The organism is Micromonospora wenchangensis, assembly GCF_002210435.1.
GTDB lineage: Bacteria > Actinomycetota > Actinomycetes > Mycobacteriales > Micromonosporaceae > Micromonospora > Micromonospora wenchangensis.
Window position 1 is genome coordinate 56,518 of sequence record NZ_MZMV01000013.1, and the last position, 57,671, is coordinate 114,188.

At 72.3% G+C, this 57,671-nt stretch carries 49 protein-coding genes and 1 pseudogene (1 of these 50 running past the window's edge); 29 read left to right on the plus strand and 21 right to left on the minus strand.

Annotated elements, in window-relative coordinates:
- Positions 1–433, minus strand: the beginning of a protein-coding gene (locus B5D80_RS10435; protein WP_211291453.1) for an EamA family transporter. Its footprint begins 542 nt before the window's first position; only the first 433 of its 975 coding nucleotides appear in the window; the start codon lies at positions 431–433; the stop codon falls past the left edge of the window.
- A 76-nt stretch (positions 434–509) separates the two neighbouring features.
- On the opposite strand from B5D80_RS10435, the gene B5D80_RS10440 reads away from it, so the two are divergent.
- The 3 genes from B5D80_RS10440 to B5D80_RS10450 all read left to right on the plus strand — a co-directional run bounded on the left by B5D80_RS10440 (position 510) and on the right by B5D80_RS10450 (position 4,695).
- Positions 510–1,166, plus strand: coding sequence for an LppU/SCO3897 family protein (locus B5D80_RS10440; protein WP_088643618.1), 657 nt, complete (start codon positions 510–512; stop codon positions 1,164–1,166).
- Between the two features lie 1,653 nt (positions 1,167–2,819).
- Entirely contained in the window at positions 2,820–3,314 is a 495-nt protein-coding gene (locus tag B5D80_RS35095) for an LppU/SCO3897 family protein (protein ID WP_088643677.1), read from the plus strand.
- A 136-nt stretch (positions 3,315–3,450) separates the two neighbouring features.
- Positions 3,451–4,695, plus strand: coding sequence for an ATP-binding protein (locus B5D80_RS10450; protein WP_088643619.1), 1,245 nt, complete (start codon positions 3,451–3,453; stop codon positions 4,693–4,695).
- A 9-nt stretch (positions 4,696–4,704) separates the two neighbouring features.
- Here B5D80_RS10450 and B5D80_RS10455 read toward each other — a convergent pair whose 3' ends face one another.
- Positions 4,705–5,250: a GNAT family N-acetyltransferase gene (locus B5D80_RS10455; RefSeq protein WP_088643620.1), complete on the minus strand. Its 546-nt coding sequence runs from the start codon at positions 5,248–5,250 to the stop codon at positions 4,705–4,707.
- A gap of 200 nt (positions 5,251–5,450) precedes the next feature.
- Between B5D80_RS10455 and B5D80_RS10460 the strand changes: the two genes are divergently transcribed.
- Positions 5,451–5,996 (plus strand): DoxX family protein, encoded by a 546-nt coding sequence (locus tag B5D80_RS10460; protein ID WP_088643621.1) that lies wholly within the window; start codon positions 5,451–5,453, stop codon positions 5,994–5,996.
- A gap of 204 nt (positions 5,997–6,200) precedes the next feature.
- Positions 6,201–7,640, plus strand: a complete 1,440-nt coding sequence (locus B5D80_RS10465; protein WP_088643622.1) for a glycosyltransferase 87 family protein — start codon at positions 6,201–6,203, stop codon at positions 7,638–7,640.
- 72 nt (positions 7,641–7,712) lie between these two features.
- Here B5D80_RS10465 and B5D80_RS10470 read toward each other — a convergent pair whose 3' ends face one another.
- The 4 genes from B5D80_RS10470 to moaC all read right to left on the minus strand — a co-directional run bounded on the left by B5D80_RS10470 (position 7,713) and on the right by moaC (position 10,437).
- Positions 7,713–8,144: a molybdenum cofactor biosynthesis protein MoaE gene (locus B5D80_RS10470; RefSeq protein WP_245854426.1), complete on the minus strand. Its 432-nt coding sequence runs from the start codon at positions 8,142–8,144 to the stop codon at positions 7,713–7,715.
- Positions 8,141–9,400: a molybdopterin molybdotransferase MoeA gene (locus B5D80_RS10475; protein WP_088643623.1), complete on the minus strand. Its 1,260-nt coding sequence runs from the start codon at positions 9,398–9,400 to the stop codon at positions 8,141–8,143. The genes B5D80_RS10470 and B5D80_RS10475 overlap by 4 nt, the downstream gene beginning before the upstream one ends.
- Positions 9,401–9,478: 78 nt before the next feature.
- Complete coding sequence (locus B5D80_RS10480) at positions 9,479–9,949, minus strand: MogA/MoaB family molybdenum cofactor biosynthesis protein (RefSeq protein WP_088643624.1); 471 nt, start codon at positions 9,947–9,949, stop codon at positions 9,479–9,481.
- On the minus strand, positions 9,946–10,437 hold the full coding sequence (gene moaC / locus B5D80_RS10485) for a cyclic pyranopterin monophosphate synthase MoaC (protein WP_088643625.1): 492 nt from the start codon (positions 10,435–10,437) through the stop codon (positions 9,946–9,948). Before moaC ends, B5D80_RS10480 begins: the two co-directional genes overlap by 4 nt.
- A gap of 668 nt (positions 10,438–11,105) precedes the next feature.
- Between moaC and B5D80_RS10490 the strand changes: the two genes are divergently transcribed.
- From B5D80_RS10490 to B5D80_RS10510, 5 genes and pseudogenes are all read left to right on the plus strand, one after another.
- Positions 11,106–13,652 carry a putative bifunctional diguanylate cyclase/phosphodiesterase gene (locus B5D80_RS10490; RefSeq protein ID WP_245854420.1) on the plus strand — a complete coding sequence of 849 codons (2,547 nt, stop codon included), beginning with the start codon at positions 11,106–11,108 and terminating at the stop codon, positions 13,650–13,652.
- Positions 13,649–14,938 (plus strand): annotated as a pseudogene (locus B5D80_RS10495) (glycosyltransferase 87 family protein); the annotation flags it as partial. The gene B5D80_RS10490 and the pseudogene B5D80_RS10495, both read left to right, overlap by 4 nt.
- A gap of 24 nt (positions 14,939–14,962) precedes the next feature.
- A complete protein-coding gene (locus B5D80_RS10500) occupies positions 14,963–15,595 on the plus strand; it encodes a phosphoribosyltransferase (RefSeq protein WP_088643680.1) in 633 nt (210 codons plus the stop codon).
- A 29-nt stretch (positions 15,596–15,624) separates the two neighbouring features.
- A complete protein-coding gene (locus tag B5D80_RS10505; RefSeq protein WP_088643626.1) occupies positions 15,625–16,050 on the plus strand; it encodes a TFIIB-type zinc ribbon-containing protein in 426 nt (141 codons plus the stop codon).
- A 136-nt stretch (positions 16,051–16,186) separates the two neighbouring features.
- Positions 16,187–16,870 (plus strand): maleylpyruvate isomerase N-terminal domain-containing protein, encoded by a 684-nt coding sequence (locus B5D80_RS10510; RefSeq protein ID WP_088643627.1) that lies wholly within the window; start codon positions 16,187–16,189, stop codon positions 16,868–16,870.
- 19 nt (positions 16,871–16,889) lie between these two features.
- Here the strand turns inward: B5D80_RS10510 and B5D80_RS10515 are convergent, their stop codons facing one another.
- Positions 16,890–20,486 (minus strand): replicative DNA helicase, encoded by a 3,597-nt coding sequence (locus tag B5D80_RS10515; protein WP_088643681.1) that lies wholly within the window; start codon positions 20,484–20,486, stop codon positions 16,890–16,892.
- Positions 20,487–20,892: 406 nt separating this feature from the next.
- Here B5D80_RS10515 and B5D80_RS10520 point away from each other — a divergent pair, with 406 nt between their 5' ends.
- A complete protein-coding gene (locus B5D80_RS10520) occupies positions 20,893–22,542 on the plus strand; it encodes a hypothetical protein (RefSeq protein WP_088643628.1) in 1,650 nt (549 codons plus the stop codon).
- Between the two features lie 103 nt (positions 22,543–22,645).
- On the opposite strand, the gene rplI is transcribed toward B5D80_RS10520, so the two are convergent.
- The 4 genes from rplI to rpsF form a co-directional block, all read right to left on the minus strand.
- Positions 22,646–23,092, minus strand: a complete 447-nt coding sequence (rplI, locus tag B5D80_RS10525) for a 50S ribosomal protein L9 (protein WP_088643629.1) — start codon at positions 23,090–23,092, stop codon at positions 22,646–22,648.
- A 14-nt stretch (positions 23,093–23,106) separates the two neighbouring features.
- Positions 23,107–23,346 (minus strand): 30S ribosomal protein S18, encoded by a 240-nt coding sequence (rpsR, locus tag B5D80_RS10530; RefSeq protein WP_007073789.1) that lies wholly within the window; start codon positions 23,344–23,346, stop codon positions 23,107–23,109.
- Between the two features lie 41 nt (positions 23,347–23,387).
- Positions 23,388–23,924 carry a single-stranded DNA-binding protein gene (locus B5D80_RS10535; RefSeq protein WP_194822166.1) on the minus strand — a complete coding sequence of 179 codons (537 nt, stop codon included), beginning with the start codon at positions 23,922–23,924 and terminating at the stop codon, positions 23,388–23,390.
- Positions 23,925–24,002: 78 nt separating this feature from the next.
- Positions 24,003–24,293 (minus strand): 30S ribosomal protein S6, encoded by a 291-nt coding sequence (rpsF, locus tag B5D80_RS10540; protein WP_088643630.1) that lies wholly within the window; start codon positions 24,291–24,293, stop codon positions 24,003–24,005.
- A 529-nt stretch (positions 24,294–24,822) separates the two neighbouring features.
- Here rpsF and B5D80_RS10545 point away from each other — a divergent pair.
- Positions 24,823–25,605, plus strand: a complete 783-nt coding sequence (locus tag B5D80_RS10545) for a deoxyribonuclease IV (protein ID WP_088643631.1) — start codon at positions 24,823–24,825, stop codon at positions 25,603–25,605.
- Between the two features lie 600 nt (positions 25,606–26,205).
- Positions 26,206–27,933, plus strand: coding sequence for a hypothetical protein (locus tag B5D80_RS10550; protein ID WP_245854422.1), 1,728 nt, complete (start codon positions 26,206–26,208; stop codon positions 27,931–27,933).
- Positions 27,934–28,068: 135 nt separating this feature from the next.
- Here the strand turns inward: B5D80_RS10550 and B5D80_RS10555 are convergent, their stop codons facing one another.
- Together B5D80_RS10555 and B5D80_RS10560 are read right to left on the minus strand one after the other, a co-directional pair.
- Complete coding sequence (locus B5D80_RS10555) at positions 28,069–29,577, minus strand: glycosyltransferase family 87 protein (protein ID WP_088643632.1); 1,509 nt, start codon at positions 29,575–29,577, stop codon at positions 28,069–28,071.
- 164 nt (positions 29,578–29,741) lie between these two features.
- Positions 29,742–32,090, minus strand: a complete 2,349-nt coding sequence (locus tag B5D80_RS10560) for a transglycosylase domain-containing protein (protein ID WP_281253454.1) — start codon at positions 32,088–32,090, stop codon at positions 29,742–29,744.
- On the opposite strand from B5D80_RS10560, the gene B5D80_RS34775 reads away from it, so the two are divergent.
- Complete coding sequence (locus B5D80_RS34775) at positions 32,068–32,727, plus strand: hypothetical protein (RefSeq protein ID WP_281253455.1); 660 nt, start codon at positions 32,068–32,070, stop codon at positions 32,725–32,727. The two genes, B5D80_RS10560 and B5D80_RS34775, sit on opposite strands and share 23 nt — an antisense overlap.
- A 139-nt stretch (positions 32,728–32,866) precedes the next feature.
- Here the strand turns inward: B5D80_RS34775 and B5D80_RS10565 are convergent, their stop codons facing one another.
- Complete coding sequence (locus B5D80_RS10565) at positions 32,867–33,313, minus strand: DUF5318 domain-containing protein (RefSeq protein WP_088643634.1); 447 nt, start codon at positions 33,311–33,313, stop codon at positions 32,867–32,869.
- A 175-nt stretch (positions 33,314–33,488) separates the two neighbouring features.
- Between B5D80_RS10565 and B5D80_RS10570 the strand changes: the two genes are divergently transcribed.
- Entirely contained in the window at positions 33,489–34,127 is a 639-nt protein-coding gene (locus B5D80_RS10570; protein WP_088643635.1) for a PadR family transcriptional regulator, read from the plus strand.
- A 23-nt stretch (positions 34,128–34,150) separates the two neighbouring features.
- Positions 34,151–35,230, plus strand: coding sequence for an inositol-3-phosphate synthase (locus B5D80_RS10575; RefSeq protein ID WP_088643636.1), 1,080 nt, complete (start codon positions 34,151–34,153; stop codon positions 35,228–35,230).
- A 152-nt stretch (positions 35,231–35,382) separates the two neighbouring features.
- On the opposite strand, the gene B5D80_RS10580 is transcribed toward B5D80_RS10575, so the two are convergent.
- The 4 genes from B5D80_RS10580 to B5D80_RS10595 form a co-directional block, all read right to left on the minus strand.
- On the minus strand, positions 35,383–35,769 hold the full coding sequence (locus B5D80_RS10580; RefSeq protein WP_088643637.1) for a peptidase inhibitor family I36 protein: 387 nt from the start codon (positions 35,767–35,769) through the stop codon (positions 35,383–35,385).
- A 436-nt stretch (positions 35,770–36,205) separates the two neighbouring features.
- On the minus strand, positions 36,206–37,612 hold the full coding sequence (locus tag B5D80_RS10585) for a hypothetical protein (protein WP_144081633.1): 1,407 nt from the start codon (positions 37,610–37,612) through the stop codon (positions 36,206–36,208).
- A gap of 198 nt (positions 37,613–37,810) precedes the next feature.
- Positions 37,811–38,077 (minus strand): hypothetical protein, encoded by a 267-nt coding sequence (locus tag B5D80_RS10590; RefSeq protein WP_088643639.1) that lies wholly within the window; start codon positions 38,075–38,077, stop codon positions 37,811–37,813.
- A 563-nt stretch (positions 38,078–38,640) separates the two neighbouring features.
- Positions 38,641–39,120: a methylated-DNA--[protein]-cysteine S-methyltransferase gene (locus B5D80_RS10595; protein WP_088643640.1), complete on the minus strand. Its 480-nt coding sequence runs from the start codon at positions 39,118–39,120 to the stop codon at positions 38,641–38,643.
- A gap of 199 nt (positions 39,121–39,319) precedes the next feature.
- Between B5D80_RS10595 and B5D80_RS10600 the strand changes: the two genes are divergently transcribed.
- The 4 genes from B5D80_RS10600 to B5D80_RS10615 are packed head-to-tail and all read left to right on the plus strand — an operon-like array spanning position 39,320 to position 43,024.
- On the plus strand, positions 39,320–39,841 hold the full coding sequence (locus B5D80_RS10600; RefSeq protein ID WP_088643641.1) for a SigE family RNA polymerase sigma factor: 522 nt from the start codon (positions 39,320–39,322) through the stop codon (positions 39,839–39,841).
- A complete protein-coding gene (locus B5D80_RS10605) occupies positions 39,838–40,923 on the plus strand; it encodes a TolB-like translocation protein (RefSeq protein ID WP_088643642.1) in 1,086 nt (361 codons plus the stop codon). The genes B5D80_RS10600 and B5D80_RS10605 overlap by 4 nt, the downstream gene beginning before the upstream one ends.
- Before the next feature lie 9 nt (positions 40,924–40,932).
- On the plus strand, positions 40,933–41,475 hold the full coding sequence (locus B5D80_RS10610) for a hypothetical protein (protein ID WP_088643643.1): 543 nt from the start codon (positions 40,933–40,935) through the stop codon (positions 41,473–41,475).
- 28 nt (positions 41,476–41,503) lie between these two features.
- Positions 41,504–43,024, plus strand: coding sequence for a flotillin family protein (locus B5D80_RS10615; RefSeq protein ID WP_088643644.1), 1,521 nt, complete (start codon positions 41,504–41,506; stop codon positions 43,022–43,024).
- 58 nt (positions 43,025–43,082) lie between these two features.
- Here the strand turns inward: B5D80_RS10615 and B5D80_RS10620 are convergent, their stop codons facing one another.
- Positions 43,083–44,540 (minus strand): CCA tRNA nucleotidyltransferase, encoded by a 1,458-nt coding sequence (locus B5D80_RS10620; RefSeq protein ID WP_088643645.1) that lies wholly within the window; start codon positions 44,538–44,540, stop codon positions 43,083–43,085.
- Between the two features lie 126 nt (positions 44,541–44,666).
- Here B5D80_RS10620 and murJ point away from each other — a divergent pair, with 126 nt between their 5' ends.
- From murJ to B5D80_RS10655, 7 genes are all read left to right on the plus strand, one after another.
- Positions 44,667–46,421: a murein biosynthesis integral membrane protein MurJ gene (murJ, locus tag B5D80_RS10625; protein ID WP_088643646.1), complete on the plus strand. Its 1,755-nt coding sequence runs from the start codon at positions 44,667–44,669 to the stop codon at positions 46,419–46,421.
- A 444-nt stretch (positions 46,422–46,865) separates the two neighbouring features.
- Complete coding sequence (locus B5D80_RS10630) at positions 46,866–48,461, plus strand: protein kinase family protein (protein ID WP_088643647.1); 1,596 nt, start codon at positions 46,866–46,868, stop codon at positions 48,459–48,461.
- A gap of 43 nt (positions 48,462–48,504) precedes the next feature.
- Positions 48,505–49,287, plus strand: a complete 783-nt coding sequence (gene sigM / locus B5D80_RS10635) for an RNA polymerase sigma factor SigM (protein ID WP_088643648.1) — start codon at positions 48,505–48,507, stop codon at positions 49,285–49,287.
- A complete protein-coding gene (locus tag B5D80_RS10640) occupies positions 49,284–50,300 on the plus strand; it encodes a hypothetical protein (protein WP_088643649.1) in 1,017 nt (338 codons plus the stop codon). The genes sigM and B5D80_RS10640 overlap by 4 nt, the downstream gene beginning before the upstream one ends.
- Before the next feature lie 177 nt (positions 50,301–50,477).
- Positions 50,478–51,428 (plus strand): thioredoxin-disulfide reductase, encoded by a 951-nt coding sequence (gene trxB / locus B5D80_RS10645; protein ID WP_088643650.1) that lies wholly within the window; start codon positions 50,478–50,480, stop codon positions 51,426–51,428.
- A gap of 36 nt (positions 51,429–51,464) precedes the next feature.
- On the plus strand, positions 51,465–51,788 hold the full coding sequence (gene trxA / locus B5D80_RS10650) for a thioredoxin (protein ID WP_088643651.1): 324 nt from the start codon (positions 51,465–51,467) through the stop codon (positions 51,786–51,788).
- 192 nt (positions 51,789–51,980) lie between these two features.
- Positions 51,981–53,135, plus strand: a complete 1,155-nt coding sequence (locus B5D80_RS10655) for an N-acetylmuramoyl-L-alanine amidase (protein ID WP_088643652.1) — start codon at positions 51,981–51,983, stop codon at positions 53,133–53,135.
- A gap of 28 nt (positions 53,136–53,163) precedes the next feature.
- On the opposite strand, the gene B5D80_RS10660 is transcribed toward B5D80_RS10655, so the two are convergent.
- Entirely contained in the window at positions 53,164–53,829 is a 666-nt protein-coding gene (locus B5D80_RS10660) for a GNAT family protein (RefSeq protein ID WP_088643653.1), read from the minus strand.
- Between the two features lie 297 nt (positions 53,830–54,126).
- Here B5D80_RS10660 and B5D80_RS10665 point away from each other — a divergent pair, with 297 nt between their 5' ends.
- A complete protein-coding gene (locus tag B5D80_RS10665; protein WP_088643654.1) occupies positions 54,127–55,434 on the plus strand; it encodes an aminotransferase-like domain-containing protein in 1,308 nt (435 codons plus the stop codon).
- Between the two features lie 7 nt (positions 55,435–55,441).
- On the plus strand, positions 55,442–56,434 hold the full coding sequence (locus B5D80_RS10670) for a D-alanine--D-alanine ligase family protein (protein ID WP_088643655.1): 993 nt from the start codon (positions 55,442–55,444) through the stop codon (positions 56,432–56,434).
- A gap of 36 nt (positions 56,435–56,470) precedes the next feature.
- On the opposite strand, the gene B5D80_RS10675 is transcribed toward B5D80_RS10670, so the two are convergent.
- Positions 56,471–57,232 carry a hypothetical protein gene (locus tag B5D80_RS10675; RefSeq protein ID WP_245854427.1) on the minus strand — a complete coding sequence of 254 codons (762 nt, stop codon included), beginning with the start codon at positions 57,230–57,232 and terminating at the stop codon, positions 56,471–56,473.
- Between the last annotated feature and the right edge of the window lie 439 nt (positions 57,233–57,671).

Below are 57,671 nucleotides of genomic sequence, written 5' to 3' on the forward strand. Positions count from 1 at the left end.
GCGTCACCCCGGCGAACGTCCACCCCGGCGGGCGGTCCCCGGTCACCGTACGGAGCAGCACCACCAGCAGCGGGACGGTCGCCACCAGCAGCGCGGCGATCCCCGACGGCACCGCCACCCCGGACGGACCGGACTCGGCGAGCACCACCAGCCCGTTGCCGCCGGCCAGGAGCAGCACCCCGACCAGCGCGGCGGAACCGAGCTGCCGGCGGTCCACCCGCAGCGCGCCCCTGCCCCGCCGCAGCCGCAGCACGACCGCCAGCACCAGCGCGGCACCGCCGAACCGGGCGGCGGCCGACCCGAGCGGCGGCATCGACTCCACCACGACCCGGATACCGAGGTACGTGGAACCCCACAGCACGTAGACGAGAATCAGTGCCGTCCAGATCAGGGCTGGTCGGGCGGGTGTCGCGGCCGAGGGAGATGAGCTCATCGCGGGACCACGCTACGGTGACCACGTCGGTGGCGTCCTTCGGATGGCCGGCATCTCGGCACGCGGGAGGACGGGCATGGCGAACTACGGACCACCGGGGGGCTCCCCGGAACCGTGGGGTGGGCGACGCCCGGACGACCGCTGGAGCCCGCCCGCGCCGGAGCAGCCCCCGGTCGTGCCGTCCCAGCCGTCCGGCCACCCGCCGTACCGGCAGCCGGGGGAGTACGGGTCGGTCGATCCGTACGCGGTCGTCTCGCCGACGGCGTACCCGGGTGCCCCGACACCGGCGCGCGGTCGTGGTCCGCTGGTGGCGGTGCTGGTCGTGCTCGGGGTGCTGGTCCTCGGCGGTGGCATCCTGTGGTACCTGCTCAGCGACGACGACGGAGCACCGTCCACGACCGGGGCCGTCCTGCCGACGACGCCGGTCGAGCCGGACGGGGCGGCCTCCGGTCCGACAGCCACCACACCCGCCCCCGCCTCGTCGGCCGACCCCCGGTTCGTCAAGGCGGGACAGTGCGTCCGCAACGAGGGCCCGGCCGGTGGCAAGCCCAAGCTGCTGATCACCGCGTGCGCTCCGAAGACGTACGAGGTGCTCCGCCGTTTCGACGGAGCGACCAGTGGTGAAAGGGACGCCGAGGCGAAGTGCGGCGTGGTGGAGGGCTACACCAACTGGTACTTCTTCGACAGCGAGCTGGACACCCTCGACTTCGTCCTCTGCCTGAAGCAGCGCTGAGCCCACCCCTGGGGAGAGAGATTGTCAACCTTCGGCCCACCCGACTCCGGCCGTCCCGACAAGGAACACCGGCCCACGGCCTCCGAGTCCGAGCCACCCACCGAGCCCCTCGGCTCCGAGCCGCCCACCGCGCCGATCTCCCCGGAACCAGCAACGGAACCCATCGGCCGGTCCGACCCCGAGCCGCCGACCGCGCCGATCCCCCCGGAACCAGCAACGGAACCGATCGACCGGTCCGAGCCGGAGCCGCCGACCGCACCCCTCGCCCGGTCCGGGTCGGCGACCGGGGGAGTCCCGTCTGACGCGGACGCGCCGACGGCGTCGATCCCGGCGGAGCCGGACGATGCGCCGACGGCTCCCCTCGCCCGCGACCAGGACGAGGCACCCACCGCGCCGACCACCCCGGTCCCGTCGACCGCCGACGAGACGCCGACCGCACCGATCTCGTCGCCTCCCCCGCACCCGGCCGACGAACCGCCGACCGCACCCGTCGCGGCCGACCTCTACGACCAGCCGACCGCGCCCCTCACGGGCGACTCCAGCGAGCAGCCGACCGCGCCTGTGTCCGCCGGGCCGGTCCCGACCGGCCAGGACGACGAGCCGACCGCCGTGTCGACCGGACCGGTCGCCGGCCCGGCGGGCGAACCCGACACCGCCCCGGTCGAGGCGGCGACCGAGCCGATCCGGGCGCAGGACCCGGAGCCGCCGACCGTGCCCGTGTCGCGGGAGGCGGACGAGCAGGCCACGGCACCCGTCCCGGCGGTGGAGGAACCCCCGACCACGCCAATCTTCGCCGCCCCGCCGGAACCGCCGACCACGCCAATCTTCGCCGCCCCGCCGGAACCGCCGACCACGGCGATGCTGGCGACCCCACCGGAACCGCCGACCGCACCGATCTGGGCCGGTACGGACGACGCACCAACCACGGCGCTGCGCAACGAGCCGCCGACGGCTCCCGGTACCGGTGATGCGGCGACCGCCCCGATCGCCACGCCACCGGAACCGCCGACCACCCGACTGCCGGTGTCGGGAGCCGGGCAGCCGGCGACGCCCCCGCCGGCCGGCGGCTACTCCCCGACCACGCAGATGCCCGCGTCGACCGGCGGGTACTCCCCGACCACGCAGATGCCGGCATCGGAGACCCCGCAGCCCCCACCCACGTCGGGAGCGGGGTACCCGCCGCCGCCCACCTCGGGGGCCGGTTACCCGCCACCGCCCACCTCGGGGGCGGGCTACCCGCCGCCGGACACGTATCTGCCGCCGACGGGTCAGCCGGCGGCGTCCGCGGAGGCCGGTTACCCGCCGCCGGGGCCGTTCCCGCCCGCCGGGCCGACGGCAGCGCCGGCAGCGGGCGCGTTCGCCGCACCGGCGTCGCCCTCACCGACCGGCTACTCCGGCCAGGCCGCGCCACCACCGCCGTCATCCGGATTCCCCGGGGCGGCCGCACCCACCTCCGGCTACCCCGGCCAGGCCACGCCACCACCGTCCTCCGGATTCCCCGGGGCCGCCGCGCCCACCTCCGGCTACCCCGGCCAGTCGGTACCACCTCCGTCCTCCGGATTCCCCGGGGCGGCCGCTCCGACGTCCGGTTATCCCGGTCAGGCCGCGCCCGGGTTTCCGGGACAGCAGCCGCCGGGCTTCCCGGGGCAGCCCGTGCCGGGGTATCCGCCCCCGCCACCGGCGAAGGGGCGGGGCGGCCGGATCGCGCTGATCCTCGGGCTGGTGGTGGTCCTGCTGCTCTGCTCGTGCCTCGGGGTGGGCGGCTGGTTCTTCCTGGCCTCGGATGACGGTGACGGTCCGGCGACCCCGACGGGCAGCTCCGCCACCCCCACCGAGAACGGGCCGACGGAGAGCACCCCGACGGACGTGCCGACCCTCGAACCGACGACGGCCGAGCCGACCCCCACGCCGACCAGGGCGGAGCAGATCGTCAAGGGCGACTGCGTGGTCAACGACGGTACGGCCAGCGACGCCGAGCTGCGCAAGGTGCCGTGCGGCCCGAACACCTACGAGGTGCTGCTGCGCATCCCGGCGTCCACGAACGGGGAGCGGTGCCGGTCGTTGGCACCGGAGTCGAACGCCAACTACGTGCACGACAACTCGGTCGACCTCTTCGACTACGTGCTCTGCCTGCGCAAACGAAGCTGAACAGGAAAGTATGGGGCTGTCTAGCGTGGATGCTAGACAGCCCCATATTCCGGTCGAGGGTGGGTCGGCGACACGCCGGTAGCCCCGTCTACGCATCTCTAGTCCGCAGGCTAGAGCGCCCGATACTGTGCGATGCGTGGATCCGGTCCGCAACCCGTACGCCCCGGGCGCCGGTCAGCGCCCGCCCGAACTCGCCGGGCGGGGGCGGGAGCTGGACGTCTTCGACGTGGTGCTGGAACGGATCGCCCGGGGACGCCCCGAACGCAGCCTGATGCTCACCGGCCTGCGCGGCGTCGGCAAGACGGTCCTGCTCAACACGCTGCGTTCGCAGGCGATCAACCAGCTCTGGGGCACCGGCAAGATCGAGGCCCGGCCGGACCAGTCGCTGCGTCGGCCGATCGCCGCCGCCCTGCACATGGCGGTCCGGGAACTGGCCCCCCGGCACCGCGCACCGGACCGGATCGACGCCTTCCTCGGCGTACTCAAGGCGTTCGCGCAGCGCAGCGCACCGACCACCGGGCGGGCCGGTGCGGCCCCCCGGTTACGCGACCGGTGGCAGCCCGGCATCGACGTGCCGGCCAGCAGCGGCCGGGCCGACTCCGGCGACATCGAGATCGACCTGGTGGAGCTGCTCACCGACGCGGCGGCGGTCGCCGGGGACGTGGGCACCGGCATCGCCGTCTTCATCGACGAGATGCAGGATCTCGGGGCGGAGGACATCTCGGCGCTCTGCGCGGCCTGCCACGAGCTGTCCCAGCTCGGCGCGCCGCTGATCGTGGTGGGCGCGGGTCTGCCGCACCTGCCGGCGGTGCTCAGCGCCGCCAAGTCGTACTCGGAGCGGCTGTTCCGCTACCTGCGGATCGACCGGCTGGACCGGATCGCCGCCGACCAGGCGCTGTGCGCGCCGGCCGAGCGGGAGCAGGTGGAGTACGAGCAGAAGGCCCTCGACCTGCTCTACGAGTCGTCAGGCGGCTACCCGTACTTCGTGCAGGCGTACGGGAAGGCGACCTGGGACCACGCTCCCCGGTCACCGATCACCGACGCGGACGTGCGGGTCGCCGCGCCGGAGGCGGAGGCGGAGCTGGCTGTCGGTTTCTTCGGTTCCCGGTTCGAGCGGGCCACCCCCGCCGAACGTGAGTACATGCGGGCGATGGCGACGCTGTCCCAGGTGGCGGGCGAGGCCGACGGCGGTGGTCGGGACGACATGGACGCCGCCGTGCCGACCGCCGAGATCGCCCGCGCGTTGGGCCGCAAGCCGGCGAGCCTCTCCCCGGCCCGGGACGCGCTGATCAAGAAGGGGCTGATCTACTCCGGGGAGCGCGGCACGGTCGCCTTCACCGTCCCGCACTTCGGCCGCTACCTGCGTACCCAGCCGTCGTGACCGCCGGGGTCAGACCCGGGACCACGGCGGCGGGAAGACCACCTCGCCGCGCGGTGGTGGCGGCGCGTCGCTGACCTCCGGCGGCAGCACGAGCGCCTGCCACGGCTCACCCAGCCCCGACCAGGGGCTGACCAGTCCCATCCGGTCGGCCCGGGTGAAGCCGAACCGTCTGTAGTACGCCGGGTCGCCGAGCACCACCACCAGCCGTTCGCCCAACTCGGTGGCGGCTTCCAACGCGGCCTGCACCACCGCCGTGCCGTGCCCGACCCGTTGCCGGTGCGGGGCCACCGCCACCGGCCCGAGCACCAGCGCCGGGACGCGGACCCGGTCGGTCTCGACGTGCACCCGGGTGAGCAGCGCGTACCCGACCACCTCGCCGCCGTACTCGGCGACCATCGCCAGTTCCGGCAGCCACGCCGCGCTGCCGCGCAGCTCGTCGACGAGCGCGACCTCACCGGGGGTGGTGCGGTCGGGGCGGGCGAAGGCGGCGGCCAGCACCCGGCGGACCGGGCCGGCGTCGGCCGGGCCCTCGGGACGCAGCCGCAGGGTCGTCACCCGCGCGACGTTACCGGTCGGAGCCCGTCCATCAGCGACGGTCGCTCCGTTCGGCGTGGCGCACCGCCTCCGCCTGCCGGTACGCACGACCGCCTGCCCGTGGCGGGGGTCGACGCACCGATGCGGACCGTCGACACGCGGACCGCTGCGGATCGGCCATTGCCCGGATAGCGGGGCGTCAAACGGGGTATGACTGAGCCATGAAACCCGTGCGCTCCCTCGCCCGTGTCATGTTGAGCGGCATCTTCGTGGTCAGTGGCGCCCGCAACTTTCAGCACCCCCACCGGCTCGTCCCGGCGGCCAAGCCGGTCACCGACCGGGTCACGCCGCTGATCCAGCAGGTCGCGCCGCAGCTCCCCACCGACACCGAGACGTTGATCCGGGCCAACGCCGCCGTGCAGTTCACCGCCGGTCTGATGCTGGCCACCGGCAAGTTCACCCGGCCGGCCGCGCTGGTCCTGGCCGGTACGCTGGTGCCCACCACCGCCGCCGGTCACCCGTTCTGGAGCAACGACGATCAGGCGACCCGGAACAACAACCAGGTGCACTTCCTGAAGAACCTCGGGCTCTTCGGTGGTCTGCTGCTCGCCGCCGCCGACACCGAGGGCAGGCCGGGTCTGCGCTGGCGGGCCGGTCACCGCATCGGCCACTCCCGACGTTCGGTGGGTCGCGCGGTGCGTACGGCCCGGCGGGAGGCCCGGATCGCCGTGCGGTCGGCCGCCGCCGCCCGTCGACTTCCCGGCTGACCTGCATCGATTCGGCCATCACCCCCCGCAAGGCCACGAATTACCTGAACCGCCCGACACCCGTTAACGCGGTGGAAATGTCAAAAACTGGTGTGGGATCGGACACGGTCGGATAACGCGGGAGGCAGCAACGTGAGGCGCCGTTCTAGGCTCCCTACCGGACCTGGACGGGTAGGACGACCTTGGTACGGGGGTGGCCACGCCATGCCGACAACCGTCGGTAGACGTGCGGACCGCCTCGCCCCGGTGCGTCGCGCAACGCGTGGGATCGATCGTAGGACAGTCGTACGGACCGGCATCGTGGCCGCCGTCGCCTATGCCGCATGGCTCGCCATCGGTGCTTTCGGGCGGCCGTACAACTTCTTCGACATGAAGATCTACCACGGCGCGGTGGTGTGGTGGGCGAGCGGGCACGAGTTGTACGAGTTCATCGCGCCCACCACCACGCTGGGTTTCACCTACCCGCCCTTCGCCGCGCTGGCCATGCTGCCGATGGCGGGGCTGCCGATCGAGGTGGCCGGGTGGGTCAACGCGGCCGGCAGCATCGCCGCCCTGGCGGTGGTCCTCGCCGCGCTGCTGCGTCCGATCGTCGACCGGCTCGGTTGGCCGCTCTGGTTCACCGTGGCCATCGCCACGCCGATGGCCACGGCCATCGAACCGGTCCGGGAGACCCTGGGGTACGGCCAGGTCAACCTGCTCCTGTTCGCGTTGATCATGGCGGACCTGGTGGGCCTGCGCTGGCGTTCCCGGCGGGGCACCCACGGGCGCGACACCGACGGCCCGTTCCTGCGGCTGTTCTACAGCGGTTCCTGGGCCGGGGTCGGCATCGGCCTGGCCACCGCCGTCAAGCTCACCCCGGCGCTGTTCATCGCCTACCTGCTGATCACCAGGCAGTGGCGGGTCGCCGCCACCGCCGTCGGCACCACCATCGGCGTCACCCTGGGCAGCTTCGCGCTGGTCGGCACCGAGTCGCGGGCCTACTTCGGCGGGGTGCTGTGGCAGACCGAACGGGTCGGGGCCGCCGACATGACGCCCAACCAGTCGCTGGCCGGCCTGTTGGCCCGGCTCTACGACTCGATCGAGACGCCCGGCCTGCTCTGGCTGGCGTTCTCGGTGCTGATCCTGGCCGTCGGGCTGTCCCGGGCCGCCAACGCCCGCGCCGACGGCGACGAGTTGACCGCGTTCACCCTGGTCGGGCTGACCGCCAACGTGATCAGCCCGATCTCCTGGTCGCACCACCTGGTCTGGGTCATCCCGGCGATCGTCGTGCTCGCCGACGCCGCCGTCCGCCGCCGCGAGGCGAGCCGGGGGTTGTCGCTGCGCACCGGCCAGCAGGCGTTCGGTGGGCCGCCCGGGGTGAGCGGGCTGCGCCCGCCGATCTGGTACCCGACGCTGACCGGGCTGCGGCACGGCGTGGCGGCGCTCGGGTTGTACCTGCTCTTCCTGATCTCGCCGATCTGGCCGTACGAGCACAAGCTCCCCGAGGTGTCGCACTACCAGGACGGCCTGTTCGGCGCGCTGATGGAGAACTCGCTCGCACTGGCGCTGATCGTGCTGGTCGCCGCCCTGCCGTGGCGGCCCGGCGCCGAACCCGCCTTCTACGCCGACCGGCCGGCCCGCGCCGCCACCGCCGGCCGCCGCTGACCCCGCCCGGCCCCCGCCACCGCAGTCGGCCGACCCCGGTCGGGCGGCACCCGGCGGGCCGCGACGCCGGGCTCAGGGGCAGTTGACCCACTCCTCGGTGCCGTCGGCGAAGACCTGCCGCTTCCAGATCGGCAGCCGCGCCTTCACCTCGTCGACCAGCCGGGCGCAGGCCGCGAAGGCCGCCGCCCGGTGCGCCGTGCTCACCGCCGCCACCAGCGCCACGTCACCGATGTCGAGCCGGCCGATCCGGTGCGACACCGCCACCGCGTAGACGTCGGGGTCGGCGGCGATCTCGGCGGCCACCGCGCGCAGCGTCTCGACGGCGCTCGGGTGGCCCTCGTACTCCAGCAGGGTCACCGGTCGGCCGTGGTCGTGGTCGCGGACCACGCCCTGGAAGGAGACCACCGCGCCGGCCCGGCGGTCGGCCACCGCCGCCTCGTGCGCGGCCAGGTCCAGCGGCTGGTCGGTGACCGCGAGCAGGGCCGTCGTCGGGCCGGTCGTCACCACGTGCGCTCCCCGGGCAGCAACGGCAGCGGTACGACCGGCACCCGGTCCCCGACCTCGCCGGAGGTGCCCGGCCGGATCACCGCGAACCCGTCCGCGCCGGCCAGCCCGCGCAGCATCGCCGACCCGACGTGGCGGACCGGGTGGGCGGTGCCGGCCGCCCGGTCCAGCCGGACCAGCGCCAGGTGGGTGTAGTCGCCCCGACCGGGCACCGGCCCGGCGAGGGTGGCCTGGGGCAGCGCCGGCAGCGCCCGGCCCTGGAGCCCGGCGAGCAGCGGCGCGACCAGCGACACCAGGGCGACGATCGCGGACTGCGGGTTGCCCGGCAGCCCGGCCACGAACCGCACCCGCCCGTCGGCGTCGACCAGCCGGGCCAGCAGCATCGGGAAACCGGGCCGCACGGCGACCGTGTTCACCACGTGGTCGGCCCCCAGCGCCTCCAGCGCGGGGTGCAGGTGGTCGACCGGGCCGTGCATGGTGCCGCCGGTGGTGCAGACCAGGTCGGCCCCGGCGAGCGCCCCGCGCAGGGCGGCCACGTGGGCCGGGAGGGTGTCCGCCACCGGGCCGACCACGTCGGCGGGCCGCACCTGGCAGCCGTAGCGGCGCAGCCAGGACGGCACGGCCGGGCCGAGCGCGTCACGGACCCGGCCCGACCCGGGCGGCCCGGCGGTGAGCAGTTCGTCGCCGAAGACCAGCAGCGCGGCGCGCGGTTGGCGACGCACCGTGAGCTGGTCGTGCCCGCAGGAGGCGGCCAGCCCGATCAGCGCCGGGTCGACCGGGGTGCCCGCCGGCAGCAGTTCCTCGCCGGCCACCGCCTCCTCGCCCGGCTCCCGCCACTCCGGGTTCGGACGCGGCGTGCCGGTCACCCGCCCGTCCGGGGTACGCCGCGAGTCCTCGATCCGCAGGATGGCCGTCGTCCCGGTGGGGACCATCGCGCCGGTGGCGATCTCGACGGTGGTGCCGTCGGCGGTCAGCCCGGCCGGGGTCTGCCCGGCGAGCACCCGTCCCACGACGTCCCACGGGCCGGCCCCGCGTACCGCCCAGCCGTCGACGCTGGAGGTGGGGAAGGCGGGCAGGTCGGTCCGGGTGGTCAACGGCTCGGCCAGGGTGTACCCGTCGACGTCGGAAAGCGACCGGTTGACCGGGGGCAGGGCGGCGGCGAGGCCGACCGCGTACACCCGGGAGCGGGCCTCTTCCCATCCGGCCGGCGGCGGCGCGGCGACCTGGGCCGCGGCGGCGGCGGTTTCCGTGCTCACCGGGGGCCTCCGTTCGGACGGGACGCGGCGCTCCGCGTACACCTCCGCGAGCCTATCGCCGCCGTGCCGACCGTGTGGTCAGTGGTCGCCGCCGCGCAACTGGTCGACCGCGTGGCCGAGGATCGGCCCGAGCACGGCCAGCCCGTCCTTCGCGCCGCCCCGCGAGCCGGGCAGGTTGACCACGAGCATCCGGCCCAGCACCCCGGCGAGCCCCCGGGACAGCGCCGAGGTGGGCACCCGGTCCCGGCTGTACGCGCGGATCGCCTCGGCGATGCCGGGGATCTCGTGGTCGAGCAGCGCCCGGGTCACCTCCGGGGTCCGGTCGGTGGGGTTGATGCCGGTGCCGCCGCTGGTCAGCACCACGTCGATCCCGTCGGCGTGGGCGGCGCGCAGTGCCTCGCCGACCGGTTCGCCGTCGGGCACCACCACCGGCTCGTCGACCTGGCAGCCCAGCTCCCGCAGGCCGGCGACGAGCAGCGGGCCGCTGGTGTCGGCGTACACCCCGGCGGCGGCCCGGTTGGACGCCACGACGACCCGGGCCCGGATCACGGTCGGTCCTGCGGGCGGACCCACTCGCCGGTCTTGCCGCCGGACTTGCTCAGCACCCGGACGCCGTCGACGGCGGCGGCCGGGTCGACCGCCTTGACCATGTCGACCAGGGCCAGCCCGGCGACGGCGACGGCGGTCAGCGCCTCCATCTCCACCCCCGTCCGGTCGGCGGTGCGGGCGGTGGCGGTGATCTCGACGGTGTCGTCGGTGAGTTCGAGGTCGACGGTGACCCCGTGCAGGGCGATCGGGTGGCACAGCGGGATCAGGTCGGGGGTGCGTTTGGCGCCCATGATGCCGGCGAGCCGGCCGACGGCCAGCGCGTCGCCCTTGGGCAGCCCGTCGCGGCGCAGCAGCTCCACCACCTCGACGGTGGTGCGCAGCCGCCCGGCGGCCACGGCGACCCGGCCGGACACCGGCTTGGCGGAGACGTCGACCATGCGGGCCGCGCCCGCGGCGTCGACGTGGCTGAGCTGCGCGGGATCGGTCACGTCCGCGAGCCTAGCGGTGCGCTCCGACCGGAGGGTACGTCCGGTGCGTGACGACGACCGGGAACAGGAACGGCGAGCGCGCGGGGACGATTCGTGATCGGTAGTTCATCGTCGATTTCATCGGCCGCCACTAATAGGTTCTCGCGTCCACCGGAGAGCGGGAAACCCCATCACGCGCGAGATCGTCACACCTGAGAAACCCTCCGTCGCGCCGTGACCGCGAATCGCCACCGGGCCACTTCGACGACGTTGGCACCACCGCGCCGACCCGACTACGCTGCGTTCCACAATGGGGTGATCTGTCGCACTCGCACAGCCGGTCACCTCGACGTACGGCAAGCGGCCCCTCTCGCCCGATGTCGCCGAGCCGCCGTCTGCACCATTATCTAGCGTTAACGAGAACCGTCGGGAGCGCTCAGCACTCCGTTTCCCCATGGAAACGGAAAGTCACCAAGATGCACTCAATTCTCACCTATCGCTCATAGTTACATTTATACCTCCAAAAACGGCCTAACCGCCCTTAGGCTGTCCCCTGTCAGATGCCGACCGCAAGGGTCGGCGACAACGACCAGGGGAGGGCGAACGCGATGTCCGCACACGAGTGGCTCTGAACGATTGTGGTGGCGGCGTGACCCCACGTAGCCTTGGCCTCTGCTCAGCGACACGGAGTGGTTGTCGAGGACACGGTGGCGCGACCGGACGAAGGCAAGACGGAGGCCGAGCGGCAGCTGACGCTGCACGTCGGCCTCGTCTGCGTGGTGGCCACCGCAGCGGCGGTCGTCGCCCTCTACCAACTGGTCCACCTCGACCTCACCGGCGGTGACCTCACCCGCTCCGTCGCGCTGGCCTTCATGGCCGCGCTCAGCGTCCGGATCAACTGGCAGATCCGCATCCGGGCCACCGTCCACGCGGTCTCCTGGAGCGAGACGGCGATCGTCCTCGGGCTGGCCGTCGCACCGGCGCCCCTGGTCGTCCTGACCACCGGGACGGGCGTCGCGATCGCCCTGCTGTCCATGAAGCGCGGACCGTTGAAGACCACCTTCGGCATCGCCAAGAGCATGCTGCTGGCAGCCGCCGGCGGCGTCGCGTTGCACACCCTCGGCTGGTCGCCGCAGGACACCGACCTGCCGAACGCCATCGGCATGATCGGGCTCGCCTACGTCGTCGCCGTGGTCCTCGACGAACTACTCACCCTGCCGGTCATCGCGATGGCCACCGGCACCCCGCTGCCCCGGCTCTTCTCCGACGACCTCGGCCTGCGCCTCACCAGCGCGCTCGCCCGGTTCGTCCTGATCGCCGTCACCCTGGCCATCCTCCAGGCCGACCCCCGGCTCCTGCTCGCCGTGCCACCCCTGGTGCTCAGCCTGCACCTGCTCTACTCCAACCAGGTCAAGTCCCGCACCGAGCAACAGGCCTGGCAACGGCTGGCCCGCACCACCGACGCACTCAACGTGGTCGACCTGGACAAGGTCCTCACCACCGCCGTCACCCAGGCCACCGAACTCTTCTCCGCCGACGAGGTCGAGATCGAGTTGCGCGACGCCGGCCGCACCGTCCGGGGCGCGAGCGGCACCATCACCTACGACGGCCCGTCCGGCACCCCGAGTGAGATCGAGGGCACCGTCCTGCCCGCCCGCCTCGAAGGCCACGACCGCACCGTCGACGTCGGGATGCTGCGGCTGCGGTTCCGGGGACCGGTCCGGCTCAACGAACGCGAGCAGTACACCCTGCGTACCTTCGCCTCCGCGCTGTGCACCGCCGTCCGCAACGCCCAGGCGTACGCCGAACTCGCCCGGGTCGCCGCCGAACACGCCCACGCCGCCAGCCACGACGCCCTCACCGGCCTGGCCAACCGCCGGCAACTGCTCGACCGGGGCACCGAACAGCTCGGCACCCGGCACGCCGAGGGGGTGACCGCCCTCGTCCTGATCGACCTCAACCACTTCAAGGAGGTCAACGACACCCTCGGCCACGCCGCCGGTGACCAGGTGCTGATGCGGGTGGCCGACCGGCTGCGCGCCGCCGCCCGCGACGAGGACCTGGTCGCCCGCCTCGGCGGCGACGAGTTCGCCGTGCTGATGCGCAACCTGCCCGCCCCCGCCATCGCCGCCCACCGGGCCGAGACCCTGCTCGGCGCCCTGCACGAACCGATCGACGTGGACGGCATGCGGATCAGCGTGGAGGCCAGCGGCGGCATCGCGGCGGCCCCCTCCACCGGCGGCATGCCCGAACTGCTGCGCCGCGCCGACGTCGCCATGTACCAGGCCAAGCGGGCCGGCCAACGGATCGCCACGTACGCCCCCACCCGGGACACCGCCGACCTGCGCCGGCTCACCCTCGGCGGTGAACTGCCCCGCGCGGTCGCCGATCACGAGTTCACCGTCAACTTCCAGCCCATCGTCGACCTCGGCACCGGCGAGGTGACCGGAGCCGAGGCGCTGGCCCGCTGGCACCACCCCCGGCACGGGGTGATCGACCCGTTGCGCTTCATCGAGGCGGTGGAACGCTCCGGCATGCTCCCCGCGTTCGCCGAAGCCATCCTCGACCAGGCGCTCGTCGCCGCCGTCGGCTGGCGGACCGCCGGCTTCGACCTGCCCGTCTCGGTCAACGTCTCGCCCCGCAGCCTGCTCGACGCCCGGTTCCCCGGCGCGGTGCTGGCCCGGCTCCAAGCCCACGACTTCCCCCCGGACCGGCTCGTCCTGGAGCTGACCGAGACACTCACCCTCAGCCAACTCGACGTGGTCGACCGGGTGCTCAACCGGCTCCGCGACTCCGGCATCCGGCTCGCCCTGGACGACTTCGGCACCGGCTACTCCTCGCTCTCCCTGCTCTCCCGCATCCCCGTGCACGAACTGAAGATCGACCGCAGCTTCGTCACCGCGATGGAGAGTTCCGCCGAGGCGGCGGCCGTCATCCGCTCCACCCTCGACCTCGGCCGCAGCCTCGACCTGGCCGTCGTCGCCGAGGGCGTGGAAAGCGAACCGCAGCGCCGGGCCCTGTGGTCGCTCGGCTGCGCCGCCGGCCAGGGACACCTGTTCGCCCGCCCACTGCCGGCCGGCGCGCTCCTCGCCGCGCTGCAACGGGGCTCCGGCGGCCGCCCCGGCAGTCTCGCCACCCCGCTGCACGACACCGGCGCGGTCATCCGACTCAGCACCCCCGGCCGCCGCCAGCCCGCCCGGAACCGCCCGACGGGTCTGCCACACTTGCCGGCGTGACCGCCGCCGACCGTGCCGCCCGCCGCCTGCGGGCCGTCGACACCGCCGCCGGCGGACTCGCCCTCGACCTCGGCCTCTACCTGCTCTCCGCGATCTTCGCCGCCGTCACCGCCGCCACCTCCACCCTGCCGCCGCACCGGGCCTGGGGCGGCCCCGCCGCCGTCGGCTACCTCGCCGCGACCATCCTGGTCGCCGCCCAGTTCCTCCTCCGCCACCACCGACCCCGGCTGGCCGGCACCACCGCCCGCGCCGTGGTCACCGGCCTCACCTGGGCCGGCACCGCCCTGCTCCCGCTGACCGTGCAGGCCGGGCAACGGGCCGCCGGACGCACCGACCGGGCCCAGGAGGAGGTGGTGGTGGTCGAACAGGCCGGCATCCGGCTCGCCGAGCACGGCACCCCCTACCTCGGACCGGACGCCATCGCCGCGCTGCCCGCCGACGAACGGCTGCTCGGCTACACCCCCTACCAGCCGGGAATGGCGTTGTTCGGGCTGCCCCGGGCCGCCGCCGACACCTGGTGGACCGACTCCCGCATCTGGTTCGCGCTGGTCACCGCCGCAGCCCTGGCATGGGCCGTGGTCGCGCTGCGCCGTCCCGCCCCGACCACCGGCGGACGGGCCGGGGCACCGGCGGTGCTACGCGGCGTGCAGGCCGCGACCGTCCTGCCGATCTGCGCGCTCACCCTCGCCACCGGCGGCGACGACCTACCCGTACTCGCGCTCTGCCTGCTGGCGCTGGCGTTCGCCGCCACCGGTCGACCCGGCGGGGCCGGGCTGGCGGTCGGGCTGGCCGGCGCGTTGAAGCTGTTCGCCTGGCCGGTCGCGCTGGTCCTGATCTTCTGGGGCACGACCCGCCGGGCCGGGCTGCGGGTGGCGGCCGGCGCCCTCGGGCTGCCCGCCCTCGCCCTGCTCCCCGCCCTGCTGGTCGACCGGGACGCGCTGGTGGAGAACGTGCTCCGCTTCCCCCTCGGCCACGGCCAGGTCACCAGCCCCGCCCAGTCCCCGTTCCCCGGCCACCTGATCGCCACCGCCCTGCCCGGCGGCCGGATCGTCGCCGCCGCGCTGCTCGTCGCCATCGGCGGCGCGATCGCCGTCCGGCTCGTCCGCCGCCCGCCCCGCACCGCCGCCACCACCGCACTGGTCTGCGGGTACGGCCTGCTCGCCGCGATCCTGCTGATGCCGACCACCCGCTTCGGCTACCTGCTCTACCCGATCGCCCTGCTGGCCTGGGCCGCCGCCCTCACCACCCGCCCGGCACCGGTTCCGCCGAGTTCCCGGCACACCCCGCCCGCAGGGCGTAGACCTGAGGACATGAGCAGCTACCGCGACCGCGCCGACGCCGGCCGTCGACTCGCCGAACGGCTCACCGCGCTGGCCGGTCGACCCGACGTCGTCGTGCTCGGCCTGGTACGCGGCGGGGTGCCGGTGGCCCGGGTCGTCGCCGACCGGCTCGGCGTACCGCTCGACGTGCTGGTGGTCCGCAAGCTCGGCCTGCCCGGGGCACCCGAGGTGGCCTTCGGCGCGCTCGGCCCCGGCGGGGTCCGGGTCCTCAACGACCAGGTCGCCGCCCCGCTCGACCCGGCCGACCGCGCCGAGGTGCAACGCCGTGAACAGGCCGAACTCGACCGCCGGGAGGCCCGTTACCGGCACGGTCGACCCCCGCTCGACCTGACCGGACGTACCGCCCTGATCGTCGACGACGGGCTGGCCACCGGCGCGACCGCCCGCGCGGCCGTGCAGGTCGCCCGGCGGCTCGGCGCCGGGCGGGTCGTGGTCGCGGTGCCGGTCGGCGCGCAGCAGGCGTACGAGATGCTCGCCGCCGAGGCCGACGAGGTGGTCTGCCCGCAGCACCCGGTCGGCTTCACCGCGGTCAGCGCCCACTACGACGACTTCCACGAGGTCGACGACGACGAGGTGACCTCGGCGCTGATCGCCACCGCCTGAATGCGGCACGGACCGGGTACCGTCGAGCGATGCAGCTCACCTGTCCCAAGTGTCGCGGAGATATGCGCCAGTACGAGCGCAGCGGAGTCGTCATCGACCAGTGCGGCGAGTGCCGGGGGATCTTCCTGGACCGCGGCGAACTCGAAAAGCTGTTCGAGGCCGAGGCGAACTGGAACCGGCAGCGCAGCACGGGCGCACCCGGCCAGCCGGGAGCCGTCCCCGGTCAGCAGCACGTCCAGGCGCCGGGCGGATACCCGCCGCCGCCCCCACCGCCGCCCGCCCCGAGCCACCAGCCGGGCTACGGTGCCGTGCCGCCACCCCCGCCCCCGCCGGGTTACCCGCCGCAGCCCGCGTACGGCGGCCACGGTGGCTACGGCCACCCGCAACACCACGGCTACCACGGCCACTACAAGCGCAAGAAGCACAAGGGTTTCCTCGACGAGATGTTCGGCTGACCGGTTCCGCCGACGGCCGGGCCGGGTCCTCCCGCGCCCGGCCCGGTCCCGTCACCGCCGTCGGCCGCGCGGGGTTCCGGCAGTTGGTTTCCGGGTCCGGATGCCGGAGCATGCCGGGCGTGCGACGCTGCACGGCATGACGTTCGTCCGGCAGCACACCGCGTTGGCGCAGGCCTACGACGGCATCACCCGGGTGGTGGCCGACCTCGACGACGACGCTCTGCAACGCCCCACCCGGTGTCGCGGCTGGGTCGTCGCCGACCTGCTCTTCCACCTGCTCTGCGACGCCCAACGGGCGCTGGTCACGCTGGCCAGCCCCGCCGACGGGCCGGCCGACACCGACGACGTCAGCTACTGGAGGTCGTTCCCGGCCGGTGCCGATCCCGACGCCGCGGCCCGGCACGCGTGGTGGGCCCGCCGCTCGGCCGCCGCCTTCGACCGGCCCACCGGCGTGGTCCGGATCTGGGCGGACACCGCCCCGGCTGCCGTTCGCGCGGCGGGTGCCGCCGACCCGCAGGGCTGCGTCACCACCCAGGGACACGTGCTGCGGGTGCCCGACTTCCTGGCCACGCTGACCACCGAGGCCGTCGTGCACCACCTCGACCTGGTGCCCGACCTGCCCGACGCGCCGCCGCCCGGTGCGCACGCCGTCGCCGTCGCCGTCGCCACCATGGACGGCCTGCTCAGTGACGACACCGTCCGGCCCGCCGACTGGGACGACCTGACATACCTGGGCAAGGCCACCGGTCGGGAGGCGCTGACCGACCGGGACCGGATGGCGTTGGGCGAGGCCGCCGGCTGGTTCCCGCTACTCGGCTGAGTCACCGGCCGGCGTCGGGTCAGACGATCGCCATGTCGACGAAGCGGGACAGGTGCAGTTGCGCCGCCACCGTGATCGAGTCGGTGGGCCCATTTCTGTGCTTGGCAACAATGAAATCCGCCTCTCCGGCGCGCGGCGACTCCTTGTCGTAGTAGTCGTCGCGGTGCAACAGGATGACGACGTCGGCGTCCTGCTCGATCGAGTTGTGGGTGGCGATGCCGTTGGCGATGAAGTTGTGGGTGCCGAGCACTGTCGCGTCGTAGACCTCTTGCTCACCGAGGGACTCGATCGAGGTGATCTCGTCCCAGAAGATGTCGTTGGTGGCGTGCAGTTCGAGGTCGGCGGCGTCGAGCACCGAGGCGATCTTCGCCAGTCGGGATCGGCTCGGTGCGCGCTTCCACAGCGCACTGCCGCAGAACTGGGTGCCGATGGCCCGGGCGAACTCCCGGTGGCTCATACCCCGGTCCACCAGGACGTCCCGAACCCGGCTCCACACCTCGGTCGGTACCGTGTCGACGTTGGTGTTGCCCACGACCGTCTCCAGCACCGTGAGCAGCGCTTCACACTTCACGGCGCGCTCCCCGTGCACCCCGATCTCCCGCAGGAACCGCAGTTGGTCGTCCCGGCCCGAGATGTCGAGGGTGTACTGGGGACGGTGGTCAGCTACCGGAACGATTTTGAGGCGTGCGGTGATGCCGTACCGCAGGAGGAGCCGGGAGATGTCCTCAAGCATTCTGCGACTGGTGGAGGAGAAGTAGACACGCCCGCCCCTACCCGACTTGTTGACATGGACCGAGCCGTCGGTCGACCACAGGTGGCGCAGGAATAGCGTGACCTGTTCCTTGGGCATACTGAAGATCGCCTGCGGAATGAACTTCTCGTGCGAACGCAGCCCGAAGAGCCCCAGCCCGTCGAGCCATTCTGCAATCGGATTACGCCGTCCACGGGCCAGTCGGTACGGTGCGGGCAGCCGGAGCGTCGTGACCCGGGCGGCCTCGTACTCGTCCCGTACGGCGCTGATTCCGAAGTGCTTCGCGGCCTCGGCCACTGCCACCAGGTTTTCCTCGTCCCTGCTGGCGTACCGGATCGGCTGGCGTCTGACAAACGAACCGTCACCAAGCAGGTGCGCGAGCAGTACCACCTCCGCCTCCACCCACGGCCGGATCGCCAGCGGCGGGGGCAGGTGTCTCGGCGTAGCCAGCCGCGCTCCGACAGCCAGCTCACCGAGCGGCACCCACCCGGCGAAGGTGAGGAAAGGATGGTTCGCAGTCGCGTCGATCTGCTTCCCCGACGCGAGGGTCAGCCGGAACACCTCGCGCCGACCGCTGGGGAAGACGTGCGTCATGGTCCGGGGCGAGTACCGCAGATTCTCGTCGAGCGCCCAGACCGGGATTTCCCTCGTCCCGGCCTTCAGCAGCTCGCCCATGGTGACTTCCGCATTGGTGTCGGCCCGGATCAGTCGGGTCTCCGCTGCCAGACAGCCCGACTCACGCAAATCGGACAATTGTGGTCGCTTGTCGGTGCGTTGCTCCGGGCCACGGTTGAGCTGGCTGACCGCGATCACCGGGCACTCGACCTCCTTGGCCAGCAGCTTCAGGCCACGGGACAGGTCCGCGACCTCCTGCTGACGGCTCTCGGTGCGCTTCGGTGAGGTCATCAGCTGGAGGTAGTCGACGACGATCATCTTGAGGTCGTGCTTCTGCTTGAGCCGCCGCGCCTTCGCCCGGATCTCCATCAGGTTCATGCTCGGGGTGTCGTCCACGAACAGCGGCGCCTCGCTGATCTCACCCATGCAGCGGGCCAGCTTGGTCCAGTCGTCGTCGGAGAGCTGACCGCTGCGCAGCACGTGCAGCGGGACCCGAGCCTCGGCCGAGAGGAGCCGCATGACGATCTCGACCTTGCTCATTTCCAGCGAGAAGATGGCGGCGGCCTGGTTGGCCCGGATCGCGGCGTTGCGGGCGAAGTCCATGCTGGCCGTGCTGTTGTGGGTGGGGATCATCGACCGGCCGGCCAGGTAGAGGTGGTCCGGGTTGTCGACGGTCACGCACCGCACCGGCACGCTGGCCACCGGGCGGACGTCCACCACGTACCGGACAGCCGGGTCGGTGCGCAGGCGGACGGCCTCGGCGGAAGCCCTGGGCTCCCGGCGGAAGACGGCGTCCGGGGTGGCGAAGGCGACCGTGTACGTCGTCCCGGTCCGGCCGGGTGCCGGCCGCTCGGTCAGCGTGCACCGGTAGCCGAGACCCACCACGAGTTCCCGCACGTCGCCGGCCAGCCGCCGCGAGGTCGAGGTGTACCGGTGCTCGCCGGTCGGGGTGAGGGTGCCGGCGGTGTCCATCAGCCCGGCGAGCAGCGCCCGACGTTGCGCCTCGGAGCCGCGCAGGTAGTCGCGGGGGATGTGCTTGTCCGCGAGGACACCGATCTCCCGCAGCGTCGTCAGGAAGGATGCGGCCAGGTGCCCCGGGTCGGCCCGGCCGTCGCCGAGCCAGCCACCCAGGCCGTACGGGGGGATGGGCACCGCCCGCTCGGGCAGTTGCAGGGGGGCGCAGGTGGCGACGGCGTGCCGGGGTCGTCCCTGCGGCCCGGTACGCAGCGTCGCCGCGATCTGCGCCGTGGTGAGCACGCCGTCCTCGGCCTCGGCGGGGCTCTGGGCCGCGTCGGACGGCGTACCGCCCGTCGCCGCGAGGGCCGGCTTGCGGGTGGTGGTCCGCCACAGGTGCCCGGCGTCGGCGACGATCACGCTGCCGTCGGAGAACTCGACCTCGTAGCAGGGTCGCCCGTGCATCACGGCGAAGGCGGCGGTGACCGTGGTCGGCGTGCCGTCCGCGGCGAGCAGCCGGTCGCCGACCTCGACCTCGCCCATGGTGGTCCAGCCGTCCGGGGTGGGCAGCGGCGTGTCGAGCGCCAGCGCCTTACCGAGACCGGGGCGGCCGGCCACGATGATGAGCTGCCCCGGGTGCAGGCCGTTGAGCAGCCGGTCCAGGTCGGTGAAGCCGGTCGGCACCCCGGTCATCACGCCGCCCTGCGCGCCGACCGCCTCGATCTCGTCCAGGGTGGGCTGGAGCATGTCGGCGAGCACCGCGAAGTCCTCGCTGACCCGCCGTTCGGTGATCTCGTAGACCGCCTGCTGGGCCAGGTCGACGACGTCGTCGACGTCCCGGCTGCCACCGGCGGCGGTGCCGTAGCCGAGCTGCACGATCCGGGTGCCCGCCTCGACGAGGCGGCGCAGCACGGCGCGTTCGCCGACGATCCGGGCGTAGTAGGAGGCGTTCGCCGCTGTCGGCACGGCCGCCATGCAGGTGTGCAGGTAGGGGGCGCCGCCGACCCGGGCGAGGTCCCCGGAGTCGGCCAGGGCCGCCGCGACGGTGATGCCGTCGGCGGGCTCACCGCGACCGTAGATGTCGAGGATCGCGTCGAAGATGGTGGCGTGGACGGGCCGGTAGAAGTCGGTGGACTTGAGGATCTCGACGACGTCGGCGATCGCGTCCTTGGAGAGCAGCATGCCGCCGAGGACGCACTGCTCGGCGGCGACGTCCTGCGGTGGGGTCTTGTCGAACTGGCCGTCGCGGGGCGGCGGGGCGGACGACTGCCCCGCGACCCGGGGCTCCGCCCGCATGTCGTCGGTGATCGACACGGTTCCCCCTCCACAGCGTCGCGGTTGCCCCGGCGGTACGCCGGCGGTGACACCGTCCGGTCAGGTCGATCGGGGGGCCATCGCGCGACCGGTCGGTGCCCCACGATACGGACCCCGAGGTCAGACCCTCAACCGGCGCGGTGGACGAGCCTCGGGACAACCTGTGGACGCGCGTGGACAACCATGTGCGCAGCGTGTGCACAGCCTGTGGAAAACTGTGGGGGAATTCTGAGCATCAGCGCCGTGAGCTGCGGGTTCACTATCCACACCCTGTGGACGAATATTTTCCGGTAAGGCTCTTGGGTCGGTCTTCCCGTACTATCTCTGCGAAACGGCTACACCTGGACAGCGGATTGCACTTTCGGTTGAGAAGGGTCACGCTCCGGCCGTGAGTTACCGGAACTGGGAGCGCGGGGAGGGCAGCCCGCGCGCGCGTCAGCCGATCGCCCCGTGGGACGACCTCGGCGACCCGGTTCCGTCGGATTCATACTCCTCGACGGACCGCTACCGTACGCCGAGTCGGCGTCGGGCGGTCGAGCGTGGCCAGCAGGAACCCGTCGACGCCTACCTGCCGCGTTGGGCTGTCGAGTCGGGCATCGCGCACGCCGACGGCCGGGGTCGGCACGCCGCCCCGGACGACGACGAGGACGATGCCCGCCGGGCCGCCGGGGTGGGCCGGCGGGCGGCCAGGCGGCGGCGGGAGAGCGAACGCCGGGAGGCACGGGCGATCGGCTCCGGCACCGACGACCACACCCGGGAGTGGACCTTCGACCGCCCCCAGCAGGAGCAGGGGTACGTCGGGAGCCGACGGGCGGACGCCGACGAGGGTGAGCCGGTCTCCGGGGCGGCCCCGACGGCCCGTCCGCGCCGGGCGTCGTCGCGTCGTCCGGAGGTGGTCTGGTCCGGCGGTGACGATTCCGACCTGCCCGTGGAGGCCGTACCCGAGCAGCCGCCCCGCCGTCGGCGACGCAACACCGACGAGTCGTGGGCCCGGCCCCTGACCGACCCGGCGAGCCGCCCGGCGGCCGACCCGTGGAGCCGGTCGGCCGAGCCGGAACCGGAGTACCGCCCGGCGGTGGACCCGTGGGACGCCTCCGGTGTGCACGGTTGGCAGAGCCCCTCCACCGACGACCGGTGGGACCGTCTCGGCGGGTCGTCGCGGTGGGGGCAGAGCGACAGCACCGGCCAGTGGGACCGGTTCACCGACACCGCCCAGTGGGACCGGACGGACGTCGGCCGGTGGGGTCCGGTGACCACGGGCCGTGACGGGTGGGACGGCCGGGACGCGGGCCGGGTCGACCGCCCGGACCGCGCGGGTGTGGACCCGTGGGACCGGGGTGGGCCCGACCGGCGGGACGCGGGCGACGTGGACCGGTGGGAGCGGTCGGTGCCGCCCCGGTCGTCGCAGCCGGTGACCGGTGAGGGCTGGCCGTGGGGCGAGCAACCGGAGGGTTTCTGGTCGGGTACCCGCCTGGCGGGCGACGACCCCCGTTGGATGGACCCGCCGACGTCGGCGCCCCGGTCGCCGGTGGTGGGGTACACCGCGCCGCGTCCCCGGGCGGCCCCACGCCGTCGGGCCGAGCCGGTGTCCGCGCGGGCGGCGACGCCGTCCTCGCTGCGGGAGCGGATCGGCTCGGTGGGTGCCGGCTCGTGGAACCGTCGCCTGGAGGACGACCTGCTCGACCCGGACCCGGGTGGTCCGCTGCGTCCGTTGGTCTACACGGCCGCCTGTTACCTGGTGCCGGCGGTGCTGGTGTTCCTGTGGCTGTTGACCCTGGACGGTCAGCCGCCGGCCGGGTGCGTCACGGACATCAGCGGCGGCGGGTGCGAGCCGCCCCGGGCCCACGCGCTGGGTTCGCTGGTCGCGGGTGGCCCCCGGTTCGGTCTGTCGTTGCTGAGCAGCCTGGTGGTGGCGGTGCTGCTGCGCCGGGTCGGGACGACCTGGCGGCCGGCGACGGTGGCGTTGGCGGCGGCGGTGGTCGGTGGCGGCCTGTCCACCGTGATGATCAGCGCGGTCACCGGTCAGCCGATCGGCTGACCGGGCGTACGCCGGCCGGCGTGCGGCGTCGTCGTGGAAAGCGCGTGGTGGCCCGCACCGGAGTCCGGTGCGGGCCACCACGGTGGTGCCTGGTGCGCTGAGGTCAGCCCTGGACGACGTTGAGGTCGAACGTGGCGGACACCTCGGGGTGCAGCTTGATCTTCACCGGGTAGGAGCCGGTCGACTTGATGTGACCGGGCATCTCCAGCCGACGACGGTCGAGGACCGGGCCACCGGCCGCCTTGACGGCGTCGATGACCTCGGCCGGGGTGACCGAGCCGAAGAGCCGACCGCCGTCACCGGCGCGGACCTTCAGGCTGACCTTCAGACCTTCGAGCTGGCCCTTGACCTCGTTGGCGTGGCCCAGGTCGCGGATCTCCCGGGCCGAGCGGGCCCGCTTGATGACCGTGACCTGCTTCTCCGCACCCTTGGTCCAGCTGATCGCGAAGCCCTGCGGCAGCAGGTAGTTACGGCCGTAGCCGTTCTTGACCTCGACGATGTCGCCGGGGGCACCGAGACCGGAAACTTCCTGGGTCAGGATGATCTTCATGTCGGTGCCTCCTCTCAGCGGGCCGTGGCGGTGTACGGCAGGAGCGCCATCTCGCGGGCGTTCTTGACCGCACGGGCGATCTGCCGCTGCTGCTGGGAGGTGACCCCGGTCACCCGCCGAGCGCGGATCTTGCCGCGGTCGGAGATGAACTTGCGCAGCAGCGCGGTGTCCTTGTAATCGATATAGGTGATCCCGTCCTTGTCGAGCGGGTTCACCTTCTTCTTCGGCTTGCGAAGTGCCGCAGCCTTGGCCATTGCACGTGCTCCTGGTTTGCGATCGCGGGCGCTCGGCGCCATTAGAACGGAGGCTCCTCGTCGAAGTTGCCGCCCGAACCACCGCGGGAGGAGGGGGCCGGAGCAGCAGACGCCCAGGGGTCGTCGAAGTTGCCTCCGCCGCCGCCCTGGTTGCCACCGCCACCGGAGCCGAAGCCACCGCCGCCGCCACCGGAGCGCGACATCTTCTGCACCTTCGCCGTGGCGTAGCGCAGCGACGGGCCGATCTCGTCGACCTCGAGCTCGATGACGGTGCGCTTCTCGCCCTCGCGGGTCTCGTACGACCGCTGACGCAGCCGTCCCGAGACGATCACGCGGGCGCCGCGCTGGAGCGACTCGGCGACGTGCTCCGCCGCCTGCCGCCACACGGTGCAGGCCAGGAAGAGCGGCTCGCCGTCCTTCCATTCGTTGGTGGTCCTGTCCATGAACCGAGGCGTCGAAGCGACCCGGAACTTGGCGACCGCCGCACCGGACGGGGTGAACCGCAACTCGGGGTCATCGGTCAGATTGCCGATGACCGTGATGGTGGTGTCTCCTGCCATGACCATCTCCTCGCGCACTCATCGTTGCGTCGTACAGGTTCGCAGAACCGTGCGACATCTCCGACGAGGCTGATCCGGGCGAACCGGGTTGAATGCTTAGCGCATCTCCGGCCGGATGACCTTGGTGCGCAGCACGGACTCGTTCAGCCGCAGCTGGCGGTCGAGTTCGGCCACCGCCTCCGGCGTCGCCTGAAGGTCGACGACGGCGTAGATGCCCTCGGCCTTCTTGTTGATCTCGTACGCGAGGCGCCGGCGGCCCCACACGTCGGTCTTCTCCACCGAGCCACCCGCGGTCCGGATCACGTTCAGGTACGTGTCGAGCGACGGGGCGACGGTGCGCTCCTCGAGACTGGGATCGAGGATCACCATGACTTCGTAGTGACGCAAGACGTGCTCACCTCCTGTGGGCTAGGCGGCCACGGTCCTTCCGTGGCAGGAGGTCGTGCGTCGTGCCCGCCCCGCGCCGGGGGAACCCGACCGGACGCGGACAACCGGACCAGGATACCCGGTCCCGACGATCACCCCCGGGCAGGTCGACCCGGCCGGTCGGTGGTGGGGGACGGGGAATGGCGACAGGGGTCCGCCGCGACACCCGAAGGCCGACGGCGGACCCCTGTCCACGGGGCCGCGGGGCGTCCCGTCCGCATTCCTTGGGTGGGACCTGGGGAGGAACGACCACACCGATGAGGTTGGATCGAGGACACCCCGCGGAGCTTCATCCTGTTGTTATCTGACGATACAACGGCGATCGTCACGTGATAGCCGAATTGAAACTATTCGTCCGGCTGTTCCACTCCCCTCAACGATCGCCGGCCCCGACCGGTGACGCCGTAGCTCCGGCGACGGGGCGGACTGGCGCGACTTGCCCGCGACCGTCACCCCTCGCACGTCGGGGGCGGGACGTAGGCTCGCCTGCATGCGTATCGGAGCCCACGTCGACCAGGCCGACCCGTTGGCGGAGGCGGCCACCCGCGCCGCCGAGGCGGTGCAGTTCTTCCTCTCCGACCCGCAGGGCTGGAAGGCCCCGAAACCCCGGGAGGACGCCGACCGGCTGCGCGCCGCCGAGGTGGACGTCTACGTCCACGCCCCGTACGTCATCAACGTGGCCACCCTCAACAACCGGATCCGCATCCCCAGCCGCAAGCTCCTGCTGGGCCACGCCACCGCGGCGGCGCAGCTCGACGCCCGGGGGCTGATCGTGCACGGCGGCCACGTCAACGCCGGTGACGACCTCGCGGTCGGCTTCGACAACTGGCGCAAGACCTTCGCGTACGCGGCCGACTCCGGCGGGTTCCCCGTCCCGGTCCTGATCGAGAACACCGCCGGTGGCGACAACGCCTGCGCCCGGCGGCTCGACGCGCTGGCCCGGCTCTGGGACGCCCTAGGTGACTACGAGGTGGGCTTCTGTCTCGACACCTGCCACGCGTACGCCGGTGGCGAGGAACTGCTCGACCTGGTCGACCGGGTCAAGGCGATCACCGGCCGGATCGACCTGGTGCACGCGAACAACTCCAAGGGCGGGTTCAACTCCGGCCAGGACCGGCACGACAACCTTGACGGCGGCACCATCGACCCGGAACTGCTGGTGGCGGTGATCCGGGCGGCCGACGCCCCGGTCATCGTGGAGACCCCCGGCGGGGCGACCGGTCAGGGCGCGGACATCGCCTTCCTCCGCGAGCAGCTCGGCGCGGGGGCCTGAACGCCGATGACCACCAACGCGACGGGCGGCAGCCCGCCCCCACGGCAGACCGGCGGCACGGACCCGACCTCCGGGGGCGGGACGGGGTCGCCGCAGGACCGGCCGGCACCCGACGCGCGGGACAGCTCGGAGCCGGGCGGGACCGTCCCGCCCCCGACCGCCGCCCCCGGCCCGAAGCCCGCCGGCGCCGACGCTGAGCCGCCCACCGGGGCCGGCCCGGAACCCGCCGGATCAGGCACGGAGCCCACCCGATCGGACGCGGAGCCCAGCGGAACCGACCCGAAGCCCGCCGGTGCCGGCGCGGAGCCCGCCGAGGGCCGGGCCGGGGGCGGGAAGGCTGAACCCGGGACGGCCGGGGCGCAGGCCCAGCCGGCGGGAACTGCCGGGGCGACGAGTGCGGCAGCGACCGTCCAGGCCGGCACGACGCCCGACCGGGCCGGCAAGCGCAGGACCTGGAGGGACAAGTTCCGCAGAAGCGGGACCGGGAAGGACGAGGCCGGACAGGGCCGGGAGGACGGGCCCGCCGGAGACGGAGAAAAGCAGCAGGAGCCGGCCGCCGAGGCCGACCCGTGGACCTCGTTTGCACCCGCGCCGGAACCGGTGCCCGGCCGCCCCGGGCGGGCCGTCCGCGCCACCGGCCGGTTCCTGGTGCACGAGTGGACGCTCGCCGTCCTCGCCTCGCTCGCCCTGGCCGTGGGGCTGACCTGGCCGACCCTGCGCTACCCGCTCTACACCCTCCCCCAGGACTACTGGGATCCGAGTCTCCAGGCCTGGCAGATGGCCTGGTCCGGGCACGCCCTGCGGACGAACCCGGGGCAGTTGTTCCAGTCCAACACGTTCTTCCCGGAACCGTGGAGCTTCGCCTTCTCCGACATGCTGCTCGGATACGCCCCGGCCGGTCTGCTCGGCACCGGCCCGGACGCCGCCGTGCTCCGCTACAACATCATGTTCGTGCTGGCCCACGCGATGGCCACCTTCGGGGCGTACGTGCTGGCCCGGCAGTTGGGCGCGGGCCGGATCGGTTCGGCGGTCGCCGGGGTCAGCTACACGTACGCGCCGTGGCTGCTCGCCCAGGCGGGTCACCTGCACATCGTCTCCAACGGTGGTATCCCGCTGGCGTTGGCCATGCTGGCCCGGGGCCACGGCTGGTCACTGCGGCACGGCTACCGCCCCGAACGCCGCCGGGTCGGCTGGGCGTACGCCGGGTGGGTGGTGGCCGCCTGGCAGCTCAGCCTGGGCTTCGGCATCGGCCTGGTCTTCGCGTACGTCCTCGCGCTGACCCTGCTGGTCTCGGCGGTCGTGTGGTTCTGGCGGCGGCGACGCGTGCGACGGCCCTTCGGTCGTCGGCTGTTCGTCGCCGACCTGGTCGGCGGGCTGCTCTTCGCCGCCGTCGGCGCGCTGCTGGCGGTGCCGTACTTCAAGGTCGCCGAGCTGCATCCGAACGCGGAACGCACGCTCGGCGACATCGGCGTCTACTCGCCACCGGCCAGTGGTTTCTTCACCGCGCCCGCCGAGTCGTGGATCTGGGGCGGGCTGCACGAGGGGGCGCGGGCCGCGTTGCCCTGGCACCCGGAGATGACCCTCCTGCCGGGCTTCGTGCTGTACGCGCTGGCGGCCGGTGGGCTCTTCTTCTCGGTGTGGCGGCTGCGGCACCGGCTGCTGATGCTCGCCGGGGTGGTCGTCACCATGGTGCTCGCGATGGGGACCCGGTTCTTCGACGGCACCTTCACCTACGCCCCGCTGTTCGAGCACCTGCCCGGGTTCAACGGGCTGCGTACGCCGGGACGGATGATGCTCTGGACGACGCTGCTGCTCGGCCTGCTCGCGGCCGGCGCGGTGAGCGCCTTCGCCCGACGGGTACGCGAGATCAGCGCCGACCGGGTGCCCGCCCGGCCGTCGCCGTGGCTGCGGGCGGTCACCCTGCTGCCGCTGCTGCTGGTGCTGGTGGAGGGGCTGAACGACACCCCGCACCCGGTGGTGCCGGAGCAGCCGGTGGCGATGCGCACCGTGGAGGGTCCGCTGCTGGTGCTGCCCAGCGGCCAGAACCAGGACCAGCCGGTGATGCTCTGGTCGACCACCCGCTTCCAGCAGGTGGTCAACGGGGGCAGCGGCTTCACCCCGAAGCAGCTCGACGACGTGCGCCGGGTGTCGGCGGCCTTCCCCGACCAGACCAGCGTCGACTACCTGCGCACCCTCGGCGTACGCAACGTGGTGGTGCTGCGGGACCAGATCGTCGGCACACCGTGGGAGGTGACGGTGGACGCGCCGGTCGAGCAGTTGGGCATCACCCGCCAGCAGGTCGGCAACGCCGTGGTGTTCCGTCTCTGAGGCGGGTTGCGGTGGGGGTTTGCGGGGAGCCCGGCCGGCTCCGGGCGGTCAGGCTTGATCCCTGCGCCGGCTGGGCCCCCCGCAAACCTGACGGGCGCACGGCCGTCTCGGACTTGTGCGTTGGTCGGGGGGTGTTCAGGCGGGGGTGGGGGCTGGTTCCGGTTCGGGGGCGGGGGTCCTACGGCGGAGTTTCGACAGCCAGGAGGCGTCGGGGGCACCGTCGAGCACGCCGCCGTCCGGGTCGTCGAGATAGGTCTGGCGGACCGCGTCACGCTCCGGGTGCAGGATGTCCTTGACGATCAGGACGCAGAGCACCACCACCGTGCCGAGCCGCAGCGACGAGGCCAGCACGAAGACCCCCTCGGGGAAGACCGGGCGGCTGGTGGCCGAGCCGAGCAGTTCGCCGTAGAAGGCGACGAAGTAGCACACCTCAGCGAACTGCCAGGCGAGGAAGGCCCCCCAGCGGGGGCGGGCGAGCACCGCCAGCGGCAGCAGCCAGAGCACGAACTGCTGCGACCAGACCTTGCTGAAGATCAGGAAGGCGGCCACCACCAGGAACGCGAGCTGGGCCAGCCGGGGCCGCCGGGGTGCCCGCAGCGCCAGTACGGCCACCCCGATGCAGGCCAGCCCGAACAGGGCGTACGACAGGTTGTTGAGGGTCGGGATGTTGGCGTTCAACCACTGGAACGGGCCCTGGTCGCCGGGGGCGCCGGTGTTCACCTTGCCGTCGAGGTACCGCCCGATGTACCAGAGCGTGCCCCAGTCGATGGGTCGGGTGGTGTTCAGCTCGAAGAACCGTCCCCAGTTGTCGGGGTAGCGGATCGCGGTCGGCAGGTTCACCGCGACCAGCGCGACCAGGCCGGTGGCGACGGCGGTGAGCGCGGCCCGTAGCCGGCCGGCGCGCAGGCCGAGGATCAGGATCGGGCCGAGCAGGAACAGCGGCCACATCTTCGCCGCGCCACCCAGGCCGAGCAGGACGCCGGCCAGGGCGGGTTGTCGTTTCGCCCAGGCGGCCAGCCCGAAGGCGGCCAGCCCGATGGCAAGGAAGTCCCAGTTGACGGTGGCGGTGAGGAACAGTGCCGGGGCCAGGGCGAACAGGGCTCCGTCCCACGGTCGTCGGCGGCGCAGGGCGAGGATCACCCCGACGGTGGCGACGGCGAGCGCGCCGAGGGTCAACGCGTTGGCGTTGTAGAACCAGCGCCCCTGGTTGATCGTCGGGTCGTCGACGCCGAGCGAGTGCACCGGCAGGCCGAGCGCGCCCATCATGTAGCCGGTGAGCACCGGGTACTCGACGGGGTGGTCCCGGTAGGGGACCTTGCCCTCGTGCAGGCCCTCGGCGTAGTAGAGGGCCAGCACGTCGGTGTAGCACATCCGGGTGTACTGGATGTTGTTCTGCCAGGCGCCGTTCTGGCAGGGTGCCTTCTGCACCCAGTGCAGGGCCAGGGTCAGGCAGGCCAGGGCCAGCACGATCCGGGCGGCCGTCCAGAACCGGCTCTCCCGACCAGCGGGCCGGTCGAGGGCGACGGCGTGGTCGCCGAGCGGTCCGCCGATCGCCTCGGAGACGCCTCGGACGAAGCCGTCCGATCGGGACGGGTGGTCGCTGCTCCCGGCGTCGTCGATGCCGGCCGTCGGCTGGGTGCTCATGAGAATGCATCCTGCCCTATGAATGGCTCCCGGACGAGCAGCATGTCGCGGTGCGGAATCCGTTCGCCCGACGTGGAGCACCCCACCCACGACATGCCGCTGCCGGCGACCGCAGGTCTGCGGGTCGCCAGCAGCGGCATAGACGCTCGTCGGTACGGGTCGGATCAGTCCCGGGCGCGTGGGGTCGGCAGCAGGCCGCCGCCGTTCCCGCCGGGGAGGTTCTGGTTGGGCGGGATCGGCGGATCGCCCCCCTGGTTCCCTCCCTGATTACCGCCCTGGTTCCCACCCTGGTTGCCGCCTTGGTTTCCACCCTGGTTGCCGCCCTGGTTCCCACCCTGATTTCCACCGCCGAGGAGGCACTGAAGGTCGGTCGGGGCGCAGTTCTGGCCGTTCGGGTTCGGCGGCGGCGGCGGGGGCGGCGGCGGGGTGCCGTTGCCGGACTCCGGGTCGCCGACGTTCGCCGCCGGCGGGAAGTCCAGCTTGTCCTCGCCCTTGAGGGCGCCGTTCATGACCCGTTCCCAGATCTCGCCGGGCATGGTGGCACCGCTGATGTTGTCGCCGTTGTTCAGCTTGATCGCTTCCCGCTTGCCCTTGTTGCCCACCCAGACGGCGGTGGCGAGCTGCGGGGTGTACCCGATGGTCCAGGCGTCACCGTTCTGGGTGGTGCCCTCCTTGAGCTCCCAGGTACCGGTCTTGGCGGTGGCCTTCCGGCCGTCCGCCAGGGTGTGGTTGATCCGGCCCGGGTAGTCCTTCAGCACGTCGGTCACGTCGGCGACCACGTCCGGGTTGATCCGTTTCTGCGGCTTGAGCTGCTCGCCGCCGAGCTTCTCCCACTTGCCGGTCTCCTTGTTCTGCTTCTCGGCGGAGATCAGGAAGTGGGCCTTGTTGTAGATGCCCTTGTTGGCGAAGGTGGCGATGCCGTTGGCGTGGTCGAGCACGGTGATCGGGTACTGACCGTAGGCGACCACGTGGTAGAAGGGGTCGGGTGCCAGATCGGCGGCCTTCTCCTTGGTCAGGTCGTGCCCCTTGGGCGGGTTCACGTTGGTCTGCCACATCATGCTGACCCCGGCCTTGGCCGCCATGTCGACGATCTTGTCAGGGCCGATGTCCAGGCTGACGTGGTAGAACGGCACGTTCAACGACTTCAGGGTGGACTCCCGCAGCGTGCAGGAGTCACCACAGCTGGGGTTGTCGGTACCGGCGTTGCTGACCCGGAACTTCACGCCCTCCGGGGTGAACGCCCGGCCCTTCCAGCGCGACTCGACGGACTTGCCTGCCTCCAGCGCCGCCGCCAGCGTGTAGATCTTGAAGCTGGAGCCGGGCGAGTGCCCGCCGGTGACGTTGCCGTTGGTGTCGGTGTTGGTGCCGGCGTAGTCGGTACCGGTGCCGTCGTCCCCGCCGTAGTAGCCGAGCACCCGGCCGTTGCGCGGGTCGATGGAGACCACGGCGGCCATCAGGTTCTTGCGGGCACCGTCCAACTCGGAGCCCTTGGTGCTGCGCTGGGCGGCGCCGGTGACGGCCTTCTGCACCTTGTTGTCGATGGTGGTCCTGATCCGGTAACCACCCTCGCGGAGCATCGCCGAACAGCGCGGCTTACGCTCGGTCACCTCCGCGTCGTTGTCGGTGCAGAGCTTCTTCTCCCGCATCTCCGCCGACACGTAGTTGATGACGTTACCGATCGGGGTGTTGACGCCGAACTTGACGCCCGACCGGGACTCCTTGGGGGTCTGCAACGTCTTCGTCGGGTACTCCGTCGGATGCGCCGGCCGGCCAGGGGCGTCGACCCAGTGCATCTCGATCATGTTCTTGATGACGTAGTCCCAGCGGCTCTTGGCGTCGGTGGGGTTGATCGACGGGTCGAAGCCCTTGTGCGTGCTGCTCGGCTCCGGCTGCTTGATCAAGGCAGCGAGCACGGCGGCCTCGGCCACGTCGACCTTCGAGACCGGCTTGCCGAAGTACGCCCACGCCGCCGCCTCGATGCCGTACGCGTTGCGACCGAAGTAGATGGTGTTGAGGTAGTGCTCCATGATCTGTTCCTTGGTGAACTGATCGTTGAGCTTGGAGGCGACGATCGCCTCCTTCACCTTCCGCGCGTACGAGTCGTCCTGGAGGTTCTCGTAGGCGTTGCGGGCGTACTGCTGGGTGATCGTCGAGGCGCCCTGCTTGTCGCCGTTGGAGAGGTTGTTCCAGGCGGCACGGGCGATGCCCTTGTAGTCGACACCGGCGTGCTCGTAGAAGTTCTTGTCCTCCGCCGCCGCCACCGCGTCCCGCATGTGCTGCGGGATCTGGTTGATCGAGACGAAGGTGCGGTTCTGCTCGCCGACCTTGGCGATGACCGTCTTGTTGTCGCTGGCGTAGATGGTGGTGGCGAGCGGCAGCTTGATCTGGTTCGGCAACACCACGGTGGTGGAGTAGTAGGTGAACCCGACCACACCGAGGCCGGCGAGCATGATGAAGACCGCGAAGCTGGCGATCAACAGGTTGATCCGCTTGCGCCGCTTCGCCCGCGCCATCGCGTCCGGGTCACCCGGACCGCGCCCGCGCCCGCCGCCACCGCCGTGGCCACGCCCCGGGCCGTTCGGCCCGTTCGGGCCACCCGGCCCGCCGCCGACCTGCGCGACGCCGGCCCGCGCCACGGAGGCCCGCCCGGCGGAGCCGACCGAGGCCGCGCCGACGCTGGCCCGGCCCGCGGAGGCCGTACCGACCGAGGCCCGGCCGGAAGGCCCGCCCGCCGGGGAGACCGGCACCGACGCCCGACCCGGGCTACCCCATCCCGGCGAGGCCGGGGAGACCGGCACCGAGGCCCGACCCGGCCCGGCCGGCGAGACCGGCACCGAGGCCCGACCCGGGACGGCCCGGCCGACCGGGGCCGATCCGGCGGCACCGCCTGTCGCGCGCGGCGGGGGGACGGCCGCCGAGGCCCGCCCGGTGGGCGCGGCACCGCCGACCGAGGCCCGGCCCGCCGGGGCCGAGCCCCGTGCGTCGCCGCCCCGTCGGGGGTACCCGTCGTCCGCCCCCGGTCCGGGGCCGCCGTTCGAACCCGGAACCTGGGCCCGCGCACGCGGGGAACTGGGATCGCCGTACGAGTTCATTCCTCACACCCTGCCGGTCGCGGTGGGACGCGGGGGCGTCACCACCGGGTTGCCGTGAGTTGACACACGCGTCGGGAGGCCGGCGCGGAGCCGGGGACGCGCTGCAAATTCCACATCATTCGGGCCATTCGGGCCGAGGGGCCGCCGGTCACGGTGACTGTGTCGTACGCCACCCGAGTCGACCGGATCAGCCAGGTTCACCGTTGCGCCTCTCGCCTTCGTCCCTGCGTGGCAGCGGTGGCGGCGTCCGCCGCACCCTGCTCCGGGCCGCCCTCGGCCAGCCCGTCCCGGCCGAGCAGGAACTGCTCGACGAGATGGTTCCAGTCACAGCCGAGGCACACCTCCACCACGAAGACCTGGAACTCACGCAGCGTCATCGCCAGCACGGGCAATTCGGCCAGGGAACGCGCCTGGCCGGCCGACTGCCTGAGTTCGTCCCCGTAAATGTAGTGGACGTGGGTCAGGTTCTCGCTCCGGCAGATCGGACACCGCTGCTCGGTCGGTTCGCCGTGGAAGCGGGCCGCGTTCTTCAGGTACGGCGACGCGTCGCAGACGTCGTACGTGCCGACCCGCCCGGCGTGGAGGTCACGCAGCACTGCCCGCTTCTGGAGCGAGTAGTCGACCACCTGGCGAGACGTACGCATGCGGCAAAGGGTACGCGCTCCGGTCGGGTGGGGCGACCACCGTCACGATCCGTGAAGAGCCCGGCGCGCAACGGGGGTTTGCCGGGACACCGATCGAGGTACTAACGTGCGATGTATCGGTCCGATACATCGAGGCGGTTAACCTTCCGTCCCGACGGCAGGGGAAGGGTGGCCCGTGCTGGAACTCGCCATCCTCGGCCTCCTCCAGGAGTCCCCGATGCACGGCTACGAACTCCGTAAGGAGCTCGCCGCCAAGCTCGGTGCCATCCGGGCGGCGATCAGCTACGGCTCGCTGTATCCGACCCTGCGCCGGTTGCAGGCGGCGGGTTGGATCACCGAGGCGGCCGGGACACCCGCCACCGCCGAGGAGGTTCCCGCGCTGACCAGCCGGCGCGGCCGGGTGGTCTACAAGATCACCGCAGAGGGCAAGGAACGGTTCGCCCAACTGATCGCGCAGGCCGGGCCGGAGACGTACGACGACACGGGTTTCGGCGTGCACTTCGCGTTCTTCGCCCGCACCGACCAGGCGACCCGGCTGCGCATCCTGGAGGGCCGCCGGCGCACGATCGAGGAACGTCGCGAAGGACTTCGGGACGTGCTGGGCCGGGCGGCCGAGCGGCTCGACGCGTACACCCTGGAACTGCAACGCCACGGCCTCGACGCCTGCGAGCGTGAGGTCCGCTGGCTGGAGGAGCTCATCGCCAACGAGCGCTCCGGCCGTGCCCCGGCCGCCCCGCGACCCGGGGTGGCCGACGGTCCACGAGACAACAACAGCCCGCCTCCGCCTGGAGAGTCCAGGAAAGAGCGGCCGTGATGAAGAAGAAGGAGGCAGACGCTATGGGCTCCGTCCGCGTCGCCATCGTCGGTGTGGGTAACTGCGCCTCGTCCCTCGTGCAGGGCGTGGAGTACTACCGCAACGCCGACCCGAACGACCGCGTCCCGGGTCTCATGCACGTCACCTTCGGCGACTACCACGTCTCGGACGTGGACTTTGTCGCGGCGTTCGACGTGGACGCCAAGAAGGTCGGCATGGACCTCGCCGAGGCGATCGTGGCCAGCGAGAACAACACCATCAAGCTCTGCGACGTGCCGCCCACCGGCGTCAGCGTCCAGCGCGGCCCGACCTTCGACGGCCTGGGCCAGTACTACCGCGAGATCATCGAGGAGTCGGACGCCGAGGCGGTCGACGTGACCAAGGCGCTGCGCGACGCCCAGGTCGACGTGGTCGTCTGCTACCTGCCGGTCGGTTCCGAGCAGGCGGCGAAGTTCTACGCCCAGGCCGCGATCGACGCCGGCTGCGCCTTCGTCAACGCGCTGCCGGTCTTCATCGCCTCCGACCCGCAGTGGGCGCAGAAGTTCACCGACGCCGGCCTGCCGATCGTCGGTGACGACATCAAGAGCCAGGTCGGCGCCACCATCGTGCACCGCGCGCTGGCGAAGCTGTTCGAGGACCGTGGGGTCGAGCTGCTGCGCACCTACCAGCTCAACTTCGGCGGCAACATGGACTTCATGAACATGCTGGAGCGCAACCGGCTGGTCTCGAAGAAGATTTCGAAGACCCAGTCGGTCACGTCCCAGATCCCGCACGAGATGGTCAAGAGCGACGTGCACATCGGCCCGTCGGACCACGTGCCGTGGCTGGACGACCGCAAGTGGGCGTACATCCGCCTGGAGGGTCGTTCCTTCGGCGACACCCCGCTCAACGCCGAACTGAAGCTCGAGGTGTGGGACTCGCCGAACTCGGCGGGTGTCATCATCGACGCCGTCCGGGCCGCGAAGATCGCGCTGGACCGCAAGATCGGTGGCCCGATCCTGTCGGCCTCCTCGTACTTCATGAAGTCCCCGCCGGTGCAGTACGCCGACCACGACGCGCACGCCGCCGTCGAGGGCTTCATCACCGGCGAGGTCGAGCGCTGACGCACCGACACCACCGTCGAGGGCCGGGTCCGTTCGGACCCGGCCCTCGCACATTCGGTCCGCCGTCTCCTGGTACGGCGACAGCCGCCGGCAGAGGTGCGCCCGGCAGGGTCGCGCCGGTTCCAGGATCGATCCGACGGGCTGTCCCTCGTTCAACAGACCCGGTAGACCTTGTCCGCCCTGTTCTGCTTCGGATAGACATCGCTGATGGATCTCTTCGAGGCGCTCACCGTGAAGAGCGGAGTGCCGTTGCTCTCGTAGAACGTCACCGAACCGCTTTTCAGGTTGTAGTAGACCGCTTCCGTACGGTTCTGCCAGCCCCAGGTGGCCAGGTTCTGCCAGCCGCAGTCGGACAGCTTCCCGTAGGGGGTGCCGAATCGCACGTCGTCGTAGAAGCAGAACCACCCGTCCGGGCAACTGGGGGCGGCGAGCACACCTGGCGATGCCGCAGTCGCAGGGGTGGCGGCGGAGAAGCTGCCGAATATGATCAGGAAATTGATCATCACGCCGGCCAGCAGGCGGCGAACGACACGGACCATGGTGGCTTCCCTCCCTCGGTCGAGCGACAGCAGGGCAGGTCGGGAGCACCTAATGAACGCTCCGAGATCGAGTGACGACGCTCCGTGACGCCTGTTGGCTCAGGGTAGAGTCGCGCCCCGAATGATCGCCAGGCCGGAAGGGAATCGCGATCGACCGCAGGACGGCTACGATCATCGATATCCGCTAAACTGTTTGCCGCCTCGGATCGGATGGATCAGACCCGGCGCCGGCGATCAAGGGCATGACCATGTGGGATCGACCCGTGGGCAGCGATCACCGGAACCATCCGCGCCGGAAACCGTCACCGGCGGCGTCATTCTTCACATGGCGCATCCCCGATTCGCCTTTTCTGGGCCGCGTTTCTGACACCTCGGCTCGACGGTACCGCCGCCCGGGGTGGGTTTCGCAGAAGACCCACCCTCCCCGGGCGGTTGCTCAGTCGTGCCTCTTCCTCAGCTCGCAGTCCACGAACGTGGTTCCGGATTCGACCACCGGCACCGGCGTCTCGGGACGTACGGTCTGCTCGTGGAACAGGAGCGCACCGCGAGCAGGGTCGACGACGAGCGTGTCCCGGGTGTCCATCGTCTCCTCCGCGGCTTCGCCGTCGATGCTGAACGCCAGTCCCTGCCGACCTGTCGCGTCTATCGACCAGTCACGGAACACCAGGCCAGGTAGACCGGCAAGCACCCGCAGGACCGCCGCTCGCTGTGCGGAACCGAGACAGTGCTCCTTGTTGAGGTTGGCTATCCCCCGGAGCACGGCCAGCGACTCGGCCGTTGATCCCGGCTCGGCTCCCTGATCGACCAGGAGCTGCCGGCTGAGTTCCCGGGGGTCCGTCGACGGGTTCGGGACCCGCAACCGGGTCAGCGCGGAGGCAGTGCACTGTGTCGGCTCAGGCTTCCGCCGGTCGTTCGCGTCGATCAGCGTGCTGGACTCGCAGTCCTGGCCGTCAATGATGGTCCTCCGGAACTCCCGTTTCTCGTAGTCGTCCACCTGGGACGAGGTGGTCGTCCGGGAGACGACCAGCCGGGTGAGCACCGCATCCTCCCGGGCGAACGCCGACTGCGGTGTGACCACTATCCGCTGGCCCAGCACGAAGACCTCGTACCGACCGTCCGGCGCCTCCTCCACCACCGGGCCGCCGGTCTGCTCGTTGTCCGGCGTGACCCGGTCGCGCCTGCGGTCGGCCGTCGCCATGCCCAGGAGAACCAGGGAAACGGCGGTTAGTGCCACCGCCGCCAGCATGTGCCACCGCCGCCGGGATGGTCGCACGATCGAGGGCCCAGGAGTCCCCTCGGCCGCCGCACCCGAGGCGATCACTGCGTCTGCCGTCGGGGCCGACGCGACGAGCAGATCAGGCAACGGGTCCTGCGGTTCCGTCTGCTGTTCGCCGAGGCGATCGGCCAGCACACACCAGGCGCGAACCTGGCTCTCGTGTGCACCGAGGCAGAGGACGAGGTAACCCAGTGCATCCGGATCGAGGGCGACCTCGCCGGCCAGGATGGCGTCAACCTGCGCTCTTCCCGGCACCGAACCCGACAACGCGCCCTTCAGTCGCTGCCCACTCACCGCGTCGAGTCGCCGTTCGAGTTCCTCGTCGGTCAGCCGCTGCTCCGCCCTGAGCCGACGCAGCGCGGCGAGCAGACCTGACGACGAGGCGATGCGGCCGTCCGGCTCGAACCGCTCGGCGGCCTCAACTGCCTTCTCGCGAAGTCGTCGCCAGTCACGCGCGACCTCGTCGGTGACGCCGATACCGACGAGGAAGGCGTCCAACACATGCGACGTGGGGATCCTCCGACCACTGAGGTTCTCCGACAACGTACTCGTGCTCACGTCGCCCATGCGCGCCACGCGTTTCATGGGCGGCTCACCAGCGGCCAGGTACGCGCCACGCAGCTCTTGAGCGAGTCGGGCGGCCGGGCCGAAGCCCACCACCGGATTCAGCGGCCGGCCCGTCCTCCTGGTTATTCCGTGTTCGGTCGGCGGTGCCGCCGGGCTGTGCACTCTCGTTCTGACCTTCCTGCGTGCGTAGGACGACCGTCACCGGCCTTCGGGAGTCTGTCCGTCGGATCGACCCGCCGGTTCTGCGACGTCCCGGCCTCCGGGGCCGGTCTCCGCGCCCAGGATGTCGAACAGCCGGCGCAGCGTCCGCTGGTGGCTGCGGCCCCAGGCCTGCGACGTCCAGCGGGCCATCTGGACCGCGACGATTCCCAGGATCGCCGGCATGGCGACCGCCACCCGCCAGGACCCGCCGTCGCGCATCACCAGCGCCGAATAGATCATCAGCATGGCCAGCAGAACGGCCACCAGGGCACCCCCGTCGGTCCCACGCCGCCGCGGACGGCCGCCATCCAGCTGCTGTCGAGAAGACATGTCGGAACTCCTTGCCGGCACGACGGTGTCACGTCGCGCGTTGGTTCGTTGGAAGATTCGGCGCAGGGAGTCGGATCCGACGGAACACCGTCGTCGAACTCCCGCCCGCACCTCCGATCTTGCTCCCCCCACTCGCCGAATCTCAATGCCGGACTGAGTCATCACGCAGCCCAGATAATTGCTTCCGGGAACAACATGGTGATTGTTCGGGAGGCGACAGAGGCGGGTTCCTGCTATTCGGGCAGGCCAGCCGAAAAACTCGCCAGATAGCTGTGAGCTGGGAATTCATCAACCAACGACGGGCTCGTGCCCGGCTGGCCGACCACCATCCGAGCCAGGGACCACGGTTGTCCGGCGGCGATCGCCCAAGCGCCCCACGCCCGGCACGTGCTTCCGGCCCCGCACCTCGTCCCGCTGCCGCCGGCCGCTCAGAAAAACCGAAAAACACCGCCGTCCACGCCCACCCGGTTCTGCCGCGCTGATCGGCGATCTGATCGTCACGACCAGGCGCGGCGCAGCGCCACCCCGGCCTCCAACTCCAGCAGGGTGACCTTGCGGGGCAGGCCGCCGCCGAAGCCGACCAGTTTGCCGCCCGCGCCGACGATCCGGTGGCAGGGCACGATCACCGGGACCGGGTTGCGGTTGCAGGCCACCCCGACCGCCCGTGCCGCGCCCGGGTCGCCGACCAGCCGGGCCACCTCGCCGTAGGTGAGCGTCTCCCCGTACGGGATGCGGGTCATCTCCCGCCAGACGGCGCGCTCGAACTCGGACCCGCGCGGCACCGTCACCGGCACGGTGAACCCGGTCAGCTCACCGGCGAAGTACGCCCGCAGTTCCGCGACCGCCCGGCCGGCCAGCCCGTCGGCGGGTTCGTCGTCGGCCGACGCGACCCGGCCGAAGTGCGTGCCGCAGACCGCCGTGTCGTCGGTGGCGACGGAGAATTCCCCGATCGGCGAGTCGAGCACGGTCCAGCGCATACCGCCATTCTTCCCGCCCCGACCGACACCGGGAGCGGGGGCCGGGCCCGGAGAGGGCGCGGGACCGGCCCACCACGCCGGACCAGCCGGACGTGCCGTCCGTCGTCTCCGGCCACCCCACGGAGCCGGCGGCGACGAAACACCTGCGGACGGGGCAAGGTTTCCGCGCCGCCGAGCGTCTTCGGTACGGAGGTGAGCGGTGACCGAAGGCACCGACGGGGAGTTCACCGCGTTCGTCAACGAACGGGGGGACGCGCTGCTGCGCGTCGCGTACGCGCTGGCGGGCAGCCAGCACGCCGCCGAGGACCTGCTGCAGAACGCGCTGGCCAAGGCGTACGCCCGGTGGCCCCGGATCCGGGGTGACGCCGAGCCGTACGTGCGCCGGATCCTCTATCACGACCAGGTCTCCGGCTGGCGACGGCTCGCCCGGCGACGTGAGGTTCCGGTGGCGGTGCTGCCGGAACGGCCCGGCGAGCGCAACAGCAGCCACGACAGCGAGCTACGGATGCTGCTGCGCGACGCGCTCCGGACGCTGCCGCCCCGGCAACGGGCGGTGTTGACGCTGCGCTACCTGGAGGACCTCAGTGTCGAGCAGACCGCCGCGATCCTCGGCTGCCGGGCCGGCACGGTGGCCAGCCAGGCGTCCCGCGCGCTGGCCCGGCTGCGGGAGCTGGTGCCGTCCTTCGACGATCTCGTCAACAGCCCGGAGGTGAAGCGATGAGCCGACGGGTGGAGGACGCGCTGCGGGCCGCCGTACACGATCTCGCCGACGAGGCGCGGCCGTCGCCCCGGCTGGCCCTGGCGGCGCTGGCCCGGGGTCGTCGGCTGCGTACCCGACGCCGGGTCGCGGTGGTCGGCACGGCGGTGGTGGCGGCGGTTGCGCTGGTGGTGCCGTTCGTGCTGCTCCGGCCGGAGCGCCCGGTCCAACCGGTACGGCCCACGCCGAGTCCCACCCCCGGTACGACGCTGCTGCCCGCCCCCGGTGCCGACTGGCCGGCCCGGCCGTTGGCGCTGCCCGGTGGCTGGGTGGTCACCGGCGGCCTGTCCGGCGGTACCGGGTACGTGCTGGACCGCACCCGGTCCCGCTACGTCCGTGCCGGCGGACACGCCGAGGTGTGGCCGGCCCCCACCGGCACGGTCACCGCCGTGCGGGACGAGCAGCGCCCCGGCCAGCTCGGTCTCGCCGACGCGGCCACCGGGAAGCTGCGCTGGCAGCGGGTCCGGGGGGCGCTGGACGTCCAGTGGTCGCCGGACGGCCGCCGGTTGGCGGTGACCGTCCTACGAAGTGGGGTGCACCGGCTCGGCGTGCTGGAGGTCGGCGGGCGGTACCGGGAGTACCGGATCGACCCGGTCAGGTACCGCTGCACCGACCACTGCGCCTTCACCTGGAGCCGGGACGGCCGGGAGGTGGCGCTGCCGTTGACCGACAGCTTCGCGCCCCGGTCCGAGCAGCTCCGCCATCCGCGCTGGGGGGTGCAGTTCTTCTCCGCCGACGACGGGCGGCCGACCCGGTTCGTGAAGATCCCCGGCGATCCGGCCGGCCCGTGGTCCTGGTCGCCCGACGGGACCCGGGTGGTGGTCCAGGGGCAGCGGGAGCCGTTGCTGGTCGACGCGGTCACCGGCACGGTGCTCGGCACGCTCCCGGTGGCCGAGGTCGCCTGGGTCGGCGACGACCGGCTGCTCTACCGGCGGCCGGGTGGTCACCGGGACGTCGTGCTCGCCGACCCCGCCGGACACGAGCTGCAACGGTTGCCGCTGCCGCGGGAGTTGGCCGAACGGACGGTGTCCGTCGCCCCCAAATGATCACGCGGGATGTTGCGTCGGGTCGCTACCGTGCAGGTCGTGGCCACGGGGACGCTCATCTTTCTGATCATCGGTGGGGCGGGCGTCGGTGTGCTGGCACTCGCTCTACTCGGCGGTGAAATCCTGCATTTCGGCCATCCCGACGTCGACGGTCCGGTCTCCGTCGAGGCGGTCGCCGGTTTCCTCGGCGCGTTCGGCTTCGGCGCGGCCATCGTCAACGAACTGCTCGGCGGGGGTACCCCCGGGATGATCGCGGCGGCGGTCGGTGGCGGCACGCTCGCCGCGGTGCCCACCGCGTGGCTGGCGGGGCGGCTGAGCCGGGCGGCGCGCGACATGCGTACCGACGCCACCCCCACCCGGGATGACCTGGTCGGCGCGCTCGGCCTGGTGGTCACCCCGATCCCGGCCGGCGGCTACGGCGAGGTCCGGGTACGCGTCGCCGGCCAACCCGTGAAACTCAACGCCCGCGCCGACCGGCCCATCCCGCTCGGCGCGCAGATCTTCGTGGTGCAGACGCTGAGCGAGACCAGCGTGCACGTCGAGACCTACTGACCCCTCTTCTCGCAGAGACGGAACCACCATGCCTCTCCTCATCGCCATCGTCGGCGCGGTCGTCCTCGTCCTCGTCCTCGTGTTGTTCGTGCTCTCCCGGATCAAGGTGGCCGGCCCGAACGAGGCGTTCATCGTCACCGGCCGCAAGGGTCGGACCACGCAGACCGCCGACGGCGGCCGGTCCACCGACAACTCCGGCCAGAAGGTCGTGCTCGGCGCGTCGGTCTTCGTGCTGCCGGTGGTGCAGAAGCTCCAGTCGCTCGACCTGTCCAGCCGCCGCATCGACGTCGGCATCCGGGGCGCGGTCAGCAAGCAGGGCATCCGGGCCGACCTGCACGGTGTCGCCATCGTCAAGGTCGGCGGCACCGAGGACGCGATCCGCGCCGCCGCCCAGCGCTTCCTGCACCAGCAGGACGAGATCGACAACTTCACCCGGGAGGTGCTGGCCGGCGCGCTGCGCTCCATCGTCGGCCGGCTCACCGTCGAGGAGGTCATCCGGGACCGGGCGGCGTTCGCCAACGCGGTCGCCGAGGAGGCCGAGCACTCGATGACCAACCAGGGGCTGGTGCTGGACACCTTCCAGCTCCAGGACATCCTGGCCGAGGGGTCGTACCTGCAGGATCTCGGTCGGCCGGAGGCGGCCCGGGTGCTCAAGGACGCGGCCATCGCCGAGGCGCGCGCCCGGCAGCAGGCCGAGCAGGAGCGGCTGCTGGCCGAGGAGGCGATCGCCGAGGCGAACCGGAACCTGTCGCTGAAGCAGGCCGCGATCCAGGCCGAGATCGACGCCGCGAAGGCCAAGTCGGCGGCGGCCGGCCCGCTCGCCCAGGCCGAGCGGGACCAGGCGATCCTCTCCGAGCAGCAGAAGGTCGCCGAGCGCAACGCCGAGCTGAAGCAGCGGCAGCTCGACACCGAGGTCCGTAAGCCGGCCGACGCGGCGCGGTACAAGGTGGAGCAGGAGGCGGAGGCGTCCCGCAACGCGGCGGTGCTGAACGCCGACGCGCAGCGGCAGGCCACCATCGCCGCCGCCCAGGCCGCCGCCGAGCAGGCCCGGCTCACCGGTGAGGGTGAGCGGGCCCGCCGGGCGGCGCTGGCCGAGGCGAACGCGATCGAGGGCGCCAAGGAGGGTGAGGCTGAGCAGCGGCGGCGGTCCGCGATCGCCGAGGCGGTCGAGCGGGAGGGTCAGGCCGAGGCCACGGCCATCCTGGCCCGGGGTCAGGCCGAGGCCGACGCGATGGCCCGCAAGGCCGAGGCGTTCGCCGCGTACGGCGAGGCGGCCGTGCTCGACCTGCTGGTCAAGGTGCTGCCGCAGGTGGTCGAGGCGGCCAGCGCCCCGATCGGCGCGATCGACAAGATGACGGTGATCTCGACCGACGGGGCGTCGTCGCTGACCAAGTCGGTGGCCGGCAACGTGGCCCAGGGCCTCCAGCTCGGCTCCGACCTCACCGGCATCGACCTGGCCGGGCTGCTCGCCAAGCTGGGCGCGGCGTCGGCCGGGTCCCCGGCCAACGGCAAGCCGCCGGTCGAGGGCAGCGCGGTCGAGACCCGCTGACCCGTACGCGACGAGGGGCCGTCCGGCGTGTGCCGGGCGGCCCCTCGCGTCGTTCAGGTCAGCTCAGGCCCTGCTCGGCGGCCCAGCGCCGCAGTTCCGCCTCGGCCTCGTCGCGGTCGAGCGGGCCGCGTTCCAGGCGCAGTTCCTTGAGGTGCTGCCAGGCCCGGCCGACCACCGGCCCCGGCGGCACCCCGAGCAGTTCCATGATCGCGTTGCCGTCCAGGTCGGGCCGGACCCGGGCCAGGTCCTCCTCGGCGGCGATCCGGGTGATCCGCTCCTCCAGGGCGTCGTAGTCGGCCGCGAGCTGGGCCGCCTTGCGCCGGTTGCGGGTGGTGCAGTCGGAGCGGGTCAGCTTGTGCAACCGGTCCACCAGGTCACCGGCGTCGGTGACGTACCGGCGGACGGCCGAGTCGGTCCACTCGCCCCGGCCGTAGCCGTAGAACCGCAGGTGCAGGCCGACCAGCTTGGTGACCTGGGCGGTGACGTCCTTCGGGTAGCGCAGCGCCTTCATCCGGTTCTTGGTCAGCCGGGCACCGACCACCTCGTGGTGGTGGAAGCTGACCCGGCCGTCCGGCCCGACCGCCTTGGTGGCCGGCTTGCCCACGTCGTGCATGAGCGCCGCCATCCGCAGCACGAAGTCGCAGCCGTCCGTCTCGTACGACACCGCGTTGCTCACCACGGTCAGGGTGTGCTCGTAGACGTCCTTGTGCTGGGCGTGCTCGTCGATGGTGAGCTTGAGGCCGGTCAGCTCGGGCAGGAACCGGTCGGCCAGCCCGGTGTCGACCAGCAGCCGCAGCCCGGTGATCGGGTCGGCGCCGCACAGCAGTTTGGTGAACTCGTCGCGAACCCGCTCGGCGGTGATCCGGTCCAGGTCGGCGGCCATCGCCACCATCGCCGCCCGCACGTCGGGGTGGACGGCGAAGCAGAGCTGGGCGGCGAACCGGGCGGCCCGCAGCATCCGCAGCGGGTCGTCGCCGAACGACTCGGCGGGCGTACCCGGGGTACGGATGATCTTCGCGGCCAGGTCGTCCAGCCCGCCGTACGGGTCGGTGAACCGGTGGTCGGGGAGGCTGACCGCCATCGCGTTGACGGTGAAGTCCCGCCGCTTCAGGTCGTCGGTGAGGTTGGTGCCGTACTCGACGACGGGGTTGCGGCTGACCTGGTCGTACGCCTCCGCGCGGAAGGTGGTGACCTCCAGCCGGAGGCCGTCGCGCTGGCAGCCGATGGTGCCGAACTCCCGACCGGTCTCCCAGATCGACTCGGCCCAGCCGCGGACGATCCGTAACGTCTGCTCGGGGTGGGCGTCGGTGCAGAAGTCCAGGTCGTCGCCGAGCCGACCGAGCAGGGCGTCGCGGACGGAACCACCCACCAGGTGCAGTTCGTGGCCGGCGCGGGCGAACCGGCGGCCCAGTTCGTCGGCGACCGGCGAGACGCGGAGCAGTTCGGCGACGGCGTTGCGCTGCACGGTGGTCAGTTCACGGCGTGCGGCGGCGTGGGGTGTGGAGGCTTCGGACATGGGATCGCCAGCCTATCGGGCGGGGACGGGAACCGATCCGCCGGGCGCGGGTGTCGGGTGCGGGTTGACTATGGTCATGGACGTGCGGACCGGTGCCGGCTCCGACGTACCCCGGGGAGGCTGGAGATGAGCGGCGGGCTCTACCGCAGCGCGAACGCCGCGCAGGGGGGTGACGGTCCCCGGCCGTACGACGACGGGGCTACCTTCATCTCCGCCGAGCCGTTGAACCAGCCGGGGGTGGAGGCGACCGCACCGCCGCAGGAGGTGGTCGCCGAGACCAGCGCGGCGGCGAACAGCGCGGTGATGGCGGTCGGCAGCCTGGTCAGCCGGGGCACCGGTTTCATCCGGAACCTGATGATCGGCGCCGCGCTGGGCAGCGCCGTCGGCGACGCGTTCACCACCGCCCAGTTCCTGCCCAACCAGGTGTACGAGTTCCTGCTCGGCGGCGTGCTGACCAGCGTGCTGATCCCGGTGCTGGTACGCCGCCGCAAGGCCGACCCGGACCGGGGCGAGGCGTACGCCCAGCGGCTGCTGACCCTCGCGGTGCTGGCCCTCGCGGTCACCGTGGTGCTGGCGCTGCTGCTGGCCTCGACCCTGACCACGCTCTACGCCGGCGGCAAGAACGCGGCCTACACGGGCCTGGTCACCAACCTGTCGTACCTGATGCTGCCGATGCTGTTCTTCACCGGCGTCAGCGCGTTGATCGCGGCGGTGCTGAACACCCGGGGGCACTTCGCCGCGCCGATGTGGGCGCCGATCCTGAACAACCTGGTCGTCATCGGCACGTTCGGCCTCTACATCGCGGTGTACGGCGCGCGGGCGCTGGGCCCGGAGGAGATCGGCTGGGACCGCATCCTGCTGGTCGGCGGGGGCACCCTGCTCGGCGTGGCGGTGCAGGCGGCCGGGCTGCTGCCGGCGCTGCGCAAGGTGGGTTTCCGGTGGAAGCTGCGGTTCGACTTCCGCGAGCTGGGTCTGCGTGAGCTGGCCCGGCTCGGTGGCTGGATGTTCTGCTACGTCGCGGTCAACCAGCTCGGCCTGTTCGTGGTGGTCAACCTGCTCACCCGGGCCGCCGGGGGCGACGAGAACAACGCCGGTCTGCTGATCTACAACAACGTCTTCCTGCTGCTGATGATGGCGCACGGCATCATCGCCGTCTCGATCATCACGGCGCTGATGCCCCGGATGAGCGCCGCCGCCGCCGAGGGCCGGTTCGCCGACGTCACCGCCGACCTGTCCCGGGGCACCCGGATGGTGACGGCGGTGCTGGCCCCGATCGCGGTCTGCTACGCGGTGCTGGCCGGTCCGGTCTCCGTGGTGGTCTTCCGGTACGGCGCGTTCACCGGTGACAACGCGCTGGCCACCTCGCTGGTGCTGCTGGTCGCCGCGTTGGGCCTGGTGCCGTTCGCGATCAGCCAGCTGTTCACCTTCGCCTTCTACGCGCTGCCGGACACCCGTACCCCGGCGCTGGTCAACATCCCGGTGGTGATCCTGCGGGTGGCCGTGCAGATCGGGGTCTTCGTCGCCTTCTCGGCCACCTTCGCGGCGGCCGGCATGATGCTCGGCAACGCGATCTCGTACGTGGCGGCGGCGGTGCTCTCGGCGATGCTGCTGCGGCCCCGGGTGGGCCGGATCGGGTTGGGCCGGATCATGCGGACCATGGGCAAGGTGCTGGTGGCGGCGCTCGGTGCGGCGCTGGTCGGCCTGCTGGTGGTCAACCTGCTGCCCGGCGACCCGGGCAACCTGAGCTGGACGGCGGCGGCGGTGCGGCTGGTCCTCGGCGGGGTGGTGATCGGCGGGACGTATCTGGGCCTGGCGATGGTGCTGCGGATCGGCGAGATCACCGAGGTGGTCGCGATGGTGCGGCGGCGGCTCGGCCGCTGACCCGCAGGCCAGTCCGCGGCCGGGCAGGGGACACGCAGGGTGAACGAGGATCACCAGCCTGGGGACACGCCTGTGGATAACTTGGTGATTGCCCGCTCAGTCACCGTAAAGGGCTGTGGATAACCAACCGTAAGGCTGAGCATGTACGACCGTTCGGGGGGAACCAGACCTGCCGGCACCGGATAGTTCCCGGCGGGTGGCCCGGAGGTCGACGGTTTGCGACGGGCGTCTAGATTGGCCAGTACATGTGTCAGCAACGTGGGAGAGAGCGGCTTTAAACGGACTTACCACCGCATATGCGACAGGCCGTCGAGCGCGGCGGGAAGATGACATGTCGGTATGACGGGCGGTCCGGGTAAGGTCGCTGTCGACGGACACGGCAGGTGGCCGACGCCCGAGTCGACGCCGCCGGTCGGTTCCAGCGACGGCGGAGCGGGAAGCCACATGCCCAGCAGCGCGGGTCCATCGATCGACACGATCACCGAGGGAGGACGGGTGACCCAGGTCGGCGAGGGTCAGGAGGCGGAGGAAACTGCTCCTCCGGTCATGACCTTCGGTGCTCCCACGGCCGGTGAGATCCTCGCCGAGCGGTACGAGCTGGTCGAGCACATCAACAACGACAGCGCCGGGCGCCTGGTCTGGCGGGGGGTCGACGTCATCCTGCGCCGGCCCGTGGCGGTGGTGCTCCGCTACCCCGGCGGCGACTCGGCCACCGAGATGCTCCAGGCCGCCGTTGCGGCCAGCCGGGTCATCCACCCCAACCTGGTCGGCGTCTACGACGCGATCGACGAGGACGTCCGGGCGTACGTCGTCCGGGAGTGGGTCGACGGCCGGTCCCTGCGTGACCTGGTCGCCGAGGGGCCGCTGGACCCGGCCCGGGCCACCGCCGTCGGCAACGCGGTCGCCAGCGCCCTCGCCGCCGTGCACGCCACCGGGATGGTCCACGGCAACGTGCACCCCGGCACTGTGATGATCAGCGACGACGGCCGGGTGGTCCTGGCCGACGCCCGCACCGACGGCGACGACAGCCAGGAAGCCGACATCCGCGCGGTGGGTGGCGTCCTCTACTTCGCCCTCACCGGGCACTGGCCGCACGCCGAGGCCCCGCTGCGCGGCGCGACCGCCGGCCACGGCCGGGCCGCCATCCCGGACGCCGTCCGCGACGCCAGCGGCGCCATCGCCGCCCCCCGGCAGGTCCGGGCCGGCGTGCCGGCGTACCTCGACGACCTGACGATGGACCTGCTCGACGCCGAGATCGCCCCGCCGTCGTCGGACGTGCTCTCCGCCGAGCTGGGTCGGCTCGACATCCCCGCCGAGGACCACTTCCTCGACCAGACCGGCACCATCCGGTTCACCGCCGACGGCGTCGAGGACCGTTCACCGCTCGCCGCAGCGGGCGGCCGGAAGGTCGCGATCGGCATCGCCGGGCTGCTGGCGGTCGCCCTCGTCGGCCTGCTCATCGGCATCACCACCCTGGGCGGCGGCGACAGCCCGGAGACCGAGCCGGTCGCCCGCCCCTCCACCAGCGCGCCGGCCGGCGACGCCACCCCGGCCCCCGTGGTGCGCAAACTCGCCATCCAGGACATCCGGATCATCGACCCGGACAGCCGGCAGCGCAACGAGCTGGGCGACGCCGAGAAGATGATGGACGGCGACGAGGACAAGGGTTGGGAGACCGACACCTACTACTCGGCTAACTTCAGCAACTACAAGAAAGGCATGGGGGTCTGGATCGACCTCGGTGCCCCGCACACGGTCAAGTCGCTCACCGCCACCCTGTCGGACTCCGGCGTCTCCGCCGCGCTGTTCACCGGCAGCGGCGACTTCCCGTCCACCTCGCAGGGCGACAAGGACCTGGTCAAGGGCTTCAAGACCCGGATCGGCCAGCCGTTCGAGCAGCACGACGGCACCAAGATGGCCTTCGACGGGTTCGACCCCGAGCAGAAATACCAGTACCTGCTCTTCTGGATCACCGAGCTGCCCTCCACCGAGCGGGGCTTCAAGCTGGGCGTCCAGGAGATCTCGGTCCAGGGATCGTGATCCGCCGGCCGCGACCCCGTCACCGCCTCCGCCGGACGTGGTGATGGTCGGTCGCGGCGGGCAGTCACCCGACCCGGCGACCGGTGGGCCGGCGTCGGTCGTGGTGTCGCACCCCGAGACCACCGACCTGGACCTGCTCCGCGCCCACGTCGCGGGTGACCGGGACGCCTTCACCGAACTCTTCCACAGGCACCGCGACCGGCTCTGGGCGGTGGCCCTGCGGACCACGGGCGACCGGGAGGAGGCGGCCGACGCCCTCCAGGACGCGCTGCTGTCCGCCCACCGCGCCGCCGGTCGGTTCCGGGGCGACTCCGCCGTCACCACCTGGCTGCACCGGATCGTGGTCAACGCCTGCCTGGACCGGCTCCGCCGCCGGCAGGCGCACCCCACCGTCCCGCTGCCCGACGGCAACCGCACCGACGACGCCCGGGGGACCGGCGGCGTCGAACCGACCGCGCCGGCCACCGACCACGACACCGCCCTGGTGGTACGCCAGGCGCTGGCCGGGTTGCCGGTCGAGCAGCGGGCCGCGCTGATCCTGGTGGACGTGCAGGGCTACCCGGTCGCCGAGGTCGCCCGGATCCTCGGCGTGGCCGAGGGCACGGTGAAGAGCCGGTGCGCCCGGGGCCGGGCCCGGCTGGCCGGCGTGCTGGGGCACCTGCGCACCGGCGGGGAGCAGCAGTCGACCCGACCGACCGGGGCGGACGAACCCCGCCGGACGGGTCGGGACGTTCCCGACGTCACACCCGGGAACCGGCGGCCGGCCAGCGGCGTCCGATCGGGGTCGGGGCAGGCCCGGCGGGACGCCATCCAGGAGGAGCCGTGACCGGCCGGGAGTTCAGGGAGGTCGACCACGACCTGCTCACCGACTACGTGGGCGGGGCACTGGACGGCACCCCGGAGCACACCGTCGTCGCCCGCCTGGTGGCCGAGGACCCGGCCTGGGCCGACGCGCACGCCGTCCTGTCGCCCGCCGTGGCCCGGGTGCACGACGCGTTGGCCGGTTGGGGCGCCGCCGCACCGGAGATGCCGCTGGCCGTGGTGGAACGGCTCACCGCCGTGCTCGCCGGTGCCGGTCCGGCCGCCGACCCGCCAGCCGAGGACGACGCCCCGCCCCGCCGGGCCGCGCGTCCGGCCGCACCGGGCGACGTCCGGCAGGTCGGGGCGGGTGGCCCGGTGCCGACGCAGCCGGGTGGTCGGCGTACCCCCGGTGGCCGTCCCGACGAGGGGCGTGCCGATCCGTCGGGCCCCGGCCGGCGGCGACGCTGGGCGCGGCTCGCCGGGCCGGTGACCCTCGCCGCGGCGTCGCTGGCCGCGGTGGGCTTCGGCGTCGCCCACCTGGTCGACGGCACGACCGACCGGGACGCGCCCACCTCGATGGCCGGCCCGGTGCAGGAGAACGCGGAGCCCGGGTTCCGGTTCAGCGGTGAGATCCGGCGCAGCGGCGTCGACTGGTCCCCGTCGACGCTGCGGGGCACCACGGACGCCCCGTTGGCCCGACCCGTCACCCCGCCGGGTCTCCCGCCCGGTGACGAACCGGGGGTCACCACCCAGATCAGCCCCGGCGCGCCGGAGAGCAAACGGCTCGCCGCGCCCGCCGGGCTGGACCGGCTGACCGGGCGGGCGGCGCTCGACGCCTGCCTCGCCGACATCGCGTCCGCGCACCAGCGTGGGCCGCTCAGCGTCGAGGTCGTCGACTACGCCACGTTCAACGGCGAGCCGGCGCTGGTCGTCCACTTCGCCGATTCCACTGGCGCGCGGTGGGCGTGGGTGAGCGGCGCGGAGTGCGGGGTGCCGGGGTCCGGCGCGGACACCCGCTACCAGTCGCGGGTAGGGTGAGGGCCCGGTCACCACTCGTCCCGCATCGCGTGACGTGACCCACCGGACGACCGGTCCGGGAATCCCCGGTTCGTACGATGACGTTCTGCAAGTCAGCCGCCGACGTCGTTGAACCGTCGGCGCTCGGATCGACGTCGGTGCGCCGCCGATGTCGTACACACACATCGGGAGACGGCAGTGGACGAGGTCCGCAACCTGATCATCATCGGCTCCGGGCCGGCCGGGTACACGGCGGCGGTCTACGCCGCACGCGCCAACCTCAAGCCACTCGTGATCGAGGGTGTGCAGTCCGGCGGTGCGTTGATGACCACGACCGAGGTGGAGAACTTCCCCGGTTTCGCCGACGGCATCCTCGGCCCCGAACTGATGGACAACATGCGCAAGCAGGCCGAGCGGTTCGGTGCGGAGTTCCTGACCGACGACGTCACCCGGGTCGAGCTGAAGGACACCGGCGACACCGGTTCCGACGCGGTCAGCACCGTGTGGGTCGGGCAGACCGCCTACCGGGCCAGGGCGGTCATCCTCTCCACCGGCTCGGCCTGGCGTCCGTTGGGCGTGCCGGGCGAGCAGGAGTACCTGGGGCACGGCGTGTCGTCCTGCGCCACCTGTGACGGGTTCTTCTTCCGCAACCAGCACATCGTGGTGGTCGGCGGCGGCGACTCCGCGATGGAGGAGGCCAGCTTCCTCACCCGGTTCGCCGAGTCGGTCACGATCATCCACCGGCGCGACTCGTTCCGGGCCAGCAAGATCATGGCCGACCGCGCGCTGAGCAACGACAAGATCCGGGTGGAGTGGAACAGCACCGTCGAGGAGGTGCTCGGCGACGACGGCAAGGTGACCGGCGTCCGCGTCCGCAACGTGCACACCGGCGACGTCAAGGTGCTCGACGTGACGGGCGTCTTCGTGGCGATCGGCCACGACCCGCGCAGCGAACTCTTCCGCGGCCAGGTCGAGCTGGACGACGAGGGTTACGTGAAGGTGCAGTCGCCGAGCACCCGCACCAGCGTGCCGGGCGTCTTCGCCGCCGGTGACGTGGTCGACCACACCTACCGGCAGGCGATCACCGCCGCCGGCACCGGCTGTGCCGCAGCCCTCGACGCCGAGCGGTTCATCGCCACCCTGAGCTGAACGACTGCAACGCCACAACTGAGAAGGAGGGTCATAGTGGGAGCGACCAAGGTCGTCACCGACGCCAGCTTCACCGCTGACGTACTCAAGTCCGACAAGCCGGTCCTGGTGGACTTCTGGGCCGAGTGGTGCGGGCCGTGCCGCAAGGTCTCGCCGCTGCTGGAGGAGATCGCCGGCGAGATGGCCGGCCAGGTCACCATCGTCAAGCTCAACATCGACGAGAACCCGGAGACCGCCCGCGCCTACCGGGTGATGTCCGTGCCGACCCTCACCATCTTCAAGAACGGCGAGCCGGTGCAGTCGATCGCCGGCGCCAAGCCGAAGGGCGAGCTGGTCCGGCTGATCGAGTCGGCGCTGTAACACCCGTTCCACCACCGGGAACCCCGCACCCCCACCGGGTGCGGGGTTCCGGCTGTTCGGGGCTCTGACCTGCACGAACCACCGGCCGGCGGCAACCGGCCACGGTACGCTCCGTAAGCGCTGGTCCTACCGGACGCGCAAGCGTGGCCGTCATCGAAGGTGCCCGGCAGCCAACCTCTGAGGGGGTCCTGCGTGCGTCCGATCCGACCCGGTGACCGCGGACCGGCAGTGACCGAGATCCGTGCCGTCCTGACCGGCCTGGACCTCCTCGCCGCGCCCGGCGACGAGTTCGACGCCGCCACCGAACGGGCCGTCCGGGCCTTCCAGCAGTCCCGCGGGCTCAGCGCGGACGGGCGGGTCGGTGCCGAGACGTGGCGGGCCCTGGACGCCGCCCGCTGGCGGCTCGGCGCCCGCACCCTCTACCACGCGGTGCCCGACCCGCTGATCGGCGAGGACGTCCGTTCCCTGCAGGAACGCCTGCTGGAGATGGGGTACGACGTGGGCGGCGCCGACGCCGTCTACGGCGTACGCACCTCACGGGCGGTGGCGCAGTTCCAGCGGGAGGTGGGGCTGAAACCGGACGGCTCCTGCGGGCCGTACACGATGGGCGCGCTGCGCCGGCTCGGCCGCAAGGTGGTCGGCGGACGCCCCCAGTGGCTACGCGAATCCGACGCGATCCGGCAGTCCGGGCCGACCCTGGTCGGGCGCACCGTGGTCATCGACCCGGGCCACGGCGGCACCGACCCGGGGGTGGTGGTGCCCGACGGGACGCTGCGCTGGACCGAGGCGGACCTGGTGCACGACCTGGCCAGCCGGCTGGAGGGGCGGCTCGCCGCGGCCGGCGTACGGGTGCAGCTGACCCGGGGCCCCGCGCCCCGGACCTGCCTGCCGGACATCGACCGGGCGGAGCTGGCCAACTCCCTCGGCGCCGACGTGTTCATCTCGCTGCACACCGACGGCCACGCCAACCCGGCCGCCGACGGGGTCGCCACCTACCACTACGGCACCGACAACGGCGTCACCTCGGCCACCGGGGAACGCCTCGCCGGGCTGGTGCAGCGGGAGATCGTGGCGCGGACCGGGCTGCGCGACTGCCGTACCCACGCCAAGGCGTGGGACCTGCTGCGACTGACCAGGATGCCCGCCGTGCGGGTCGAGGTGGGCTACCTGACCTCGCCGCAGGACCGGGCCCGGCTGGTCGACCCCCGGTTCCGGGACCGGATCGTCGAGGCGCTCGTGGCGGCCGTACAGCGGATGTTCTTCCCCGTCGAACGGGACGTGCCGACCGGCTCGATCGACGTCAGCGCGCTCCGCGCGGTGGTGGCGGCAGGAGCGGCCCGCGACTGAGTCGGCGCGGCCTGGGTCGGCGGGGCGCTCAGCCGGCGCTGGAGCGGGTGGCCGGGGCGGGGCGCACCGGCCGCAGCAGGCTCTCCGGGCTCATCGAGCCGAGCAGCTTCTCCAGCGCGTACTCGACGTCGGACTTCCAGCTCAGCGCGGTGCGCAGCTCCAGGCGCAGGCGCGGGTAGCGGGGGTGCGGGCGGACCGTCTTGAAGCCCACCGAGAGGAAGAAGTCGGTCGGGGCGACGCAGGCCCGGGTGTCGTCCGGCTCGTCACCGAACTTCGCGTCGCCGAACGCCTCGATCGCCTTGATGCCCCGCTTGGTCAGGTCCCGGGCGACGCCCTGCACCAGCATCCGGCCCAACCCGCCCCCGGCGAAGGCCGGCACCACGTTGGCGGTCATCAGCAGCGCGGCGTCCGCCGAGACCGGCGAGGTCGGAAACGCCATCGACCGGGGTACGTAGGCCGGCGGCGCGTACATCACGAACCCGGCCGGCATCCCGTCGACGTACGCCAGCTTGCCGCAGGAACCCCACTCCAAAAGCGTCTGGGAGACCCACGCCTCCTTCTCCAGCCCCGGGTCGCCGTTCGCGCAGGCCCGCTCGGCGGAGACCGGGTCCAGCTCCCAGTAGACGCACTGCCGGCACGGCCGGGGCAGGTCTTCCAGGGTGTCGAGGGTCAGACTGACCAGACGTCGCGACATCAGAGCATCCCCACACTTAGGCTCGGAGGCGAGACCAGCCCGCGGCGGCAGCATCGCCCGCTGCGTCCCCGACGAGCGATCGTACGCCGCCTGCCGACCGTACGGGAGTGGACGCGCGAATGGCCACCCGGGACGGGGACGGGACGTCCGGGATGTGGACCCGACCCGGATCGTGACCGACGACCTGCCGCACGGGGACTACGATCGGCCGACCGGCGTCCCGCGCCGCCATGGTCGCCGGCACCGCGGGTACCCCAGCGGGCGGGAGCCCGACCGACACCCGATCGAGGTGATGTCATGACCGGAACGACGCTCGACGACTACACCGACCGGTACGCCCGGAGGGTCCGGGGCATGACCGCCTCGGAGATCCGGGCCCTCTTCGCGGTCGCCAGCCGGCCGGAGGTCGTCTCGCTCGCCGGTGGGGCACCCTACATCGCCGCGCTGCCGCTCGACGCGGTCGGCGAGATGCTCGGCAGGCTCGGCTCCGAACTCGGCTCCACCACCCTCCAGTACGGCATCGGCCAGGGCAGCCTGGAGCTGCGCGAACGGATCTGCGAGGTGATGGCGCTCTCCGGCATCGACGCCTCCTGCGGTGCCTCCCCCGACGACGTGGTGGTCACCGTCGGCGGGCAGCAGGCGCTCGACCTGGTGGCCCGGCTCTTCCTCGACCCGGGTGACGTGGTGCTCGCCGAGGGCCCGACGTACGTCGGCGCACTCGGGGTGTTCCAGGCCGCCCAGGCCCAGGTCGTGCACGTGCCGATGGACGACGACGGGCTGATCCCGGAGGCCCTGGAGGTGGCCATCGCCGAGCAGGCCCGCGCCGGCCGGCGGGTGAAGTTCCTCTACACCATCCCCACCTACCAGAACCCGGCCGGCGTGACGTTGAGCGACGAGCGGCGGGAACGGGTGCTCGACATCTGCGAGCGGGCCGGCCTGCTGGTGGTCGAGGACGACCCGTACGGCCAGTTGGGTTTCGAGGGCGACGCGCCCGCGCCGCTGCGGGCCCGCCGCCGCGACGGGGTGTTCTACCTGAGCACCTTCTCCAAGACCTTCGCCCCCGGGCTGCGGGTGGGTTGGATCCTCGCCCCGCACGCCGTCCGCGACAAGCTGGTCATCGCCAGCGAGGCGCAGATCCTCTGCCCGAGCGCGTTCGCGCAGGCCGCCGTCTCGACGTACCTGTCGACGATGCCCTGGCGCGAACAGCTCAAGGTCTACCGGGAGATATACCGCGAGCGGCGGGACGCGCTGCTCGGCGCGCTGCACGACCAGATGCCCGAGGGCACCACCTGGACCAGGCCCACCGGCGGGCTGTTCGTCTGGGCCAGCCTGCCCGACGGGCTGGACGCCAAGGCGATGGTGCCGCGTTCCATCGCCGCCCGGGTCGCCTACGTGCCGGGCACCGGTTTCTACGCCGACGGCACCGGCACCGGCAACATGCGGCTCAACTTCTCCTTCCCCACCCCGGAACGGATCCGCGAGGGGGTGCGCCGGCTGGCCCGGGTGATGGAGCAGGAGCTGGCGATGCGGCAGGTGTTCGGGGCGGTCACCCCGACCGGGAGCCGGCGGGGTGGCCCGGACGTCCCCGGCCCCGACTTGGCATGATTTCCGCATGGCTGCCACCCCCGTCGAGCGCTCACTCGTGACCGGTTCCGCCGCCGACCTGCACGTGCTCGTGCTCGCCGGTGGCCTGTCCTACGAGCGGGACGTCTCCCTGCGGTCCGGCCGGCGGGTCCTCGACGCGTTGCGCAGCGCCGGGGTGGAGGCGGAGTTGCGGGACGCCGACGTGGCGCTGCTGCCCGCACTGGCCGCCGATCCGCCCGACGCGGTGGTGATCGCCCTGCACGGCGCGACCGGCGAGGACGGTTCGCTGCGCGGCGTGCTCGACCTCTGCGACGCGCCCTACGTCGGTTGTGACGCGCGGGCCGCCCGGTTGGCCTGGGACAAGCCGTCGGCCAAGGCGGTGCTGCGGGAGAACGGCATTCCCACCCCCGACTGGGTGGCCCTGCCGCACGACCGTTTCTCGGAGCTGGGTGCGGTTGCGGTGCTCGACCGGATCGTGGACCGGCTGGGGCTGCCGCTGATGGTCAAGCCGACGCAGGGCGGTTCGGGCCTCGGCGCCGCCGTGGTCAAGGACGCCGCCGCCCTCCCGGCCGCGATGGTCGGCTGCTTCGCGTACGACTCGACGGCGCTGGTCGAGCGGTACATGGCCGGCATGGATGTCGCGGTGTCCGTGCTCGACCTGGGCGACGGACCGCAGGCGCTGCCGCCGGTGGAGATCGTCCCCCGCAACGGTGTGTACGACTACGCGGCCCGTTACACCGCCGGCCGCACCACCTGGCACGCGCCGGCCCGGCTCGACCCGGCCGTGGCCGGTGCGGTGGCCGAGGTGGCGTTGGCGGCGCACACCGCGCTCGGGCTGCGTGACCTGTCCCGCGTCGACCTGATCGTCGACGGGGACGGCCAGCCGCACGTGCTGGAGGTCAACGTCTCGCCCGGCATGACGGAGACGTCGCTGCTGCCGTTGGCGGTCCAGGCGGCCGGGCTGGACCTCGGCCGGGTCCTCGGCACGCTCGTCGGTCGGGCCGCCGCCCGCCGCTCCTGACCCACCGCTGTCCACCGGCCTGCGGCCGGCGTTCCGTCAGCCTCGGACGGTGTCCCGGGTGACGGTTCCGCCGCTGCCTTCCCCGGTTCCGGCCGGCGCGTCGGTCGCGGTGGTCCCGGTGTCGTCCGTCGTCGGATGGTCGGGACCGCTCGTCGCCGGGTCGGTACCGGTGCTCCCGGACATGCCGTCCGGGAGCGCGGCGGCCCCGGTGGGCTGACCGTCGGCGTCCCGGTCGGCCTCGGGGGCGGGGTCGTCGCCCCGGGTGCCGTCGCCCGGCGTTTCCGCTTTCCCGGACAGGGCGGGGTCCTCCGGCGCGGTGGGGGTGGCCTCGTTATCCGCGGCCGGGAGGGGGATCTCCTCCGCCGACTCGATCACCGACACGGCTTCCTCGGCGGCTGCCGCTGCGGCCTCGGCCGACGACTGCGCGGCGATGCTGGAAGGCGTCTGCCACTGGATGCGCGGCGGCTCGGCGAGCGGGCGTCCGCCGAACTCGGCCAGCCAGGCCGCGACGTGGGCGAGGTTTTCCCGCCACTGGGATTCCGAGATGGGGGGCAGGATCGAGTCCCAGAGCGACAGGAACGTGCCGCGCAGCTGGAGCCGACCGTACGGCCGGGCCAGGAACCACATGTGCAGATGGGCGGACCCGTCGCCCCACCGGTTCACGTGCACCCGGGCGACACCGTCCAACGAGCGGATGGCGCGCTCCAGCCGAACGGTCATCACCCCGAGTTCGGCGGCGAGCAGGTTGGGCAGGTCGCCCAGGTCGAGGTGGGACCGCGACTCCAGGATGAGCACCATCGGCAGGCCCGTGGGACGGTCCATCGCCCGCACCCGCCAGCGCTCACCCACCCAGATGTACGCGTCGTCCGGCGCGTTGCAGGCGATGCACTCCCGGAGCCCTTCGCCCTTGCGGGGAGGCTCGACCGCTACCGGCTCGTCGAGCTGCTTGACCCGGAGGTCCCCCTCGAAGGGGAACGACGGCCACTGGGTGAAGTCCGGAACTGAGGGGGGAGGGGTGTCGTGCACGACGCTGACCCTAACCGAGACGAGGACCGCTGTCCCTACCCCGAACGCCGCTGATCATGAGGGGATTTCGGCCAATGGGAGGCAGCCGACAGGGACGCACGGAGGGGCGTCACGACGGTTGTCCACAGGCTGATGAGATCACCACCACACCCCGTCATCCACAGGCTGGAGAGGGTCCTGACGCGCTGTTTCACGTGAAACGGGTGCAGCC

Bases quoted from the DNA above. Each gene is read 5' to 3' on its own strand.
- B5D80_RS10440 (WP_088643618.1), top strand. From the start codon at position 510: ATGGCGAACTACGGACCACCGGGGGGCTCCCCGGAACCGTGGGGTGGG.
- B5D80_RS10460 (WP_088643621.1), top strand. From the start codon at position 5,451: ATGAAACCCGTGCGCTCCCTCGCCCGTGTCATGTTGAGCGGCATCTTC.
- B5D80_RS10465 (WP_088643622.1), top strand. From the start codon at position 6,201: ATGCCGACAACCGTCGGTAGACGTGCGGACCGCCTCGCCCCGGTGCGT.
- B5D80_RS10500 (WP_088643680.1), top strand. From the start codon at position 14,963: ATGAGCAGCTACCGCGACCGCGCCGACGCCGGCCGTCGACTCGCCGAA.
- B5D80_RS10505 (WP_088643626.1), top strand. From the start codon at position 15,625: ATGCAGCTCACCTGTCCCAAGTGTCGCGGAGATATGCGCCAGTACGAG.
- B5D80_RS10510 (WP_088643627.1), top strand. From the start codon at position 16,187: ATGACGTTCGTCCGGCAGCACACCGCGTTGGCGCAGGCCTACGACGGC.
- B5D80_RS10515 (WP_088643681.1), bottom strand. From the start codon at position 20,486: ATGCGGGCGGAGCCCCGGGTCGCGGGGCAGTCGTCCGCCCCGCCGCCC.
- rplI (WP_088643629.1), bottom strand. From the start codon at position 23,092: ATGAAGATCATCCTGACCCAGGAAGTTTCCGGTCTCGGTGCCCCCGGC.
- rpsR (WP_007073789.1), bottom strand. From the start codon at position 23,346: ATGGCCAAGGCTGCGGCACTTCGCAAGCCGAAGAAGAAGGTGAACCCG.
- B5D80_RS10545 (WP_088643631.1), top strand. From the start codon at position 24,823: ATGCGTATCGGAGCCCACGTCGACCAGGCCGACCCGTTGGCGGAGGCG.
- B5D80_RS10555 (WP_088643632.1), bottom strand. From the start codon at position 29,577: ATGAGCACCCAGCCGACGGCCGGCATCGACGACGCCGGGAGCAGCGAC.
- B5D80_RS10560 (WP_281253454.1), bottom strand. From the start codon at position 32,090: ATGGCGCGGGCGAAGCGGCGCAAGCGGATCAACCTGTTGATCGCCAGC.
- B5D80_RS10565 (WP_088643634.1), bottom strand. From the start codon at position 33,313: ATGCGTACGTCTCGCCAGGTGGTCGACTACTCGCTCCAGAAGCGGGCA.
- B5D80_RS10575 (WP_088643636.1), top strand. From the start codon at position 34,151: ATGGGCTCCGTCCGCGTCGCCATCGTCGGTGTGGGTAACTGCGCCTCG.
- B5D80_RS10580 (WP_088643637.1), bottom strand. From the start codon at position 35,769: ATGGTCCGTGTCGTTCGCCGCCTGCTGGCCGGCGTGATGATCAATTTC.
- B5D80_RS10585 (WP_144081633.1), bottom strand. From the start codon at position 37,612: ATGGGCGACGTGAGCACGAGTACGTTGTCGGAGAACCTCAGTGGTCGG.
- B5D80_RS10595 (WP_088643640.1), bottom strand. From the start codon at position 39,120: ATGCGCTGGACCGTGCTCGACTCGCCGATCGGGGAATTCTCCGTCGCC.
- B5D80_RS10605 (WP_088643642.1), top strand. From the start codon at position 39,838: ATGAGCCGACGGGTGGAGGACGCGCTGCGGGCCGCCGTACACGATCTC.
- B5D80_RS10610 (WP_088643643.1), top strand. From the start codon at position 40,933: ATGTTGCGTCGGGTCGCTACCGTGCAGGTCGTGGCCACGGGGACGCTC.
- B5D80_RS10615 (WP_088643644.1), top strand. From the start codon at position 41,504: ATGCCTCTCCTCATCGCCATCGTCGGCGCGGTCGTCCTCGTCCTCGTC.
- B5D80_RS10620 (WP_088643645.1), bottom strand. From the start codon at position 44,540: ATGTCCGAAGCCTCCACACCCCACGCCGCCGCACGCCGTGAACTGACC.
- murJ (WP_088643646.1), top strand. From the start codon at position 44,667: ATGAGCGGCGGGCTCTACCGCAGCGCGAACGCCGCGCAGGGGGGTGAC.
- B5D80_RS10630 (WP_088643647.1), top strand. From the start codon at position 46,866: ATGCCCAGCAGCGCGGGTCCATCGATCGACACGATCACCGAGGGAGGA.
- sigM (WP_088643648.1), top strand. From the start codon at position 48,505: ATGGTCGGTCGCGGCGGGCAGTCACCCGACCCGGCGACCGGTGGGCCG.
- B5D80_RS10660 (WP_088643653.1), bottom strand. From the start codon at position 53,829: ATGTCGCGACGTCTGGTCAGTCTGACCCTCGACACCCTGGAAGACCTG.
- B5D80_RS10665 (WP_088643654.1), top strand. From the start codon at position 54,127: ATGACCGGAACGACGCTCGACGACTACACCGACCGGTACGCCCGGAGG.
- B5D80_RS10670 (WP_088643655.1), top strand. From the start codon at position 55,442: ATGGCTGCCACCCCCGTCGAGCGCTCACTCGTGACCGGTTCCGCCGCC.
- B5D80_RS10675 (WP_245854427.1), bottom strand. From the start codon at position 57,232: ATGGTGCTCATCCTGGAGTCGCGGTCCCACCTCGACCTGGGCGACCTG.